Consider the following 41,216-nt stretch of genomic DNA (forward strand, 5'->3'; position numbering starts at 1 on the left):
CGCTGGAGGGTGACACCAGCGACATCGGCGAGCCGTCCATCCTGAAGCTGATGGAGGCGGTGGACAGCTACATCCCCACCCCGGTGCGCGCCACCGACAAGCCCTTCCTGATGCCGGTGGAAGACGTCTTCTCCATCGCCGGCCGTGGTACGGTGGCGACGGGTCGCGTCGAGCGCGGCATCGTCAAGGTGGGCGAGGAAGTCGAAATCGTCGGCCTGCGCCCCACGCAGAAGACCGTCGTGACGGGCGTGGAGATGTTCCGCAAGCTGCTGGACCAGGGCATGGCGGGCGACAACATCGGCGCGCTGGTGCGTGGCCTGAAGCGTGAGGACCTGGAGCGCGGCCAGGTGCTGGCCAAGCCGGGCAGCATCACCCCGCACACCAAGTTCAAGGCGCAGATCTACGTGCTGTCGAAGGAGGAGGGTGGCCGTCACACCCCGTTCTTCAAGGGTTACCGTCCCCAGTTCTACTTCCGCACCACGGACGTGACGGGCACGGTGAAGCTGCCGGACAACGTGGAAATGGTGATGCCGGGCGACAACATCGCCATCGAGGTGGAGCTCATCACCCCGGTGGCCATGGAGAAGGAGCTGCGCTTCGCTGTTCGCGAGGGCGGCCGCACCGTGGGTGCAGGCGTCGTGGCGGAAATCATCGAGTAGTAGGTCCCTTCCGGCTCCCTGGGAACCCCATTCCGGGGCGATTTCAGGGAGCCGGAGGAAATCCAGTTGCATACCCCCGGGGCGGGATGGTAATCACCGCGCCCCTTCGTTCCGAAGAAACGGCTCTGTGAAATCCAGGGGACGTAAGTCGTAACGCCGCCCGAGGCACAGGCAGGGCTCGTTCTAAGAGGTTCTTGCGAATGGCGACACAGAAGATCCGCATCCGGTTGAAGGCGTACGACTCGAAGCTCCTGGATCAGAGTGCCGGGGAGATCGTCGAGACTGCCAAGCGCACGGGCGCGAAGGTGGCCGGCCCGATTCCCCTGCCGACGCGCATCAACAAGTTCACGGTGCTGCGGTCCCCGCACGTGGACAAGAAGAGCCGCGAGCAGTTCGAGATCCGCACGCACAAGCGCCTGCTCGACATCCTCGAGCCCACGCAGCAGACGCTGGATGCGCTCATGAAGCTGGATCTGTCGGCTGGTGTTGACGTCGAGATCAAGTCCTAGGAAGCGGGTGGGCGTCCGAGTGGTTTCACTCCGACCCCCGCGAGGAAAGTGCCATGGCGAAGTTTGACGTTGTCGACCTGGATTTGAAGAAGGTGTCGGAGATCGAGCTCTCCGACGACGTGTTCGGCGCGGAGCCGAACACCCACCTCTTTTACGAGGTGGCGAAGATGCAGCAGATCAACCGGCGTCGCGGCACGGTCGGGGTGAAGAACACCTCGCTGGTCAGCGGCGGCGGCAAGAAGCCCTGGAAGCAGAAGGGCACCGGTCGCGCCCGCCAGGGCTCCATCCGCGCTTCCCACTGGGTGGGCGGCGGCAAGGCGATGGCTCCCAAGTCGCGCGACTACTTCTACCGCCCGCCCCGCAAGGTGCGCCGCGGCGCCCTGAAGTCCGCGCTGTCCCTCCGGGCCCGCGAGAAGACCCTCATCATCCTGAGCGGCTTCTCCCTGGACGCGCCGAAGAGCAAGCAGGCCTTCGAGGTCCTCACCAAGCGCCTGAAGCTGAAGAACGCGCTGGTGATTGACGACAAGGGCAACACCAACCTGCACCGCAGCGTGCGCAACCTGGCGAAGTTCGACGTGCTGCCTCCCGAGGGGCTCAACCTCGAGGCCGTCCTGCGGCACTCGCACATCGTCCTCACCTCCGCGGCCGCGAAGACCCTCGAGGGGGCGCTGTCATGAATCTCACCGACGTCATCAAGGGCCCGCTCATCACCGAGAAGCTGGACAAGGCCCGCGAGAAGTTCCGCCAGTACTCGTTCATCGTCGACCGCAAGGCCACCAAGCACGACGTGGCCCGCGCGGTGGAGACGCTCTTCAAGGTCACCGTCGAGGGCGTTCGTACGAACGTCGTCCGCGGCAAGATCAAGCGGGTTGGCAAGAGCATCGGCAAGCGGCCCAACTTCAAGAAGGCCGTCGTCACCCTGAAGCAGGGCGATTCGATTGAGCTCTTCGAGGGAGGGGCGGCCTGACGCTACGGCGTCGAGCCTGCCTGCGAGGAAAACACCATGGGCATCAAGAAGTACAAGCCGACTAGCGCCGCCCGCCGTCACATGACGGTGTCCGACTTCGCGGACATCACCAAGGACTCGCCCGAGAAGGCCCTCACCGAGCCTCTCAAGCGGTCCGGTGGCCGCAACGTCCACGGGCACATCACCCGGCGTCACCAGGGTGGCGGTCACAAGCGCCGCTACCGCGTCATCGACTTCAAGCGTCGCGACAAGGACGGCGTGCCGGCCAGGGTCGCCGCGGTGGAGTACGACCCGAACCGCACCGCCAACATCGCGCTGCTGCACTACGCCGACGGCGAGAAGCGCTACATCCTCGCTCCCGTGGGCCTGAGCGTGGGTGACACCCTGTTCGCCGGCGAGACGGCGGACATCCGTCCGGGCAACAGCCTGCCGCTGCAGAACATCCCGGTGGGTACCGTCATCCACAACGTGGAGCTGAAGCCGGGCCGTGGCGCCCAGGTCATCCGCTCCGCCGGAACCTCGGGGCAGCTGATGGCGAAGGAGGGCCGCTACGCGCAGGTGCGTATGCCTTCCGGCACCGTCCGCATGGTCCTCATCGAGTGCCGCGCCACCGTTGGCCAGGTGGGCAACATCGAGCACGAGATCATCCGCATCGGCAAGGCGGGTAAGAGCCGCTGGCTGGGCATTCGTCCCACCGTCCGTGGTCTGGCGATGAACCCGGTCGACCACCCGCACGGCGGTGGCGAAGGCAAGTCCGGTCAGGGTAATCCGCATCCGGTGTCGCCGTGGGGCAAGAAGACCAAGGGCCTCACCACGCGCACCAACAAGCGCACTGACAAGTTCATCGTGAGCGGCCGCCGCCAGGGCGCGCGCAGCCAGTAAGAGGATCGCAAGTCATGGCTCGTTCGATCAAGAAGGGTCCGTTCGTCGATGATTTCCTCGTGAAGAAGATCGAGGACATGATCAAGACGAACAAGAAGACGGTCGTGAAGACGTGGTCGCGGCGCTCCACCATTCTTCCGGAGTTCGTCGGTCACACCTTCGCGGTGCACAACGGGAAGAAGTTCATCCCGGTGTTCGTCACGGAGAACATGGTGGGCCACAAGCTCGGCGAGTTCGCCCCGACGCGTACGTTCGGCGGTCACTCGGCGGAGAAGAAGGTCGCCAAGGCCCCGGGCAAGTAGCCTGGTGCATTGCCTGAGAGCCTGAGGAGAAGACCATGGAGTCGACTGCACATCTGCGTTTCCTGCGCATGAGCCCCCGCAAGATTTCCACCGTTGCGGCGCTCATCCGGGGCAAGCCTGTCGAGGCGGCCCTCAACATCCTGAAGTTCACCAAGCGCGCCGCGGCCAAGCCGGTGGAGACGCTCATCAAGAGCGCCGTGGCCAACGCGACGGACAAGTCCAAGGGGCAGGTCGACGTGGATACCCTCTACGTCAAGACCATCTCCGTGGATCAGGGTCCCACCCAGCGCCGCTTCATGCCGCGCGCCATGGGCCGGGCGACCCCCATCAAGAAGAAGACCGCCCATATCCATCTGGTGCTGGCCGAGGCCAAGAAGAAGTAGGACCCGTCGGGCCCCGCCCGGAACGTTCAAGGAGATTCACGTTGGGACAGAAAGTTCATCCGATCGGGTTCCGGCTTGGCGTCATCAAGACCTGGGACTCCAAGTGGTTCGAGCACAAGAACTACGCGCAGTGGCTCCATGAGGACATCCGCATCCGCGAGTTCGTGAAGAAGTCGCTGAACCACGCGGGCGTGTCCAAGGTGGAGATCGAGCGCGCGGCGAACAAGGTGAAGGTCAACGTCCACACCGCGCGGCCGGGCATCGTCATCGGCAAGCGTGGCGCGGGCATCGAGACGGTGAAGAAGGACCTGCAGCAGTTCACCAAGAACGAGGTCTTCCTCAACATCGTCGAGGTCCGCAAGGCCGAGACTGACGCCCAGCTCGTGGCGGAGAACATCGCCACGCAGCTCGAGCGCCGCATCGCCTTCCGCCGCGCCATGAAGAAGGCCCTGCAGACGGCGATGAAGTTCGGCGCCAAGGGCATTCGCGTGGCCTGCTCGGGCCGTCTCGGTGGCGCGGAGATGGCGCGCTACGAGTGGTACCGCGAGGGTCGCGTGCCCCTGCACACCCTGCGTGCGGACATCGACTACGGCTTCGCCGAGGCCAAGACGACCTACGGCAAGATTGGTTGCAAGGTCTGGGTCTGCAAGGGCGAGGTCCTCCCGGGCAAGGGCGGCCAGGCCCCGATGCCCTCCAACCGGTAATCTTCCCACCCGCGCCGGACGTGCCCGTGAGGGTCGTCCGGGGCAGGGCGGCCAAGGACAGCGACGATGCTTCAGCCTGCTCGTACCAAGTACCGCAAGATGCACAAGGGCCGCACCCCGGGCGCCGCTCACCGTGGCAGCGACATGACGTACGGTGAGTACGGCCTGGTCAGCCTCCAGCCGGGGTGGATCACCTCCCGGCAGATCGAGGCGGCTCGTATCGCGATGACGCGCCACGTGAAGCGTGGCGGCAAGATCTGGATTCGTATCTTCCCGGACAAGCCCATCACCAAGAAGCCCGCCGAGACTCGAATGGGTACCGGTAAGGGCGGCGTGGAGTACTACGTCGCGGTGGTGAAGCCCGGCCGTATCCTCTACGAGATGGAGGGTATGACGCGCGAAGTGGCCACCGGGGCGCTGAAGCTGGCGCAGGCGAAGCTGCCCGTGCTCACGAAGATCGTGACGCGCGCGGACCTGAGCCTCTAGGCATACAGCGGCGGGGGTCGGCCTCTGGTCGGCTCCCGCGCGCATGTGGAGACTGCAATGGCGACTGCGAAGGAACTGAAGGAACTGTCCGCGGAGGACCTGCAGCGGCGCGCGACTGAGCTGCGCGACACGCTGTTCCAGGACCAGCTGAAGCGGCGTACGGGCTCGCTGGACAGCCCGGCCGAGCGCACCCAGCACCGCCGCGACCTGGCTCGCGTGCTGACCGTCATGACCCAGAAGGTCAAGGCGGCCAAGCAGGGCTGAGAAGTCAAACCTCCAAGCGCGCTCGTGTGGTAGTGAGCGCGCGCGGCCATCCGGGGCCAACCCCCGGGTGCATGAGAGACAGTGAGACCGAAGATGGCTGAAGCGACCGAGACGCCCACTCCCGAGACCTCCACCCGCGGCCGTCCCAAGACGCGCGTGGGGATTGTCACCTCCAACAAGATGCAGAAGACGGTCGTGGTCACCGTCCAGCGCCGTGCTCCCCACCCGAAGTACGGGAAGATCATGAGCCTGCGCGAGAAGTACAAGGCGCACGTCGAGGACCACGACTATCCGAAGAAGATCACCATCAACGAGGGTGATCGGGTCCGGATCGCCGAGACCAAGCCCGCCTCGAAGGACAAGCGGTGGCGGGTGGTCGAGGTGCTGGAGAAGAGCAAGAACGTCTAGCACGCACGCCTCTCCGCGCGGCCGTGAGGCGGCGCGGGGCGGTCCCCGGCGACAGGAGATTCCCAGATGATTCAGATGACGAGCGTGCTCGACGTTGCCGACAACTCGGGCGCGAAGAAGGTGTTCTGCATCAAGGTGCTCGGCGGTTCGAAGCGCAAGTACGCGTCCATCGGCGACGTCATCGTCGTGTCGATTCGCGAGGCGCTGCCCAACTCGAAGGTGAAGAAGGGTGACGTGGCCAAGGCCGTCATCGTCCGCACCAAGCGCGAGGTGGGTCGTCCCGACGGCAGCTACATCAAGTTCGACGGCAACTCCGCGGTCCTCATCAACAAGGACATGGAGCCCATTGGTACGCGCATCTTCGGGCCGGTGGCCCGTGAGCTCCGCGCCCGCAAGTTCATGAAGATCATCTCGCTGGCGCCCGAAGTCCTCTAGAGGACCGCAGGCCGGACGGCGAGCAGCCAGGGAGAGGTAGCCATGCAGAAGCTGAAGGTAGGAGACACGGTCCAGGTCATGGCCGGGGCCGAGGCCTCCGAGAAGAACCCGGCGACCAAGCGCGGCAAGATCCTGAAGATCGATCGCGAGGCAGAACGCGTGACGGTCGAAGGACTGCGCCTGGTGAAGCGGCACATGAAGAAGACGCCGCAGAGCCCGGAAGGTGGCATTGTCGAGAAGCCCGGCACCATCGCCCTGGCCAATGTCCAGGTGGTGTGCGCCAAGTGCGACAAGCCGACGCGAGTCGGCTTCCGTACCGAGGGTGAGGAAGGGAAGAAGAAGCGGTTCTGCAAGAACTGCGACGCCCTCATTGACTAGGTGACCGCCTTGGTGCATGTATGCGCGCCCTTCGCCCTCCCGGGTGGGAGGGAAGGTGGGCGTGCAGGCATGGAGGGCCCGTGGAGCATTCGGGGCCCTCGCGGTGTTTCCAGGTTCCATACGAAGGACTGATCGGGCGCGCTGGGTCCACGACGGCGCTCCGAAGCAGAGGACAGGACGATGGCTGACGAGAAGAAGCCCGAGCAGAAGGAAAAGAAGGTCAAGCGGGGCAAGAAGGAAGAGGCCAAGAAGGTTGGCTTCGCGGCGAACATCGAGGAAGGCCTCGAGTCCAAGCCGGCCCGCATGAAGGTCCGCTTCTTCAAGGAGGGCGTGCCCGCTCTCATGAAGGAGCTGAACCTGAAGAACCCGATGCAGGTGCCCCGGCTGGAGAAGATCGTCGTCAACATGGGTCTGGGCGAGGCGCTCGCCAACAACAAGATCCTGGAGTCGGCGGTGGACCAGCTCGCGGCGATCACCGGCCAGAAGCCGATCGTCACGCGCGCCCGCAAGTCCATCGCGAACTTCAAGCTGCGCCAGGGCCAGGCCATCGGCACCGCCGTCACCCTGCGTGGCGCGCGCATGTACGAGTTCATGGACCGCCTCATCACCGTGGCGCTCCCGCGCGTGCGTGACTTCAAGGGCGTGTCCCCCAAGGCTTTCGACGGGAAGGGCAACTACACGCTCGGTGTCCGCGAGCAGATCATCTTCCCTGAGATCAACTACGACCAGATCGAGAAGGTGAAGGGGCTCAACATCAGCTTCGTCACCACGGCCAAGAACGATGAGCAGGGGCTGGCGCTGATGCGTCACTTCGGCATGCCGTTCCGCCAGTAGCCAAGGACACCCAGAAACATGGCCAAGCTCTCCAAGATTGCCCAGGCAAAGCGCAAGCCGAAGTTCGCCGTGCGCCAGTACAACCGCTGCCCGCTCTGCGGCCGGCCCCGTGCGTTCCTGCGCAAGTTCAAGATGTGCCGTATCTGCCTCCGCAACCGCGCCCTGCGCGGTGAGATTACCGGCGTCACCAAGTCGTCCTGGTAGTCGGAAGGGCAGGGCGCCTGGTAGGCCCGAAAGGGCAGGCAGGCGCCCAGGGCGCGCTCCTCACCGAGCGTGTCCAGGAAGTTCCGCTGTACGGAAGTGGCAGTCGCCGCGAACCCCCGGGATGGGCCCGGCAGGCGTGGCGGTTGCGAACGCGGCTCCCTGACGGGCGCCGCCTCGGAAGGTATCTTCATGCCGGTCAATGATCCCGTCGGCGACATGCTGACCCGCCTGCGCAACGCTTCGCGTGCGCGGCACGACAAGGTTGTCATCCCCCACTCGAAGCTCAAGCTTGAGGTCATCAAGGTCCTCAAGGACGAGGGCTACATCGGGGAGTTCACCGTCCACGAGCTCGCGCCGCAGAACGAGATCACCGTGCAGCTGAAGTACGGTCCGGACCGTGCGCCGGCCATCACCGGCATCCGCCGCGTGTCGAAGCCGGGTCTGCGCCGCTACGTGGCGGTTCGCGAGATTCCCCAGGTGCTGGGTGGTCTGGGCGTCTGCATTCTCTCCACCTCGCGCGGCATCATGGTGGACTCCGAGGCTCGCAAGCAGAAGGTCGGCGGCGAGCTGCTCTGCACCGTCTACTAGCCAGCCGCCCCGGAGTGGCGCCCCGCGAGGGAGCGCCCCCAGGGCAGACAGGACCGAGGCAACCATGAGTCGGATTGGAAAACTGGCAATCAAGCTCGGCGACAAGACGAAGGCCAACGTCGCCGGCCAGCAGGTGAACTTCGAGGGCCCCAAGGGCAAGCTGTCGGTGAAGCTGCCCGCCCGGGTCAAGGTGGAGATCAAGGACGGTCAGGTGACGGTCGCGCGTGAGGATGACTCGCGCGAGGCCCGCAGCCTGCACGGCCTGACGCGCACCATCCTCGCCAACGCCGCCAAGGGCGTGTCCACGGGCTTCGAGAAGAAGCTGGACATCCGCGGCGTCGGTTTCCGCGCCGAGGTGAAGGGCAAGGCCATCCACTTCTCCCTGGGCTACTCGCACCCGGTGGTGTTCAACCTGCCCGAGGGCGTGACGGCCGAGGTCGACAAGGCTTCCCGCACCGAGGACAGCCTGCCCACCGTGGGCCTGACGCTGCGCTCTGCGGACAAGGAAGTGCTGGGTGCCACGGCGGTGAACATCCGCTCGCTGCGCCCGCCCGAGCCCTATAAGGGCAAGGGCATCAAGTACTCCGAGGAGCGCATCCGTCGCAAGGAGGGCAAGACCGGAACGACCTAGTCGTCCCGTCTGTCCTGAGTGTTCCATACCCCGCCGGGCCGAAGAGGCCTGGCGGCATCATCCGGTGGCGGAAGGCCGCATCGCCGCCGGACGGACAAGGAAGCAGCCATGGCAAGCAAGATCGAGCAGCGCCTCAAGAGGAAGACCCGCATCCGCAAGAAGCTGTCGGGCACGACAGAGCGGCCGCGGCTTACCGTCTACAAGAGCCTCAAGCACATCTACGCCCAGGTGGTGGACGACACCACGGGACGCACCCTCGCGTACGCTTCGTCGCTGTCCAAGGACCTGAAGGGTCAGGACGAGGGCGACAAGAAGGCGGACGCGAAGCGCGTGGGCGCCCTGATTGCGCAGAAGTGCAAGGCTGCCAACGTCGAGGCGGTGGTGTTCGACCGCAACGGCTTCCCCTATCACGGGCGCATCGCCGCCGTGGCCGACGCCGCGCGCGAGGCCGGTCTGAAGTTCTAAGACTTCGAAAGGAATCCCCCAAGTGGCAACTCCGATCAATCCGAACGATCTGGACCTCACCGACCGCGTGGTGAACATCAACCGCGTGGCCAAGGTCGTGAAGGGCGGCCGTCGTTTCTCGTTCGCCGCCCTGGTGGTGGTGGGGGACGGCGCCGGACACGTAGGCGTCGGCCTGGGCAAGGCCAACGAGGTCCCCGAGGCCATCCGCAAGGGTGGCGAGAACGCGAAGAAGAACCTGTTCCGGGTTCCGCTGATGGGTCACACCATCCCGCACGAGGTGCTCGGGCACTTCGGCGCCGGCTGGGTGCTCCTGAAGCCGGCCAGCCAGGGTACGGGCGTCATCGCCGGCGGCGCGGTTCGCGCGGTGCTGGAGGCGGCGGGCATCCGCAACATCCTGACCAAGAGCCAGGGCTCGCGGAATCCCCACAACGTGCTGAAGGCCACGGTGGCGGGCCTGAAGATGCTGCGCAGCGCGGAGCAGGTGTCGCGGCTGCGTGGCAAGGACGTCGAGGCGACGAAGCTCGCCGGCGAGCAGAGGACCTAACCATGGCGCTCAAGGTCAAGCTGGTGAAGAGCTTTTCGGGGTCGTCCGGCGAGATGCTGGACACCATCCGTGGGCTGGGCCTGAAGAAGTTTGGCGAGGAGCGGCTCCTGAAGGACACCCCGTCCGTTCGCGGCATGGTGTTCAAGGTGAAGCACCTGGTGAGCCTGGAGACGGTTGCCGATGAGGCGCCGGCCCCCAAGCGTCGCAAGCCGCGCAAGGTCGCTCTGAAGGAGCGGACCCGCGCGTACCAGGCCAAGCAGGGCAAGGCCTGAGAGGATTGAGACGATGAGCACTCTGCACGATCTGAAGCGTCCGTCGCGCTCGTGGCACCGCAAGAAGCGCGTGGGCCGCGGCCAGGGTAGCGGCCTTGGCAAGACGGCCGGCCGCGGTGGCAAGGGCCAGAAGGCCCGCAGCGGCAACATGCGGTTTGAAGGCTTCGAGGGTGGCCAGAGCCCCCTGCAGCGCCGTCTGCCGAAGTTCGGCTTCAACTCGCCCAACCGCACCGTGTACGCGGTGGTGAACCTGGCGGACGTCGAGGCGCACTTCGACGCTGGCGCCACGGTGGACGAGGCCTCGCTGAAGCAGGTGGGCCTGGTCAAGGGCCGCTATGACGGCGTGAAGCTGCTGGCCCAGGGCGGGCTGACCAAGAAGGTCACCGTTCGCGTCCACAAGGCCTCCGAGGCGGCGAAGTCCGCCGTCCAGCAGGCGGGCGGCGCCGTCGAGGAGCTGCCGCTGATGGCCCACAAGCCGGAAGCGGCCGCCAAGGCGCACTCTGGTAAGGGCGTCAAGGCGCCCCGGCAGCCCAAGGCCTAGCGTGTCGGGCGCGCATCACTTGTCGGTGGTGCGCGCCTTTTCGCTTGTGTAGGCTTCTGCGCCCCTTTCCCGTCCGTGGAACAGGGGCGTTTTGTCGTCCTGGCAGAACCCTCACGAAGAGGATGGCTACCCCGTGGCTCTGAACGCCTTCGCCAACGTCTTCCGTATCGCGGAGCTGCGCAGTCGTCTTGCGTACACGCTCCTGCTGCTGGGCGTCTATCGCCTCGGCATCTTCATCAACACGCCGGGCGTGGACCGCGCGGCGATGAACGCGTTCATGGACGCCCAGAAGCAATCGGGCGGTCTCGTGTCGCTGTTCAATCTCTTTTCCGGCGGCGCGCTGGAGCAGATGTCCATCTTCGGTCTGGGCATCATGCCGTACGTCAGCGCCTCCATCATCATGCAGCTGCTGGCGGTGGTGGTGCCCAGTCTTGAGCGACTGCAGAAGGAGGGCGCCGGCGGGCGGCAGAAGATCAACCAGTATACCCGCTACTTCACCATCGTCCTGTCCGTCGTCCAGGGCATCGGCATCTCCCGGTGGCTGGCGTCGCTCGGCCGCTCCGATGGCGGGCAGAGCGGGTTTACCCAGGTGGTCGTTCCCAACGACAGCGTCTGGTTCACCTTCATGACGGTCATCAGCCTGACGGCCGGCACCGCCTTCATCATGTGGCTGGGTGAGCGCATCACCGAGCGCGGCATCGGCAACGGCATCTCGCTCATCATCTTCGCGGGCATCGTCGCCGGCTTGCTCCCGGGCGCCAAGACGCTGCTGGACCTGACGCGCCAGGAGGTCATCGCCGTCGCCGAGGTGCTGGCGCTGGTGGCCTTCATGCTGCTCATCGTCGGCGCGGTGGTCTACGTCGAGCGGGGCATGAGGCGCATCCCCATCCAGTACGCCAAGCGGATGGCGGGGCGGCGGATGTTCGCGGGGCAGGCCACGTACTTCCCGATGAAGGTGAACACCTCGGGCGTGATTCCGCCCATCTTCGCCGGCGCGGTGCTGTCCTTCCCGGCCACGCTGGGTACCTGGTTCCCGTTCCTCCAGGACTTCCAGCGCGCCATCGAAGGCAACCTGTGGATCTACAACGGGCTGTTCGTCCTCATGGTCATCTTCTTCGCGTACTTCTACACGGCGCTGACGTTCCGGCCGGATGACGTGGCGGACAACATCAAGAAGCAGGGCGGCTACATCCCCGGCATCCGTCCGGGCCGCCAGACCGCGGAGTTCATCGAGCGGACGCTCAACCGGCTCACGTTCGGTGGGGCCATCTACCTGGCCGTCATCTGCGTGATTCCTTCCGTCATCAGCGGCCTGCTGGGGGTGCAGTTCACCTTCGGCGGCACGGCGCTGCTGATTGTCGTGGGTGTGGCGCTGGACACGGTGCAGCAGATTGAAGGCCACCTCATCAGCCGCAACTACGAGGGCTTCGCGGGTCCGCGCGGTCCGCGCATCCGCGGCCGGGTGCGCGTGGCGGCCTGAGTCACAAGGCTTGCGTTCCGGGCGCCTCTCCCCGTCGCGGGGAGGGGCGCCTCGTCGTTCCAGGGCAATGTCGTTCAAGGGTATTCGGTGGTGCACACGGGGGGCGCTCGGAGGTTTGTGGCCGATGACTTCCGTGCCTTCCTTCGGAGCTGAGAGGAGCACATGAACCTGATCCTGTTGGGGCCGCCGAACGCGGGGAAGGGTACCCAGTCGAAGAAGCTGTACGGGGACTTCCACATCCCGCAGATCTCCACCGGTGACATCCTCCGCAAGGCAGTGGCGGACGGGACGGAGCTGGGGAAGGTCGCGGGCCCGCTGATGGCCGCGGGCCAGTACGTGCCGGATGACGTCGTCATCGGCATTGTCGAGGAGCGCCTGAAGCAGCCGGACGTGGCCAAGGGCTTCGTGCTGGACGGCTTCCCGCGCACTCCCGGCCAGGCGGAGGCGCTGGACAAGATGCTGGCGCGGCTGGGCAAGAAGCTCGACGCCGTCATCTCGCTGGAGGTGCCGCACGCCAAGCTGGTGGAGCGCGGCTCGGGGCGGCGGGTATGCCCCGTCGATGGCAGCGTCTACCACGTCTACCAGAGCCCCCCGAAGCGGGCGGGTTACTGCGACAAGTGCAACACGGGGCTCGTCCAGCGGCCGGACGACATGCCGGACGTCATCGAGAAGCGCCTGCAGAAGTACGACGCCGAGACGGCGCCGCTGAAGGCCTTCTACGAGAAGAAGGGCGTGCTCAAGAGCGTGGACGGTGTGGGCTCGCCAGAGGGCATCTACGAGGAGATCAAGGCCGCCGCGGGGAAGGGCTGAGCGGAGGCCGGGCGGGCGGGGAGGGCGCGCTTGCGGCGCCTGGCCCCGCTGGCCACCCGTTCCCTGGAGGCCCGGGTGGCCCCGGGACGCGTGAATGAGCGAGCCAGGCATCAAGAGCCGGGACGAGATTGCCCTGATGCGGCAGGCGGGGCGCATCGTCTGCGAGGTCCTGGACGCGCTCGAGCAGGCCGTGGCGCCTGGAATCACGACCTGGGAGCTCGACGCCCTGGCGGCGAAGCTGACCGCCGAGAAGGGAGCCAGGCCGGCGTTCAAGGGGTACCTTGGCTTCCCGTGTGTGCTGTGTGCCTCCGTCAACGAGGAGGTGGTCCATGGCATCCCCAGCAAGCGGCGGAAGCTGGCCGAGGGTGACCTGATGAAGCTCGACTTCGGTGTGGTGTACCGGGGCTTCTTCGGGGACTCGGCGCGGACGGTGCTGGTGGGGAAGGTGAGTCCGGAGGCCCGGGCGCTGGTGGAGACCACCCGGGAGTCGCTGAACAAGGCCATTCAAGCCATGCGGCCGGGCAACCACCTGGGGGACATCGGTCATGCGGTGCAGCGCCACGTGGAGGCACGGGGGTTCTCGGTGGCCCGGGGCTTCACGGGGCACGGGATTGGTCGCAAGCTCCACGAGCACCCCCAGGTGCCCAACCACGGCCAGGCGGGCTCGGGGATGAAGCTCCGCCCGGGCATGGTCCTGGCGGTCGAGCCCATGGTCAACCAGGGGACCGACGAAGTGGAGATCCTGGAAGACGAGTGGACAGCGGTGACGGCGGACGGGAAGCTGTCCGCCCACTTCGAGCACACCATCCTCATCACGGATCGTGGCCCCGAGGTCCTGACGCGCAGGTCCTGAGGCGTCCGTGACTGCGGGTGAAATAGCTTGATGTTATGGGGGGTTGGTAGGAATCCGAGTTTTAGCTGCGCGCGGCGCTTGCCACTTGCGGACCAAAGTGCTATCCCGCCGCGCTTCCAAGAGGTTCGTGGTCCGGGAAGAGAGTCTGACGCTTGCCGAAGGATGATTCCATCGAAGTCGAGGGGACGGTGATGGAGCCCCTCCCCAACGCGATGTTCCGCGTGGTGCTGGACAATGGCCACAAGGTGCTCGCGCACATTTCGGGCAAGATGAGGATGCACTTCATCCGCATCCTTCCCGGTGACAAGGTGAAGGTCGAGCTGTCTCCGTACGACCTGACGCGCGGTCGGATCACGTACCGGGCGAAGTAGAAGGGCCGGACCCGTCGGGAATGGCGGGTGGCCCGCTGTGCTTTTCTTTTGCTGAGGAAGGAAGTTCGCTCCAATGAAGGTACGGGCGTCCGTCAAGAAGATCTGCGACAAGTGCAAGGTTGTTCGTCGCAAGGGTATCGTGCGCGTCATCTGCGCCTCCAACCCGCGTCACAAGCAGCGCCAGGGCTAACGGCCAAGCGGCCGTTGGCTTCAGACCAACTCCACCCACGAAGGAATACCGAAGATGGCTCGTATCGCCGGCATCGATCTGCCGCCCAACAAGCGTGCAGTGATCTCGCTCCAGTACATCTACGGGATCGGCAACAAGTCCGCGCAAGACATCATCGAGGCGGCGGGCATCGATCCCACCACCCGGACCAAGGACCTCACCGAGGAGCAGGCCCGTAAGATCCGCGAGATCATCGAGGCCAGCTACAAGGTGGAGGGTGACCTGCGTCGCGAGGTCACCATGAACATCAAGCGTCTGATGGACCTGGGCTGCTACCGGGGTCTCCGTCACCGCAAGGGCCTGCCCGTTCGTGGCCAGCGCACCCATACCAACGCGCGTACCCGCAAGGGTCCGAAGCGCGGCATCGTCCGGGCCAAGCCGGCCGCTCCGGCTCGCTAAACCCTCCAGCGTGGGTCCCCTCGAGGGGCCCGCGTCGATCACCTTTCAGGAGCAGCAACGCACATGGCTGACGAGACCAATACTTCGGCTGCGGCGCCCGCGGGCGCCGAGGGTGCCGAAGCCCCTGCCGCGAAGAAGGCCAAGCGCAAGGGCAAGAAGAGCATCCTCAATGGCGTGGTCCACATCCAGTCCACGTTCAACAACACCATCATCACGATCACGGACATCTCCGGGAACGTGATCTCCTGGTCCTCGGCCGGGGCGCGTGGCTTCAAGGGAAGCCGCAAGTCCACCCCGTTCGCCGCCCAGGTGGCCGCCGGCGATGCCGCGGCGAAGGCGATGGAGCACGGCCTGAAGAACGTGTCCGTGTTCGTGAAGGGCCCTGGCGCGGGCCGCGAGTCCGCGCTGCGCGCGCTGGCTGCCGCTGGCCTGAAGATCAACCTCATCCGCGACGTGACGCCCATCCCGCACAACGGGTGCCGTCAGCCCAAGCGCCGCCGCGTCTAACCCCTTCGTCCGGGCCGCCCCCGCGCCTCGCGGTGTGAGGGCGGCTCCAGATCACCTCTAAGGACCGCTCAATGGCTCGTTACACCGCCAGCGCCTGCCGCATCTGCCGGCGCGAAAACCTCAAGATGTACCTCAAGGGCGACCGTTGCTACACGGACAAGTGCGCTATCGAGCGCCGCCCCTATCCCCCGGGTCAGCATGGCCAGGGCCGCGTGAAGTTCTCCGGCTACGGCGTGCAGCTGCGCGAGAAGCAGAAGGTCAAGCGCATGTACGGCCTGCTGGAGAACCAGTTCCGCGGCTACTACCACCGCGCGTCCGCCGCCAAGGGCAAGACGGGTGAGAACCTGCTCCAGCAGCTGGAGCTCCGTCTGGACAACGTGGTGTTCCGCATGGGCTTCGCGGACACCCGCGCCGAGGCGCGCCAGCTGGTGCGTCACGGCCACTTCCAGGTGAATGGCCGCAAGGTCAACATCCCGTCCTTCTCGGTCAAGCCGGGCAGCGCGGTGGAAGTGGTGGAGAAGAGCCGCAAGGTGCTCCGCATCTCCGAGGCGCTGGAGACGGTGGACCGTCGTGGCGTTCCGCAGTGGATCTCCCTGGACAAGAAGGCGTTCAAGGGCACCGTGTCGTCCGCGCCGAACCGCGAGGACCTGACCATGCCCATCCAGGAGCAGCTGATCGTCGAGCTCTACTCGAAGTAAGCCGCTCCGGACGTTGCAGTGAGGACGCCCTGGCCGATACATGAGGCCGGGGCGTCGTGCTTTATCGCAGGTGCTTCACCGCAGTCCCCGCGTGCCCATCCTCCCGCCAGCCTGGTGGGTAAGTCGGTGGTGGCGCACGACAACAGGAGCCGTACACCATGGCAGATACGTTCGTTGCGAAGAACTGGCGTGACCTCATCAAGCCGCGCCGCATGGAGGTGGATCAGGACAGCCTGACTCCCACCTACGCGAAGTTCGTCGCCGAGCCGCTGGAGCGCGGCTTTGGTACGACGCTGGGCAACTCGCTGCGGCGGGTGCTCCTGTCGTCCCTCCAGGGCGCGGCCATCACCGCGGTGAAGATCGAGGGCGTGGACCACGAGTTCACCACCATCCCCGAGGTGTCCGAGGACGTCACGGACGTCGTGCTGAACCTGAAGGAAGTCCTCCTTCGGATGCACACGAACGAGACGAAGACGCTCCGCATCGAGGCGGAGGGCCCCAAGGAGGTCAAGGCCGGTGACATCATCACCGACCCGGACACGGAGATCCTCAACCCGGGCCACCACATCTGCACCATCTCCGAGGGCGGCAAGCTGCGCCTGGAGCTGACGTGCCGCCGCGGCCGTGGCTACACGCCGGCCAACTCCAACAAGGTGGCGGGTGCGCCCATCGGCACCATCCCCATCGACTCGCTGTTCTCGCCCATCCGCAAGGTGAACTACCAGGTCACCAACGCGCGCGTCGGGCAGGTCACCGACTTCGACAAGCTGTCGCTCGAGGTCTGGACGGACGGCTCCGTGTCCCCCCAGGACGCGGTGGCGTACGCGGCGAAGATCATGAAGGAGCAGCTCACCGTCTTCGTGAACTTCGACGAGACGGAGGAGCCCGTCGTCGCCGAGGCGCCGAAGGAGGAGGCCAAGCTCAACGAGAACCTCTTCCGCTCGGTGGACGAGCTGGAGCTGTCGGTTCGCTCGGCCAACTGCCTGCAGCAGGCGAACATCAAGACCATCGGCGATCTGGTGCAGCGCACCGAGGCGGAGATGCTCAAGACGAAGAACTTCGGCCGCAAGTCCTTGAAGGAGATCAAGGAGATCCTCGCGGAGATGGGCCTGTCGCTGGGCATGAAGCTGGAGAACTGGCCGCCGAAGCAGGCGCCGGCGCCCGCGCAGCCGAAGGCGTAGAGTCTTTCGCGGTTCCTCCCCGCGCGCCGCGGGCACGGCAGTCAGCGGCGTGAGGGGAGGGGGCCTGGGACGTCGTTCCAGACCCGAACAGCAGTGGCGGGCCCCGTGCCGGGTCCGCCCTTCCCACCCGGTACCTTGTACGGCCGGAGTGGTTGGGCCCCCGGGCCTGGAGCAGGACGATGCGCCACAAGGTCGGACAAAGGAAGCTGCACCGCACCACGAGCCACCGGCTCGCGATGCTCAACAACATGGTCACCTCGCTCCTCGAGCACCAGGCGATCCGCACCACGGTCCCCAAGGCGAAGGAAGCCCGGAAGATCGCGGAGCGCATCATCACGCTCGGCAAGAAGGGTGGCCTGTCGAACGTGCGTCTCGCGGCCCGTACGGTGAAGAACCGCGACGTGCTGCAGAAGGTCTTCAGCGAGTACAAGGACCGGTACGCCACGCGTCCCGGTGGCTACACCCGCCTCATCCGGCTCGGCTTCCGCCGCGGTGACGCCGCGGAGATGGCCCTGCTGGAGCTGGTGGACCGGCCCGCGACGAAGGCCGCACCCGTCGACACCGAGGGTGGCGAGGCTGCCGCCGACGAGGCGAAGGCCGAGTAGCCGTTCCGCTTCCCGCGCCCTTCCGTGAGGAGGGGCCGGGGGCAACACGAGGGCGCTCCTCCCAACCGGGAAGGGCGCCCTTCGTGTTTCAGCGCTTGGGCCCCAGGAGCTGCCGCCACTGCTCGCGGAGGTCCTCGGTGAGGTCCGCGCTGTCATCGCGGGTGCGCATCTGCAGCGTGTTGAAGCGCAGATCCGCGGGCGCGGCGCCCTTCATGCCCTGGAGCTGCTTGGGCGTAATCGTCATGGACTGCCCCGGCGGGACGATGGGCACCGCGGACTGGTACTCGCCGTTGACGGTGACGACGACCTCTTCCCAGGCCGCGTCGCTCTCGTTGTGGATGGTGAGCGAGGGCCGGTCCAGCTTGTCGCTGAGCACCAGGCGCGCGTCCATGTCACCCGTCTGCACGGTGCTGCCAGGGCAGGCGATGGCGAAGCTCGCGGCCGTCATCACCAGCCAGCCGGCGACGATGGAGGCCTTGTACTTGAAGAACCTGTCCCGCTGCCGGAAGTCCGCCGTCAGCTCCTTCAGGACGGAGACGGCGTTGAGGAGGTGGTTGGAGGCCTCGCCCGCGAGGCGCTTGCCCAGGGGGCCGTCCACCTTCTCCTTCTGGAGGGGCGCCGAGCGCGCCGCCGTCATGACACGCATGCCGGGACTTGTCGGGGTGCGCGGCATGCCCGGCGTCGACGGAGCCCGGGGCATGCCCGGGTTGGTGGGCGTCCGCGGTGGCGGCGTACCGGGCTGCTGGGACGCTGTCTTCGGAGGCTTGGGCGCGTCGCTCATCGGACACCGAGTGTAGAGGGCCGGGCCCGCTGGTGGCTACTGCGCCTTGAGCTGCTGAAGCGCGCGGGAGGCCACTGCGTTCTCCGGCTGCGTCTCCAGCACCTTGCTCAGCCAGCGCTCGGCTTCCCCGGCCGCCGTCTTCCGCGTGTCCGGGCGCGAGGACTTCAGCGCCTGCTCGGTGAAGAGCAGCCCCAGCCGCAGGCTGAACTCCACGTTCTCCGGGTCCTTTTCGACCACGTGTCGCAGCTCCCGCTCGGCGGCCGGGTAGTCACCGTCGAGCTGGTACACGAGCGCCAGCTTGCCTCGCGGCGGCACGGCGTCCGGCTGCAGCGACACGGCGACGGTGAAGGCGTCGCGGGCGGCGGGCAGATCTCGCCGCTCCAGGTGCAGGTCGCCCAGGTGGAACCAGGCCGCGTCGAGCAGCGGGTGCAGGGCCACGGCCTTCTCGAAGGCGGCGCGGGCCGCGTCCGGGCGCTGGCGGGAGAGGTAGAGCTCGCCCAGGTAGAGCTGGTTCTTTCCGTCCCGGGGGGCGCGCTCGATGGCCTGCTTGAACTCGTCCACCGCGCGCCCGGCGTCGTCCAGGCGCTGGTAGGCCAGCCCCAGCAGCGCGTGCACCACGGCCAGGTCCGGGTAGTCCTGGAGGATTTCCTCGAAGGAGAGGATGGCGTGCTGGGGTGCGTCCAAATCCTTCAGGTAGCGCAGGCCCTCCTCCAGCTTCGCCTCGGCCGTCTTGGGGAAGCCGCCGAAGGGGTCGGAGATCTGCTCCATCAACGCCCGGGCCGTGGCCACCTCGGCGGGCGAGGGCCGGTTGCGCACCACCGCGCCCAGGGCCTCCACCGCGCCGCTGGCGTCGCCCGTGCGGTGCAGCGCCTTGGCCAGCGGCAGACGCCACCCCGCGCGCTCCGGGGCCAGCGCGGTGGCGCGGCGCAGGGGCTCCACCGCGGCGGTGTACTGCTCGGACTCCAGCCGCGCGAGGCCGAGGCGGTAGTGGTACTCGGCCGTGTCCGGCGCCAGGGCGATGGCGCGCTCGAAGGCGGCCACCGCCGGGGCTCCGGCGTCGCGGGCCCGCGAGAAGAGGGCGAGGCCCAGCATGTACTGGTCCACCGCGCGCTCCCCCGCGGCGAGGCGCGCCTGCAGTTCGGCGACCCACGCGTCCGTGCGGCCCGCCTTCACGTGGGCCTCCGTGAGCGAGCGGGCCACGTCCAGGTCCTCCGGCGCCTGGAGGTGCAGCTCCCGAAGCAGCTCGAGGGCCTTCTCCGGCTGGTTTTCCTCCAGGTACGCGCGGGCCCGGGAGCGTGAGTCCTGGGCGCGGGTGCCAGGGGTGGAGGCCGCGGTGTGGGCGTGCGTGCAGCCGGTGGCCACGCCCAGACAGAGCACGGCGGCGCGCAGCCAGGGGCGGGAGCGGAGGGGGCGGGTTGTCTTCACGGTCAGGACGTCTCAGGTAGAGGAGGAGGCGCGGGCGCGCGCGGTGCTGCGGCCCTCGATGCCCGCGGCGGCGACGGCGTCGTCCACGTCGCCGCCCAGGCCACCGAGCGACAGGCTGTCCTCGATGACCACCGCGCGCACCGCGCGGGCGAGCCCCTCGCGGTCATTCTCGGCGAAGCCGGTGGTGTCGATGGGCTTGCCAATCTTCACGCGGATGGGGCCGGGGGTGATGTTCCAGGTGGACTTGGGCATCAGCTTCCCGGAGCCCTCGATGGTGACGGGGCAGATGGGGACGCGAGCCTTCAGGGCCAGGGCGAAGGGGCCCTTCTTGAAGGGGAGGATGCGGCCGTCCGGAGAGCGGGTGCCCTCCGGGTAGAGGAAGATGCTCTTCCCGCTGCGAATCTTCTCCGCGGCCGCGTCCAGCGAGGCGATGGCCTTGGAGCGGTTGTCGCGGTTGACGAAGATGTGGCCGGCGAGCGCCAGGTACCAGCCGATGAACGGCACCCACCGGAGCTGGCTCTTTGCCACATAGCGGAAGGGAATCGGCACGGCCATGAAGTGCGCCGGGATGTCGATGGCGGACTGGTGGTTGGCCACGTAGATGGTGGGCCGCCTCGCGTCTACATTCTCTCCGCCGAGGACCTCCAGCTTCGCCCCGCCGGCCCACAGCAGCACCGGCGACCAGATTTTGCGGGCCACCCAGACCGAGTTCGCGGGGTTGACCGTCACCACCATGGCGAGAATGGCGAGGACGAAGCTGACCAGCGACCACACCACGGCCACCAAAATGCAAAAGAGCTTGCGCATCCCTCAGCCCCCCTCCTCGGGGCCGATGAGCCGGGCCTTTGGGTCTCCGGCCACATGAGCACGCCCCGCCCGCGCCTCTTCCCCGGCGGCCAGGCGGGCAGGCACACCCCTGGGGGTGGCGGCACCGGGCGCGCGGTGGGCAGGACGCGGAAGGGACATGCACTTCTTCTACCACGTCCTACCTACACGTTGTTTCTGGTGCGCGCAGCCTGGCGGGGTTACAAGCAAGGGTTGGCGTGGCCAGGAAAAAGTTCATCGCCATCGCGGGCAATATCGGCGCCGGGAAGACGGAGCTGACGTCCTTCCTCTGTCGGAAGTACGGGCTCACTCCGTCCTTCGAGCCCAACGACCAGAACCCGTATCTGGCCGACTTCTACAAGGACATGAAGACGTGGGCGTTCCGCTCGCAGCTCTTCTTCCTGACGCACAAGTTCCGCCTGCACCGGGAGCTCGAGCGCACGCCCGGTACCGTCCTCCAGGACCGGACGCTCTACGAGGACGCGGAGATCTTCGCCAAGAACCTCTACCGGCAGCGGCTCATCGACAAGCGCGACTGGAAGACGTACTGCGAGCTCTACGAGACCCTCTCCGAGTCGCTGCGGCCCCCGGACCTCATGATCTACCTCCGCTGCCCCGTGCAGACGCTGCGCGAGCGCATCCGCCTGCGTGGGCGCACCATGGAGAAGGACATCCCCACCCGTTACCTTCAGCGCCTGAATGCCCTGTACGAGGAGTGGTTCGAGGGTTACCAGTTGTCTCCGGTGCTCGTACTGGCCACGGACAAGCTCGACTACCTGACCAACCTGGTGGACCGCGTGGACCTCTTCCGACAGATTGAGAAGCACCTGTGATGGAGGTCTACCTCCTGGCCATCGAGCAGGATGGCCCGGCTCCGCTTGACGCGCTGCGTGCGTCCTTTGCCACGGACGACGTGGAGTTCACCCCGGACGAGGACGGCCAGGGCTTCACCCTGAAGGCGGACAGCTCCGAGGTGCTGGTGCGGCTGACGGTGGGGGCGGAGCACCTGCCGCGCTTCAGCAAGGAGGTCTTCAGCGGCAGCCCGGAGGCCTTCGAGCGCCTGGGGCGCTCCAAGGCGTTCTACCGGCTGTCCGTGGAGCCGGGCGGCTCCCAGCCCACGCTGCCGGTGTTCGAGGCGCTGTGGGCCGTGCGCACCCTGCTGGAGCACGTGCAGGGCGTGCTGGTGGACGTCACCGCCTTCAAGCTGCACGAGCCCGACGACGTGGTCGAAATCACCGAGCTGGACTTCGACATCCGGGACCATGTCCACCTCCACGCGGTGGAGGCGACGGAGGGCGACACGCCCCTGTGGGTCCACTCCCATGGGATGGAGAAGTTCGGGGCGCGCGATCTGGAGATCTTCCACCTGGCGGAGACCGACCTGCTGGCCGCGGAGAGCTTCCTCCACGAGCTGTGCACGGACCTGGCCTTCGGGCAGGGGCCGGCGCTGCGCTCGCAGGTGGGCACCAGCGAGGGGCAGACCTTCATGCTGGTGCCCTCCGAAGAGGCCCGCACCAACCTGCTGGGCGTGCCGCTGGACACCTTCGAGGGCCACGAGGGCCTCTTCCTCTCCGTGGTGTCTCCGGGGGGGCGGCACAACACGTCGCAGTTGCTGGCGCCGTACCGCGAGCGCTTCGAGAAGGAGCCCGAGGAGCAGACCCAGGCCATGCGCCGCGAGGCCCAGGCACTGCTGCCGTCGTTCCTCGCCCGCTTCCAGCGCAAGGGGCTGATGGAGCCGCTCACCTTCCTGGTGCGCGCCCCCTTCGACACCCACCCGGACGGTGGCACCGTGGTGGAGAACCTCTGGCTGGAGGTCATGGCCCGGGACGAGGGCAGCGTGGTGGGGAAGCTCATCGATGGTGCGGTGCACACCACGGAGTGGCGCAAGGGCGCACACGTGGAGGTAGATGAGACCCAGGTGAACGCGCTGGCCATCACCCGCGAGGGCCGTACGCTGGACGAGCGGGAGATCCGTGCGCTCCTGAACGCCGAACGGCCCATGTAGTGGAGCCAGGGAGCGCTTGCCCGCCGGTGGCGGAACGCTACGCTCCGCGCCCCATGCCCGCACTCCTGCTGCTCACCGGTCCTTCCGCGGGGCGCCGCTACGAGGTGCTCACGGAAGCGACGATCGGCCGCAGCCCGTCGTGTGAAATTCCCCTGGAGGATGACCAGGTCTCGCGCCGGCACGCGCTGATCACCCTGCACGAGGGCCAGGCACGGATCCGCGACTTGCGCTCCCGCAATGGGACGCTGGTCAACGGGGAGCTCCTCTCCGGCGAGGTGGTGCTGCAGCCCGGCGACCGCGTCCGCGTGGGAGCGACGACGGCCCTCTTCGATCCTCCGGCGGTGATGCTGGTGGAGGGCGGGCCCACGCTGGCCGGCCATGTCCCCATCGAAGAGGTGCTGCCGTACGTGGGCACGGCGGCGGCGATGTACTCGGCGGGTACCGCGCTGCTGGGCGCCACCAGCGAGGCCATGGTGCTGCGGCGGCTGGCGGACGAGGTGGCCCACGCGCTCAACGCGGACCGGGCGGCGGCGCTGCTGGGCGGCACCGGCGGACTCACCACCGCCTCGGTGGTGGGCGCGGAGGCGCTCACCGTGCCGCGCGCGATGGCCCAGGCGGCCCTGGAGCGCAAGGAGCTGAGCCAGTCCGACACCGCGCTGTGCGCGCCGCTGGTGGCCTCGGGAGGACTGCCCTTCGGCGTGCTGTACGTGACTCGCGCCGAGCCCGCCTTCACCGAGGGAGAGGGCCAATTGCTGGCGGCGCTGGGACGGCTGGGGGGCGAGGCGTACACGTCCATGCGCTCGCGCGTGGAGGCGGAGGCTCCGACGCTGGCGCTGGCGGGCACGTCGCGGCCGCTGCGGGCGCTGCTGGACGCGGTGAAGCGGGCCGCGGCGAGCGCCGCACCCGTGGTCGTCCACGGTGAGCCGGGGACGGGGAAGACGCTGCTGGCGCGGCTGCTCCACGCGCGCTCGCCCCGGGCGCTGGGGCCGGTGGTGGTGGTGGACTGCCGCCTGCCTCCCGAGGCCGTGGACGAGGCGCTCTTCGGCCGCGCCCGCGCGCCCGGACAGCCGCCGGTGACGTCCGCGCTGCTGCGCGCGGATGGGGGCTCGTTGCTGCTCCAGCACGTGGACGCCTTGCCGCGTCCCTCGGCGGAGCGGCTGGCGCGGTTCCTGGCGCGGCGGGCCGCTCCGGCGCGGCAGGGCGGCGAGGAGCCGGTGGACGTGCGGGTGCTGGCCACCGCGCCGGCGCCGCTGCCGCTGCTGGCCACCCGGGGCGAGGTGGAGCCTTCGCTCGCCCGGGGCCTCGCCGGCTTCGAGCTGGAGGTGCCGCCGCTGCGTGAGCGTCGCGCGGACGTGCTCGTGCTGCTGGAGGGCTTCACCACGCGCGCGGCGCGGCGCTCGCGCAAGGAGCCTCCGACGCTGGGGCCGGAGGCGCGGCGCCTGCTGGTGGACTACGCGTGGCCGCAGAACGTGCGCGAGCTGGAGCTGGTGGGCGAGCGGCTGGGGCTGCTGTACGCCGGGAGCCGGGTGGGCGCGCTGCACCTGCCTCCCGAAATCCAGGAGGGCGGTGCCGACACCGGCCCCCAGACGCTGCAGGCCCGCGTGGCCCGGCTGGAGCGTGACGCCATCGCCGAGGCCCTGCGTGAGGCGGGCGGCAAGAAGGTGCGCGCCGCGGCATCGCTCGGCATCAGCCGGCCCACGCTGGACAAGAAGATTGAGGAGTACGGCCTCGCCGTCGAGCGCGGCCGGCGCGGGTGAGGAAGCCTGCTCCTCACCGTCGAGCGCGGCCCACGGAGCTGATGGACGGGCCTACTTCCTCCGGCTGAGCAGCACGCCCGCCAGGATGAGGCCCGCGCCGACGATTTGCAGGACGGTGGGCTGCTCGCCGCGAACGGCCCATGCGGTGAGGGCGGCCACCACGGGGATGCCGGTGTTGTAGAGCGCGGCGCGGCTGCTGCCCACCCGCTGCACGGTGCGGCCCCAGATGAAGTACGAGAGCACCAGCGGCACCAGCGCCGAGTACACCACGCTCGCCCACGCACCGAAGTCGACGCGCGCGGTCTCCATTTCGAGCACCGCCGGCACTCCGGCGAGCACCACGACGGGTGCGCCCGTCAGCATGGTGATGGCGGTGATGCGCAGCGCGGAGATCTCCGTGCCCACGGAGCGGATGCCCACGGTGTAGACGGCCCAGCACAGGCCGCTGGCGAGGATGAGCCCATCGCCCAGCCACGTCGCCGCGCCCAGCTCGGGGCCCCTCGCGCCCACCACCAGCAGCATGCCCACCACGGCCAGAGACAGGCCCGTCACCAGCGGGCGCGTCAGCCGCTCCACGCCCAGCAGCGCGCCCAGCGCCGCCACCAGCACGGGCGTCCCCGCCGTGAGCAACCCGCTGTTCGCGGCAGTGGTGTGCGACAGGCCGAGGACGAAGCACAGCTGGTACACGGTGTTGCCCACCAGCCCGAGCGCGGTGAGCTTGAGGAACACCTTCATCGGCAGCGGCTTCCAGCCCTCCACCACCCACAGCAGCGCGCCCATGGCCACCGCGGCGATGGCGAAGCGCAGCGACATGAAGGCCAGGGGCGGAATGGTGCCCAGCGCCTCCTTCACCACCGTGTAGTTGGTGCCCCAGATGATGACCACGCCGATGATGGCCAGGTCGGACGCTGAGAACGCGCGGGCGGGGGCAGGACTGGCGACGGTGGTGGTGGCGGAGGAGGTTGACACGGCGGCCGACGCAATAGGGCGCGGCGCTCCCGCGTGCAAGCCGACGTTTCCCCACGGCACCGCTTGTCCGCATGCCCGCCCGGGATTAAACGCGCGACCATGGAACTGCGCTTTTCGGACGAGGTGCGCCGCGCTCGCGACGCCGGGCAACCCATCGTGGCCCTGGAGACGAGCGTCGTCGCCCAGGGGCTGCCGTACCCGGACAATCTCGCCGCGGCCCGAGCCTGCGAGGAGGCCATCCGCCGCGTCGGCGCCGTCCCCGCCGCCATCGCCGTGGTGGATGGAGAGGTGTGCATCGGCCTGGAGGAGCCGGCCATGCGCCGGCTCGCCGAGGGCAAGGAGCGCCTGCTCAAGCTGGGCTCGAGAGACCTCGCCATCGCCGTGGCCACCCGCGCCTCCGGTGGCACCACCGTGAGCGCCACCTGCGAGCTGGCCGCCGCGGCCGGCATCCACGTCTTCGCCACCGGCGGCATCGGCGGAGTCCACCGCGGTGCCGCCGAGCACTGGGACATCTCCCAGGACATCGCCGCGCTCGCCCGCTACCCCGTCGCCGTGGTGTGCGCGGGCGCCAAGTCCGTGCTGGACCTGCCCAAGACGATGGAGCTGCTGGAGACGGCCGGGGTGCCCGTCATCGGAGTGGGCACCGACGAGCTGCCGTCCTTCTACAGCCGTGGCTCCGGAATCAAGCTGGAGCACCGCGTGGACGACGTGGACACGGCCGCGCGCATCGCCCGCGCCCGCTTCGAGGCGCTCGGGCAGGGCGGGGTGCTCTACACCGTGCCCCCGCCCGAGGAGACGTCGCTGCCGCGCAACGAGGTGGAGCTGCACATCGCCTCCACGCTCGCGGACGCGGAGCGGCAGGGCGTGCGTGGCAAGGCCGTGACGCCGTTCCTCCTGTCGGAGATGGCGAAGCGCACCGGTGGCAAGACGCTCAAGGCCAACCTGGCGCTGCTCATCAACAACGCCCGCTTCGCCGGGCAGCTGGCCGTGGCCTACGCCCGGGGCGCCTGAAGACGGTACGACGGGGCGGAGCCGATGCGCTCCGCCCCGGGCACGACGCTACTTCTGGAACCAGCGCATCAGGTCTTCCAGCTCGCGACGGTCCACGTCGTCGAAGGTGCCCTTGTGCTCGGAGTCGATGTCGAGCACGGCGATGAGCTCGCGCTTCCGGTTGAACACCGGGACGACGATTTCCGACGCCGAGCGCCCGTCGCAGGTGATGTGGCCAGGAAAGGCGTGCACGTCGGCCACCACCTGCGTCTCGCCGGTGGCGGCGGCCACGCCGCAGACACCCTTGCCGAAGTGGATCTCCAGGCACCCGAGCGTGCCCTGGTAGGGCCCCACGCGCAGCAGCTTGCCCGGCGTCACCACCCGGTAGAAGCCCGTCCACAGGTGCCCGAAGGCGTGGTGCAGCAGGCAGCTCATGGACGCCATGCCCGCGATGTCGTCGTCGATGCCCTCGAGCACCGCGAGCACATGCTGCTTCAACTCAGCGTAGGCCTCCGCTTTCGGCTGGCCGCGCAGATCCAGGGTGACTTCCGCCATGATGTGGACCTCGGACAGGGAACCTTCGTCGGAGCGTCAGGCCCCGGCGATGTCGTCGTCCCTCAATATCCCGAATCATTCTCCATCACACGGGAGGCGTCATGGAACACCTCATCCTGGACTCGAATACCTGGCTGCTCGTCCTCACCGGAGCGGGCGTCTCTGCTGAGAGTGGAGTCCCCACCTTTCGCGGAATGGACGGACTCTGGGAGAACCATCCCATTGAGGATGTGGCCTCGCCGCAGGGCTTCGTGAAGGACCCCACGCTGGTGTGGCGCTTCTACTCGCAGCGCCGGGCGGGGGCCGCCGCCGTGCACCCCAACCCGGGCCATGACGCGCTCGTGGCGTGGGAGCGCCACCTCGGCGACCGCTTCCTCCTGGCCACCCAGAACGTGGACGGCCTGCACCGCCGGGCGGGCAGCCAGCGCGTGGTGGAGATGCACGGCAACCTCTTCAAGACGCGATGCAGCAAGTGCAAGCGTCCCCCGTTCGACGACACCACCGTGTACCCGAATGGCACCGTGCCCACGTGTGATGCGTGTGGGGGGCGGCTGCGGCCCCACATCGTCTGGTTCGGCGAGTACCTGGACCCGGATGACATGTCGCGCATCGAGGACTTCGCGCTGCGCGGCTCCACGTCTGGCGGACGGTTCGTCTTCCTCGCCGCGGGCACCTCCGGCGTCGTGTACCCGGCCGCCGGCATCGTGGACCGTGTCCGCGAGGCCGGCGGGGAGACGTGGCTCGTCAACCTGGATCCGGCGGAGAACTCCACCCGCTTCGAGTACAGCGTCACCGGCAAGAGTGGCGAGGTGCTCCCGAAGCTGGCGAAGCTGGCGTGAGGCGGGCTACTGCGCCTCGCCCAGCAGGAAGCTGAAGTCGGCGGACGAGCCTCCGTCCGCCGTCGTCGCGAACTTGTGGCAGCCGAGGCAGCTCGCCGTCGGCTGGATGAAGGTCTCCATCGTCACGTTGGCCAGGGGCGTGGGCGTGCCCTGGGGCGCGCCGCCCGTGGCCCACTGGGTGCTGATGAGCTGGTAGTTCGCCCAGACGGAGCCCTTGAGCAGTCCGCGGTAGTAGTCATTGAGGCCGGGGGACAGCTCGTCCGCCTGGATGGGCGTGGTGCGGACCACCTGCACGGGCGCGTTGAGCGGGCCGCCATCCGGCGCCAGCTCCGTGTACGGCTTCTGCGCCGTCTGCGTGTTGTCCTGGCAGTTGGGGCAGTGCGGGTTGAAGAAGGACGACGTGGTGTTGTCCACGTGCTCGAAGGTGGACCAGAACCAGGTCGTCTGCGTCTCCGTCTTGTGGATGATGTGCAGGCCCACCAGGCCCACGGTGACGGGGTTGGCGCCGGGGCTCGAGTCACCCGCCTCATCGTTGAAGACCCACGCCTTGCGCATGTAGAAGCGCTTGCCGGAGACCTCCGACGGGCTCAGCACCTTCCACGACGCCTTGATTTCCATGGCGCCCACCGGGCCGCAGGGCTTGCCGTTACAGGGGCCGGGATTCTGGTTGGGCCCCGTCGGGAAGCTGACCGTCACGCCGTTCTGCCCGGCCGCGTTCCACAGGTTGTTGGCGATGAGGTAGTTGTACTCGTCCAGGTTGACGCGCTTCTCGTAGCGGACGAAGCGCCCGTTCTGGTCCGTCAGCGGGCCGCCCACGGCCTGGCCGATGCCTCCGAATCGCTCCGCGACGAGGTCCGACGCCTTGGAGTCGCTCACCAGCACCTTGTCCACGCGGCCCGCTGCCACCTGGAGGCGCTCGGCGGGCGTCGCCGCCCTCAGCCGCAGCAATTGCTTCTCGACGGCGGCCGGCGTGGCGAAGGTGCACCACTTGCCGGGAGCCCCCGCGTCCGGCGCCACGAAGATGTCCGAATCCTGGGGGTACGTCTCCCAGACCACCGGGCCCTGGCCGCTCAGGATGCTGTTCTGCGTGTCCGGCAGGCATGAGCTCGTGTCCGCCGGCCAGTTCATCGCGATGAAGGTGTTCCAGGAGTAGACGTCCACGTCGCTCTGGAACTCTCCGTGGCGCGAGCACGCATCCACGGGAGGACTGGAGAGCGCGGCGGTGATGGACGTGGCGCACGTGGAGCCCGGGCACGTCGGGTCCGGGTCGCACGCGGGGGGGAGTGCCTGCGCTCCCACCTGCGTCCCTCCAGGTGGCTTCGGGCCGGTGGAGGACGCGGTGGTACAGGCGACGACGGCGGCACTGGCCAGCGCGCAGGCCAGCAGCAGGCGGCGCACGAGGGGCGGAAGGACGTTCATCGGGAGACCTCGGGAGCAGGGGGACGCATGACGACGGCCCATACTCCCAGTGCAAGGCCCGGGCCTCCTTCTCCGAAGGGCCGGCTACCCCTGCGCCCGCAGCGCACGCGCGAGCCCCATGAGGGACGCCGGGGCCGCACGCGTCGCGACGGGACGCGGCCGCGTCGGCCCGTGACGCGGCGGTGGGCCCTCGCTGGCGACGGAGGCGCTACTCGAAGACGGAGATGTCCTGCCCGCCGCCCTGCTTCGGGGGCTTCGTCGTCGCGCGAGGCGGAGGCGCGGCGCGCACCGGCTCCAGCGTCACGTCGACGGCCTGGCTGTCTCCGGCGATGCGGCGGAAGTTGAGCGTCCGCTCCTCGCTCTTGTGTCCGGATAGCCGGAAGCTGAGCGCGTACACCTTGTCGCGGGGCAGCTCGAGCTTGATGGGCGTGGTGCCCAGCATCTCCTCGCCCTCGTAGATGGAGGCGCCGGACGGCGTCGAGCTGAACGACACGAGGATGTTCTGCGACGCCGTGCTCGGCTGGCTCCCGGAGTTGTCAGCGGCCACCGGCGTGGGCTTGGGGGTGGGGGCCTCGCGTGGAAGCTCCGTTCCCGGCTGCGTCCCGCCACCCTGCGTCCCCAGCACCACCGCGGCACCGATGCCGAGCAGCAGCAGCGGCACCGCCACCAGCGCCGCCTTCTTGCCGGTGGACATGCCTTCCGGCGCGGGAGGCGGGGGCGGAGGCGCCGGGGCGGGGCGGGGTGCGGCCGGACGCGCGCGGCTCGGGGACGAGCCACTGCCCGGCATCCCCTTGCTCTTCTCGACGACGACGTTGGACGGCGTGGAGCCCCGGCCCATGGCGGGAGCCCCCCCCACGCGGGACGAGCGCACGCCGCTGCCGCTCCCACCGGGACGGCCGGCGCGGCTTCCGGAGCCCGCCCTGCTGCCACTGCCGCGCTCGGGGTGGCTCGAGCTGACGCCGCCGCTGGGCATCGCGTCGAGCTCCTCGGGCGACAGGTCCGCGACGGTGTCCAGCATCGCGTCGATGAACTCCTGCGCGTTCTGGTAGCGGTCCTCCTTCTCCGGAGAGAGCGCCTTCTTGAAGAACGCATCCAGCGCGGCCGGCACCGGCGCGCCCTGGCGCTTGCTGTTCACCGCCGGCACCGGCTGCGTCAGGGACGCGGTGAGCGCCTTGCGCACGGTGTTGGCGCCGTACGGCGAGCTGCCCGTGAGGCAGAAGTAGAGGACGCCCGCCATGGAGTACAGGTCCGAGCGCTGGTCCACGGCCTCGCCGCCGGCCTGCTCGGGCGGCATGTACTGCGGCGTGCCCAGCACCTGCCCGGTGGAGGTGAGCTGCTCCTCCTCCTCGGCCTCCATCGCCTTCACCAGGCCGAAGTCCAGCACCTTGACGAAGTCCCGGCCGCTGAGCTGCTGCACCATGATGTTGTGCGGCTTGAGGTCCCGGTGCACGCAGCCCTCGGCGTGCGCGTGCGCGAGCCCCTGGCAGGCCTGCTCGATGAGGCTCACCGCGCGGCGCAGGGACATGGGGCCCTCACGCTTGACCATCTCCTTGAGGCTCTCGCCCTGCAGGAGCTCCATCACGAAGTAGCAGGTGCCGTCCTGCGCGCGGCCGAAGTCGAAGATGGTGATGACGTTGGGGTGGCGCAGCCGGCTGGCAATCTCGGCCTCGCGGCGGAAGCGCTCGAAGAACTGGGGCGCCGCGGCCAGCGACGGGTTCAGCGTCTTCACCGCCACCGCGCGCTGCACGGACGTCTGCGTGGCGCGGAACACCATGCCCATGCCGCCCTGGCCCAGCACGCTCTCAATCTTGTAGCGACCGTCGAGCACCTGGCCGAGGAGCTGGAGGCTCTGGCCTGAGCAGAGGTGGTCGACGCCGTCGGTGCTTCCGCAATGGGGGCAGGGGGCAGCCATGTGGGCCGGAGTATAGGCAGGCCCTGGCCGGGCGCGGAACGGGGCTGGAAGGCCCCGGAGCGGGCGGGCAGGCATATCTGACGTTCCCGAGGCGCCCCAGGGCTGTTACATCCCCGCCCGCCATGAGCCTCGTCATCGCCCAGGACCTCTGCCTCTCCTATGGAAAGAAGGTCCTCTTCGACAACGACAACTTCACTCTCGGACCCAGGGACCGTGTAGGTCTGGTGGGCGCCAATGGGACGGGCAAGAGCTCGTTGATGAAGATCCTGGCCGGGGTGAGTCAGCCCGACTCCGGGACGGTGCAGTACGCCCGGAAGGCCCGGGCGGGCTACCTGCCCCAGGAAATCGCCGGCTTGCCCGAGGGGACGGTGGTGGAGGCGGTGCTGAGCACCGTGCCCGGCCGCGACACCATGGAGGCCCGGCTGCGGGAGACCGAGGCGGCGCTTGCCGAGGCCACCGACGAGGACGACCAGCTGGAGCTGTCCCAGTCCCTGGCGGACCTGCACGCGGAGCTGGACGACTTCGAGAACCGCTACGGCAAGCACCACGCCGAGCGCATCCTCAAGGGCCTGGGCTTCCGGGACGCGGACCTGCTCAAGCCCACCTCGGCGCTGTCCGGCGGCTGGCGCATGCGCGCGGCGCTGGCCGGGCTGCTCCTCCAGGACCCGGACCTGCTCCTGCTGGACGAGCCCACCAACCACCTGGACGTGCCCACGCTCACGTGGTTCGACGACTTCATGCGCCGCTCCAACAAGGCGCTGGTCCTCATCTCCCACGACAAGGACTTCCTCAACCGGCAGATCAACCGGGTGGTGTCCCTGGAGCTGGAGGGCGTGCGCGAGTACGCCGGCAACTACGACGACTACAAGCGCCTGCGCGCGGAGGAGAAGGAGCTGCTCAGGGCCCGCGCTGAGAAGGTCGAGGCCCGCCGCGCGGAGCTGCAGGGCTTCATCGACCGGTTCGGCGCCAAGGCCACCAAGGCGCGGCAGGCGCAGAGCCGCGCGAAGATGCTGGAGAAGATGGAGAAGGTGCAGGTCCTCGAGGAGCGGACCACCATGCACTTCCGCTTCCCGGAGGTGGAGCGGAGCGGGCGTGACGTGGTGACGCTGGAGGACATCACCAAGCGGTACGGCGCGCAGACGGTGTACGACGGCCTCTCCGCGCGACTGGAGCGCGGGCAGCGCATCGCCGTGGTGGGCGCCAACGGCGCGGGCAAGACGACGCTGCTGAAGATGGTCGCGGGCGAGCTGGTGCCGGACACGGGCAAGGTGACGCTCGGGCACAACGTGGTGGTGGGCTATTACGCGCAGCACCACGCGGACAAGCTGGACCGGCAGAACACCATCATCGAAGAGGTGCGGCCGCTCGCGGCGGACAAGCCGGAGAGCTACGTGCGCGGCGTGCTGGGCGCCTTCCTCTTCAGCGGCGACGACGTGACGAAGCCCATCGGCGTGCTCAGCGGCGGTGAGCGCGCGCGCGTGGCGCTGGCCAAGCTGCTGCTGGTGCCCTCCAACTTCCTGTTGATGGACGAGCCCACCAACCACCTGGACCTGGACTCGTCCGAGATGCTGATTGAGGCGCTGAAGAGCTACACGGGCACGCTGCTCTTCGTCAGCCACAACCGCAGCTTCATCAACAACCTGTGCACGCACGTGTGGGAAGTGGCGGGCGGGAAGCTGACGCCGCACCCGGGCAACCTGGACGACTACCTGTACCACCAGCAGCAGCTCCGTCAGGCGGCGGATGCCGCGGCGGCAGCGGCGGGCCTGGCCCGGGGCGACAAGCCGTCCTCGGGGCCGGTGACGGAGAAGGACCGCAAGCGGATGGAGGCCGAGGCGCGCCAGCGCCGCAGCGTGGTGGAAGGCCCCCTCAAGAAGGAGATCGCGAAGCTGGAGGAGCGCATCGCCGCGATTGAAGCCGAGCAGAAGGCGCGTGAGGCGCAGCTCGCGGACCCCGCCCTCTACAACGACTTCGCGCGCGCCAAGCCGCTGATGGACACGCACCGCGCCGGCAAGGAGGAGCTGGAGAGCCTCTATTCCCGGTGGGAAGCGGCGCAGGAGAAGCTGGCGGAGGCGTCCGCGTCGCTCGGCTGACGGAGGCCAGATGGGGGTGTGGTATCTTTTCCACGCCGGTGAACTGGTTATCCCGCCCGTCCCCCTGAACGACTCCCGGCACTTCGCGCCATGTCACAGCCTGTCCTGTCGCCGCCGCGCTCCCCTCCCTGTCCGAATCGGCTCTCGTTGCTCTGGGCGTTTCTCGCCGAGAAGGGGAACAGGGAACGGTTCGCCTGGCGTGTCGCCCAGCAGTATGGGGACATCGTCTGGCTGAATCTTCCGAAGGAGAGCCTGTACCTCGTCAGCAACCCCGCCTACATCAAGCACTTCCTCGTCGCTCAGGGGGAGGACAACTATCACAAGCAGGGCTTCAGGCCCGGCATCGTGGCGGGCGAGGCCCTGTCGTCGACGAGCAACGGCGCCTTCTGGAAACGGCACCGCCGGATGGTCCAACCGGCCTTCCAGCGGGCCCGGCTGCTCTCCAGCGTGCCCCTCATCGCGGACGCGGTGCGGCGGGTGCTGGACCGCCACTGGGAGCCCCTCCTGCGCAGCGGCGAGCCCATTCTCATGCTGCGGGAGATGTCGCGGCTCGTCCTCTCGGTCATGTCGCAGCTCATCTGCTCCGAGGACCCGAGCGACGAGGTCTCCGAGCTGGTGTGGCGCTACCTCGTGCCCGCCATCTACCCGCGCCCGCCGCATCGCCTGCTGATGAAGCGGAAGTATCCCGACCTGCTGGCGACGGCCCACAAGCTGGACGCCTTCGCCTGGAAGACGGTCCGTGAGCGGATGGCGCAGCCGGAGCAGCCGGACGACATGCTCGGCCTGCTCATCAACGCGCGCGACGAGAAGGACGAGCGGATGACGGAGCGGGAGGTGCGTGACGAGTTCATGGACCTCTTCTACGGCGGGCACGTCTCCACGGGGCTGGCCCTCTGCTGGATGTGGTACCGCCTGGACGCCCATCCCGAGGTGTTCACGCGCATGGCGGAGTCGGTCGAGCAGGCCCTGGGCGGGCGTGCTCCCACGGCAGCGGACGTGCCGTCCCTCGAATACGTGAATCAGGTCTTCAACGAGACCCTGCGGCACCATCCGCCCGCGCCCGGCGTGAGCCGGCTCGCCGTCAAGGCCGACACGATTGGCGACTTCGCTGTCCCGGAAGGGACGCTCGTCTGCATGAGCAACTACGTCATGCACCACAAGCCGGAGTTCTGGCGGAACCCGGAGGCCTTCGACCCCGAGCACTTCTCCGCGGAGCAGGTGCAGGCACGGCCCCGGTTCGTCTTCATGCCCTTTGGCGGCGGGCAGCGCGTGTGCATCGGGGCCATGCTCGCCTCGCTCATCGCCCAGGTCTCCACGGCGTTGATGCTCCAGCGCTACCGGCTGGAGCTCGTCCCGGGGACGAAGGTCGTTCCCAAGACGGGCGGCGCGCACTTCCCGCACAACCTGTGGATGAAGGTGCTGCCGGCGAAGCAGCCGGCGCTGCCCGAAGCCAGGGTGGCCTGAGCTCGGCGCACCCCGGTCGTGTTGCCGCCCCCGCCTACGCCGCGGGGGCCTCGTCATCCTCCTCGTCCTGGCGGGCCTTCGCGAGCAGCATCGCCAGCTGCTCCGCCAGCACCTGGACGTGGGGCGCGCGCAGCACGCTGTAGTGGTTGCCGGGCACCTCGCACAGCACCAGCCCTTCGCTGCTCAGGGCTCCCCAGCCGCGGTCGGGTGTCTCCGCCGGAGCCTCGCTGGCGCGCAGCATGGCGATGCGGCCGGCGAGCGGCGCGGGTGCGTAGTGCTTCATCGCGCGCAGGTTGCTGGCGAAGACGTCGAACAGGTTGCGCACCTGGGGCAGCCCCACCTCCGGGACGAGCAGGCCCGCCTGGCGGCCTTCTTCCAGCAGGTTTGCGAGCACCGCGTCGGGGCCCTGCTCCAGCACCGCCGCATCCGGCCGCCACGCCTCGCGCGCGGCGAGCTGGCCCTGGTCCCTGGCGAACTGCGCCACCACCTGACGCGGGTCGTCCACGTCGAGGCTCACCCGGTCCGCGGTGGCGGGGCTGGGGTCGATGAGTGCCAGCAGCTCCACGGCCTCGCCGCGGGCCTGGAGCTGGCGAGCCATCTCGAAGGCCACCAGCGCGCCCATGGACCAGCCGCCGAGCAGGTAGGGCCCGTGGGGTTGGACGGTGCGGAGGGCCTCGAGGTAGAGCGCCGCCATCTCCTCCACGGCGCCCAGCGGCGGCTGCTGCCCGGCCAGGCCCTGGGACTGGAGCCCGTAGAAGGGCTGGTCCGGTCCGAGCTGCCGCGCGAGCTCCGCGTAGCCCAGCACGTTGCCACCCACGGGGTGGACGCAGAAGAAGGGCCGGCGGGTGCCGCCACGCTGGATGGGGACCAGCGGCGAGGAGGGCGCCGGCACCTGCCGCCGCAGCAGCGTCGCGAGCTGCTCCACGGTGGGCGCCTGGAACAGTGCGGCCAGGGGAAGTTCGCGGCCGGTGCGCTCGCGGATGCGGGCCATGAGCTGCACGGCGAGCAGCGAGTGGCCACCCAGCTCGAAGAAGCTGCTCCTCACGCCGATGGGACGGATGCGCAGCAGCTCCTCCCAGAGGCCGGCCAGCTCCAGCTCGAGCGGGTCTCTCGGCGCCACGAAGCCTTCCGTGGACGCCAGCCCTCCTGCCTCCGGCGCGGGAAGCGCCTTGCGGTCGACCTTGCCGTTGGAAGTCAGGGGGAGGGTGTCGAGCGGCACGAGGACGCCGGGCACCATGTACTCGGGGAGGTGCTCCTTGAGGAAGGCGCGTAGCGCGGAGGCGTCAGCCGGGGCGGAAGAGGTAACGTAGGCCACGAGGCGCTGGTCGCCGGGCGAGTCCTCACGCACGAGGACGGCGGCCTCGCGCACGTCGGGGTGGCGAGCGAGGGTGGCTTCGATTTCGCCCAGCTCGATGCGGAAGCCGCGCAGCTTCACCTGGAAGTCGATGCGGCCGAGGTACTCCAGCGTGCCGTCCTCGAGCCACCGCACCTTGTCGCCGGTGCGGTACATGCGCGCGCCGGGGGCGGTGCTGAAGGGGTTCGCCAGGAACTTCTCGGCGGTGAGGTCGGGGCGCGCGAGGTAGCCGCGGGCGAGGCCTGCGCCAGAGAGGAACAGCTCACCGGGCACGCCCACGGGGACGGGCCGCAGGTGCGAGTCGAGCACGTAGGCCCGCACGTTGAGCAGGGGCCCGCCAATGGTGGGCCGGGAGGCGGGCGCCAGGGGGAAGGTGGTGGCGTCGACGGTGGCCTCGGTGGGGCCGTAGACGTTGAAGGTGCGGGTGCGCTCGGAGGCGGCGAGCACCTTCCAGGTGGCTTCGTCGAGCGCCTCACCGCCGGGCACCAGCAGCTCCGGCGCGTGGGCGCCGTCCAGCAGGCCTTCCTGCAACAGCAGGCGCAGCAGCGAAGGCGTGCAGTCCAGCGCCTGGAGGCGGTGGCGGGCCACCCAGCCGACAAGGGCCCGCGGGTCCTGGCGCAGGGCGTCCGGGACGATGAAGAGGCAGTGGCCGTCGAGGAGCTGGACGAGCTGCTGGACGGACGCGTCGAAGGCCAGGGGCGCGTTGAGGCTGACGCGGGCGCCGGCAGCCAGGCCCGCGTAGACGCTGGCGCGCAGCGCGCGGTGCAGGTTGAGCACCGAGCGGTGCTCAATCATCACGCCCTTGGGCAGACCGGTGGAGCCGGAGGTGTAGATGACGTAGGCGAGGGCCTCGGGGGAGGTGGCCAGCGCGGGGTTGTGTGAGGGCAGCGAGGCCAGCAGCGGGGCCTGCGAGTCCAGGCACAGCAGGAGGGTGTCGTCAGGGCGCCAGGAGGCGTCGAGGTGCTGCTGGGAGAGCAGCACGGGCGAAGCGCAGTCCTTCATGGCGAAGGCGCGGCGAGCGGCGGGCCAGGAGGGGTCCAGGGGGACGTAGGCGCCGCCGGCCTTCATGACGCCGAGCAGGGCCACCAGCATGTCGACGGAGCGCTCGAAGCAGAGGGCGACCCGGACATTGGGGCCCACGCCGAGCGAGCGCAGGTGGTGCGCGAGCTGGTTGGCGCGGGCGTTGAGCTGGGCGAAGGAGAGGACGGTGTCCTCGAAGCGCACGGAGGGCGCGTCGGGGGTGAGGGCGGCCTGCTGCTCGAAGGCGTGGTGGAAGCTGGACTCGACAGGCGCTTCGGACGCCGTGTCGTTCCAGGCGTGCAGCACCTGCTGACGCTCGGCGGAGGAGAGCAGCGACAGCTCGGCCAGAGGCGAGTCCGGGCGGGCGGCCACGGCCTCCAGCAGCTCACCCAGGTGGCGCACCATGCGGGAGGCGGTGGCGTGGGTGAAGAGGTCGGTGCTGAACTGGAGGCTGCCGCCGAAGCCTTCCGGCGACTCAGCCAGGTTGAGGGTTAGCTCGAACTTGGCCGCGGCGGTGTCCTCGGTCTCCAGCGGGCGCAGCGACAGGCCGGGCAGGGCGATGCTCTGCACGGGGGTGTTCTGGAGCGAGAAGAGCGCCTGGAACAGAGGTGAGCGACTCATGTCGCGCACCGGCTGCAGCTCCTCGACGAGCTTCTCGAACGGCACATCCTGGTGCTCGTAGGCACCCAGGGTGGTCTGCCGCACCTGCGCGAGGAGCTGGAGGAAGGAGGCGTGCGGGCGGATGCGAGCGCGCAGAACGAGCGTATTGACGAAGAAGCCGATGAGGCTCTCCAGCTCGGAGAAGCGGCGACCCGCGATGGGGGTGCCGACGACGACGTCGTCCTGGCCGGAGTAGCGCGACAGCAGCAATTGGAAGGAGGTCAGCAGCAGCATGAAGGGCGTGGCGCCTTCGCGCTGGGCCAGGGCCTTGAGGGACTCGCTCAGCTCGCGCGACAGGCGCACGGGCACCGAAGCGCCGCGAGGCGACAGGACGGGCGGACGCGGGAAGTCGGTGGGCAGCTCCAGGTGCGCGGGCGCGCCAGACAGGTGCTGCTTCCACCAGCCCACTTCCCGGGCGAGTCCTTCGCCTCGCAGCCAGGAGCGCTGCCAGAGGGCGTAGTCGGCGTACTGCACGGGCAACTCGGGCAGCGGTGAAGACCGGTCGGCGAGGAAGGCCTCGTAGAGCGCGGCCAGCTCGCGCACCAGCACGCCCATGGACCAGCCGTCGGAGACGACGTGGTGCATGTTGAGCAGCAGCGCGTGCCGAGCTTCAGCCAGGCGGAGGAGTGAAGCGCGCAGCAGCGGGCCGGTGGACAGGTTGAAGGGGCTCAGCGCGTCCGCCTCTGCCAGGCGACGTGCCTCGGCCTCGCGGTCCTCGCGCGAGGACAGGTCCACCACGGCCAGGCGGAAGGCCGCGGGCGGGGCGATGAGCTGGATGGGCGTGCCGTCCACTTCGCCGAATGTGGTGCGCAGGACCTCGTGGCGGCGCACCAGCTCGGTGAAGGCGCGCTCCAGGGCGGCCACGTCCAGCACGCCGTCCAGCCGCAGGGCGGTGGGCATGTTGTACTGGACGCCGCCGGGCTGGAGCTGGTCCAGGAACCACAGGCGTTGCTGCGCGAAGGACAGCGGCGGGGACGCATCCCTCCTCGACGCGGGCACCAGGGGAGGCAGTGAGGAGCCCGGGGCGGCGTGCTCGATGCGCGCGGCGAGCCCTTCCAGGGTGGAGGCCTCGAAGAGGGCGCGCAGGGGCAGCTCGACGTTGAACGCCGAGCGGATGCGGGCGACGAGCTGGGTGGCGAGCAGGGAGTGGCCGCCCAGCTCGAAGAAGTGGTCGTTGAGGCCCACGCGCTCGACGCGGAGCACCTCGGCCCAGAGCGCGGCCAGTTGCTCTTCGGTGGGCGTCCGTGGCGCCACGTAGGCGCGGGCCAGCAGCGACGCGTCCGGCACGGGCAGCGCCTTCCGGTCCACCTTGCCGTTGGGCGTCAGGGGGAAGGTCTCCATCGCCATGAAGGCCGACGGCACCATGAACTCGGGCAGCCGCTCCTTGAGGAAGGCGCGCAGCGTGGCGACTTCGGGCGGCTGGGCTTGGGACGTGAACCAGGCCACGAGGCGCTTGTCCCCGGGCGAGTCCTCGCGCACCAGCACCAGCGCCTGCTGCACCGCGGGGTGCTGGGTCAGCGCTGCCTCGATTTCGCCCAGCTCGATGCGGAAGCCGCGCAGCTTCACCTGGAAGTCGGTGCGGCCCAGGAACTCCAGCGTGCCGTCGGCGCGCCAGCGCACCAGGTCGCCGGTGCGGTACAGGCGGTCACCTGGGGTGGCGGAGAAGGGATTGGGGACGAAGCGCTCCGCCGTCAGCTCCGGACGGCCCAGGTAGCCGCGGGCCAGGCCCGCGCCGCCGATGAACAGCTCGCCGGGCACGCCCACGGGGACGGGCTGCCCCGCTGCATCCATCACGTAGAGCGTGGTGCCCGACAGGGCGCGGCCGATGGGCGGCCGCTGTCCATCCGGCGCGCACTCCTGGAGGGTGGCGACGACGGTGGCCTCGGTGGGGCCGTACGCGTTGAAGAAGCGGCGACCCGGGGACCAGCGCGCGACGACCTCGGCCGAGCAGGCCTCGCCGCCGGTGAGGACGGTGCGCAGGGCCTCCAGCCCCTCGGTGGGAAGCTGCGCCAGCACGGAGGGCGGCAGCAGCGCCGAGTCGATGGCGTGGCGTTGGAGCAGGCCCACCAGGGAGGGGCCGGGCAGCAGCTCCTCGCGCGGGGCGAGGCACAAGGTCGCTCCCGACAGCAGGGTGGTGGCCACCTCGTACACGGCGGCATCGAAGCTGAAGGAGGCGAACTGCAACATGCGCTGGCCGGGCTGGAGGCCGGTGGCCGACGCCATGTGCCGCACGAGCGCGGGCACTCCGCGGTGGGCGACCATGACGCCCTTGGGCGTGCCGGTGGAGCCGGAGGTGTAGATGACGTACGCGAGGTTGTCGGGTGACGTCAGCGAGGCCGGAGCCGTGGTGGGCCACCGTGCGAGGCCGGTGCTCTCCGAGTCGAGCGCGAGCACGCGCCCGTCGTACGCGGGCAGCTCCGCGCGCACGTGGTCCTGCGTGAGCAGCACCGGAGCGCCGCAGTCCTGGAGCATGAAGGCCAGGCGCTGGAGCGGGTAGGCAGGATCCAGCGGGACGTAGGCGCCGCCGGCCTTGAGCACGCCGAGCTGGCCCACGATGAGGTCGAAGGAGCGCTCCATGCACAGGGCGACGGGCACATCCGGACCCACTCCCAGGTCGCGCAGGGCGTGGGCGAGCTGGTTGGAGCGCTCGTCGAGCTCACGGTAGGTGAGCTGCTCGCGACCGAGGATGAGCGCCGGGGCGTCGGGGGGCCGCCGCGCCTGGGCGGTGAACAGCTCGTGAATGCACGCCGTCTCGGTGACGGCGGCGGCCGGGTCGTTCCACTCGACGAGGAGGGTGTGACGCTCGCTCGGGGTGAGGAGGGGAAGCTCGGCGAGGCGGGTGTCGGGTGAGGCAACGACGGCCTCGAGCAGCGCCTGGAGGTGCGTGGCGAGGCGCTGGACGGTCTCCTCGCGGAACAGGTCGGCGGCGTAGTTGATGGAGCCGAGCAGGCCGTCGGGCGAGGAGGAGAAGGAGAAGGTGAGGTCGAACTTGGCGGTGTGTCCGTCCACCTCGACGGGGTGGATGGAGAGAGCGCTCTGGGAAGCCGACGAGGAGTCCGTCGGCGCGGGAGCGTTCTGGAGGATGAGCATCGCCTGGAAGAGAGGCGAGCGGCTCAAGTCACGCTGGACGTGGAGTTGCTCGACGAGCTTCTCGAAGGGGACGTCCTGGTGAGCGTAGGCGCCCAGAGTCGACTCACGAGCGCGAGTGAGCAGCTGGCGGAAGGAGGGCGAGTCGTCGAGGCGAGCGCGAAGTGCGAGGGTGTTGACGAAGAAGCCGATGAGGCCTTCGAGCTCGGAGAAGCGGCGGCCAGCGATGGGAGAGCCGACGACGACGTCGTCCTGGCCGGAGTAGCGGGAGAGCAGGGCCTGGGTGGAGGCGAGCAGGGCCATGAAGAGGGTGGCGCCCTCTTTCTGGCTGAGAGCTTCCAGTGCGCGGCCGAGCTGGGGCGAGAGGCGGAAGCTGACCAGACCGCCACGGAAGGACTGGACGGGCGGGCGGGGGAAGTCGGTGGGCAGCTCCAGCGCATGAGGCGCGCCGGAGAGCTGCTGCTTCCACCAG

Annotated in this window: 46 protein-coding genes; 38 read left to right on the plus strand and 8 right to left on the minus strand. The window is 68.9% G+C overall.

The genetic code is table 11. The features are described from left to right. The 31 genes from G4D85_RS47745 to rplQ all read left to right on the plus strand — a co-directional run. A partial coding sequence (locus G4D85_RS47745; RefSeq protein ID WP_240359504.1) for an EF-Tu C-terminal domain-related protein occupies positions 1-659 on the plus strand: 659 nt, incomplete at its 5' end. A 200-nt stretch (positions 660-859) separates the two neighbouring features. Continuing rightward, a complete protein-coding gene (gene rpsJ / locus G4D85_RS47750) occupies positions 860-1,168 on the plus strand; it encodes a 30S ribosomal protein S10 (protein ID WP_002633608.1) in 309 nt (102 codons plus the stop codon). Positions 1,169-1,221: 53 nt separating this feature from the next. Further along, positions 1,222-1,845 carry a 50S ribosomal protein L4 gene (rplD, locus tag G4D85_RS47755; protein ID WP_164021696.1) on the plus strand — a complete coding sequence of 208 codons (624 nt, stop codon included), beginning with the start codon at positions 1,222-1,224 and terminating at the stop codon, positions 1,843-1,845. Next, positions 1,842-2,135 (plus strand): 50S ribosomal protein L23, encoded by a 294-nt coding sequence (locus G4D85_RS47760; RefSeq protein ID WP_164021698.1) that lies wholly within the window; start codon positions 1,842-1,844, stop codon positions 2,133-2,135. The genes rplD and G4D85_RS47760 overlap by 4 nt, the downstream gene beginning before the upstream one ends. A 36-nt stretch (positions 2,136-2,171) precedes the next feature. Next, positions 2,172-3,017, plus strand: a complete 846-nt coding sequence (rplB, locus tag G4D85_RS47765) for a 50S ribosomal protein L2 (RefSeq protein ID WP_164021700.1) — start codon at positions 2,172-2,174, stop codon at positions 3,015-3,017. 14 nt (positions 3,018-3,031) lie between these two features. After that, the gene (gene rpsS, locus G4D85_RS47770; RefSeq protein WP_046714300.1) at positions 3,032-3,319 is read left to right on the plus strand and encodes a 30S ribosomal protein S19; all 288 of its coding nucleotides are present in this window, start codon (positions 3,032-3,034) and stop codon (positions 3,317-3,319) included. A 35-nt stretch (positions 3,320-3,354) separates the two neighbouring features. Next, complete coding sequence (rplV, locus tag G4D85_RS47775) at positions 3,355-3,702, plus strand: 50S ribosomal protein L22 (protein ID WP_164021702.1); 348 nt, start codon at positions 3,355-3,357, stop codon at positions 3,700-3,702. Positions 3,703-3,743: 41 nt separating this feature from the next. Continuing rightward, complete coding sequence (gene rpsC, locus G4D85_RS47780; RefSeq protein WP_002633602.1) at positions 3,744-4,406, plus strand: 30S ribosomal protein S3; 663 nt, start codon at positions 3,744-3,746, stop codon at positions 4,404-4,406. Positions 4,407-4,472: 66 nt separating this feature from the next. After that, positions 4,473-4,892, plus strand: coding sequence for a 50S ribosomal protein L16 (gene rplP, locus G4D85_RS47785; RefSeq protein WP_163989320.1), 420 nt, complete (start codon positions 4,473-4,475; stop codon positions 4,890-4,892). A gap of 45 nt (positions 4,893-4,937) precedes the next feature. Then, entirely contained in the window at positions 4,938-5,156 is a 219-nt protein-coding gene (rpmC, locus tag G4D85_RS47790) for a 50S ribosomal protein L29 (protein ID WP_205519442.1), read from the plus strand. 81 nt (positions 5,157-5,237) lie between these two features. Continuing rightward, positions 5,238-5,564: a 30S ribosomal protein S17 gene (gene rpsQ / locus G4D85_RS47795; RefSeq protein WP_171818071.1), complete on the plus strand. Its 327-nt coding sequence runs from the start codon at positions 5,238-5,240 to the stop codon at positions 5,562-5,564. Between the two features lie 66 nt (positions 5,565-5,630). Next, positions 5,631-5,999, plus strand: coding sequence for a 50S ribosomal protein L14 (rplN, locus tag G4D85_RS47800; RefSeq protein WP_164021706.1), 369 nt, complete (start codon positions 5,631-5,633; stop codon positions 5,997-5,999). Positions 6,000-6,041: 42 nt separating this feature from the next. Next, entirely contained in the window at positions 6,042-6,377 is a 336-nt protein-coding gene (rplX, locus tag G4D85_RS47805; protein ID WP_164021708.1) for a 50S ribosomal protein L24, read from the plus strand. 180 nt (positions 6,378-6,557) lie between these two features. After that, entirely contained in the window at positions 6,558-7,211 is a 654-nt protein-coding gene (rplE, locus tag G4D85_RS47810) for a 50S ribosomal protein L5 (RefSeq protein ID WP_164021709.1), read from the plus strand. An 18-nt stretch (positions 7,212-7,229) separates the two neighbouring features. After that, complete coding sequence (locus G4D85_RS47815; protein WP_015350175.1) at positions 7,230-7,415, plus strand: type Z 30S ribosomal protein S14; 186 nt, start codon at positions 7,230-7,232, stop codon at positions 7,413-7,415. A gap of 189 nt (positions 7,416-7,604) precedes the next feature. Beyond that, a complete protein-coding gene (gene rpsH, locus G4D85_RS47820) occupies positions 7,605-8,003 on the plus strand; it encodes a 30S ribosomal protein S8 (protein ID WP_164021711.1) in 399 nt (132 codons plus the stop codon). A gap of 64 nt (positions 8,004-8,067) precedes the next feature. Further along, positions 8,068-8,634 (plus strand): 50S ribosomal protein L6, encoded by a 567-nt coding sequence (gene rplF / locus G4D85_RS47825; RefSeq protein WP_164021713.1) that lies wholly within the window; start codon positions 8,068-8,070, stop codon positions 8,632-8,634. A gap of 108 nt (positions 8,635-8,742) precedes the next feature. Then, positions 8,743-9,099 carry a 50S ribosomal protein L18 gene (gene rplR, locus G4D85_RS47830; protein WP_164021715.1) on the plus strand — a complete coding sequence of 119 codons (357 nt, stop codon included), beginning with the start codon at positions 8,743-8,745 and terminating at the stop codon, positions 9,097-9,099. A gap of 22 nt (positions 9,100-9,121) precedes the next feature. Continuing rightward, positions 9,122-9,643, plus strand: a complete 522-nt coding sequence (rpsE, locus tag G4D85_RS47835; protein ID WP_163989304.1) for a 30S ribosomal protein S5 — start codon at positions 9,122-9,124, stop codon at positions 9,641-9,643. Between the two features lie 2 nt (positions 9,644-9,645). Further along, positions 9,646-9,915 carry a 50S ribosomal protein L30 gene (gene rpmD, locus G4D85_RS47840; RefSeq protein ID WP_164021717.1) on the plus strand — a complete coding sequence of 90 codons (270 nt, stop codon included), beginning with the start codon at positions 9,646-9,648 and terminating at the stop codon, positions 9,913-9,915. Between the two features lie 13 nt (positions 9,916-9,928). Then, entirely contained in the window at positions 9,929-10,456 is a 528-nt protein-coding gene (rplO, locus tag G4D85_RS47845) for a 50S ribosomal protein L15 (RefSeq protein ID WP_164021719.1), read from the plus strand. A 133-nt stretch (positions 10,457-10,589) separates the two neighbouring features. Beyond that, entirely contained in the window at positions 10,590-11,936 is a 1,347-nt protein-coding gene (gene secY, locus G4D85_RS47850) for a preprotein translocase subunit SecY (protein ID WP_164021722.1), read from the plus strand. A 162-nt stretch (positions 11,937-12,098) separates the two neighbouring features. Further along, a complete protein-coding gene (locus G4D85_RS47855; RefSeq protein ID WP_164021723.1) occupies positions 12,099-12,746 on the plus strand; it encodes an adenylate kinase in 648 nt (215 codons plus the stop codon). Positions 12,747-12,840: 94 nt separating this feature from the next. Next, a complete protein-coding gene (gene map / locus G4D85_RS47860) occupies positions 12,841-13,599 on the plus strand; it encodes a type I methionyl aminopeptidase (RefSeq protein ID WP_164021726.1) in 759 nt (252 codons plus the stop codon). 152 nt (positions 13,600-13,751) lie between these two features. Then, on the plus strand, positions 13,752-13,970 hold the full coding sequence (gene infA / locus G4D85_RS47865; RefSeq protein WP_002614803.1) for a translation initiation factor IF-1: 219 nt from the start codon (positions 13,752-13,754) through the stop codon (positions 13,968-13,970). Positions 13,971-14,043: 73 nt separating this feature from the next. Next, positions 14,044-14,160 carry a 50S ribosomal protein L36 gene (rpmJ, locus tag G4D85_RS47870; protein WP_002633586.1) on the plus strand — a complete coding sequence of 39 codons (117 nt, stop codon included), beginning with the start codon at positions 14,044-14,046 and terminating at the stop codon, positions 14,158-14,160. A gap of 54 nt (positions 14,161-14,214) precedes the next feature. Further along, entirely contained in the window at positions 14,215-14,598 is a 384-nt protein-coding gene (gene rpsM / locus G4D85_RS47875; RefSeq protein ID WP_163989292.1) for a 30S ribosomal protein S13, read from the plus strand. Between the two features lie 63 nt (positions 14,599-14,661). Then, positions 14,662-15,105 carry a 30S ribosomal protein S11 gene (rpsK, locus tag G4D85_RS47880; protein ID WP_164021728.1) on the plus strand — a complete coding sequence of 148 codons (444 nt, stop codon included), beginning with the start codon at positions 14,662-14,664 and terminating at the stop codon, positions 15,103-15,105. A gap of 71 nt (positions 15,106-15,176) precedes the next feature. Further along, a complete protein-coding gene (gene rpsD, locus G4D85_RS47885) occupies positions 15,177-15,803 on the plus strand; it encodes a 30S ribosomal protein S4 (RefSeq protein ID WP_164021730.1) in 627 nt (208 codons plus the stop codon). A gap of 158 nt (positions 15,804-15,961) precedes the next feature. Further along, positions 15,962-16,984, plus strand: a complete 1,023-nt coding sequence (locus tag G4D85_RS47890) for a DNA-directed RNA polymerase subunit alpha (protein ID WP_164021732.1) — start codon at positions 15,962-15,964, stop codon at positions 16,982-16,984. Between the two features lie 179 nt (positions 16,985-17,163). Next, positions 17,164-17,589: a 50S ribosomal protein L17 gene (gene rplQ, locus G4D85_RS47895; protein ID WP_164021734.1), complete on the plus strand. Its 426-nt coding sequence runs from the start codon at positions 17,164-17,166 to the stop codon at positions 17,587-17,589. Between the two features lie 88 nt (positions 17,590-17,677). Here the strand turns inward: rplQ and G4D85_RS47900 are convergent, their stop codons facing one another. The 3 genes from G4D85_RS47900 to G4D85_RS47910 all read right to left on the minus strand — a co-directional run bounded on the left by G4D85_RS47900 (position 17,678) and on the right by G4D85_RS47910 (position 20,602). Beyond that, a complete protein-coding gene (locus G4D85_RS47900; RefSeq protein WP_240359943.1) occupies positions 17,678-18,235 on the minus strand; it encodes a hypothetical protein in 558 nt (185 codons plus the stop codon). Positions 18,236-18,406: 171 nt separating this feature from the next. Beyond that, positions 18,407-19,795: a tetratricopeptide repeat protein gene (locus tag G4D85_RS47905; RefSeq protein ID WP_164021739.1), complete on the minus strand. Its 1,389-nt coding sequence runs from the start codon at positions 19,793-19,795 to the stop codon at positions 18,407-18,409. Positions 19,796-19,807: 12 nt separating this feature from the next. Then, positions 19,808-20,602, minus strand: a complete 795-nt coding sequence (locus tag G4D85_RS47910) for a lysophospholipid acyltransferase family protein (protein WP_164021741.1) — start codon at positions 20,600-20,602, stop codon at positions 19,808-19,810. 236 nt (positions 20,603-20,838) lie between these two features. Between G4D85_RS47910 and G4D85_RS47915 the strand changes: the two genes are divergently transcribed. The 3 genes from G4D85_RS47915 to G4D85_RS47925 are packed head-to-tail and all read left to right on the plus strand — an operon-like array spanning position 20,839 to position 24,382. Continuing rightward, positions 20,839-21,453: a deoxynucleoside kinase gene (locus G4D85_RS47915; protein ID WP_164021743.1), complete on the plus strand. Its 615-nt coding sequence runs from the start codon at positions 20,839-20,841 to the stop codon at positions 21,451-21,453. Beyond that, on the plus strand, positions 21,453-22,625 hold the full coding sequence (locus tag G4D85_RS47920; protein WP_164021745.1) for a DUF2314 domain-containing protein: 1,173 nt from the start codon (positions 21,453-21,455) through the stop codon (positions 22,623-22,625). The genes G4D85_RS47915 and G4D85_RS47920 overlap by 1 nt, the downstream gene beginning before the upstream one ends. Before the next feature lie 53 nt (positions 22,626-22,678). Then, entirely contained in the window at positions 22,679-24,382 is a 1,704-nt protein-coding gene (locus G4D85_RS47925) for a sigma-54-dependent Fis family transcriptional regulator (protein WP_164021747.1), read from the plus strand. A gap of 51 nt (positions 24,383-24,433) precedes the next feature. Here the strand turns inward: G4D85_RS47925 and G4D85_RS47930 are convergent, their stop codons facing one another. Beyond that, positions 24,434-25,351, minus strand: a complete 918-nt coding sequence (locus G4D85_RS47930; protein WP_240359944.1) for a DMT family transporter — start codon at positions 25,349-25,351, stop codon at positions 24,434-24,436. A gap of 99 nt (positions 25,352-25,450) precedes the next feature. Here G4D85_RS47930 and G4D85_RS47935 point away from each other — a divergent pair, with 99 nt between their 5' ends. Beyond that, positions 25,451-26,362, plus strand: a complete 912-nt coding sequence (locus tag G4D85_RS47935) for a pseudouridine-5'-phosphate glycosidase (protein WP_164021749.1) — start codon at positions 25,451-25,453, stop codon at positions 26,360-26,362. A gap of 48 nt (positions 26,363-26,410) precedes the next feature. On the opposite strand, the gene G4D85_RS47940 is transcribed toward G4D85_RS47935, so the two are convergent. Beyond that, positions 26,411-26,896, minus strand: coding sequence for a GAF domain-containing protein (locus tag G4D85_RS47940; RefSeq protein ID WP_164021751.1), 486 nt, complete (start codon positions 26,894-26,896; stop codon positions 26,411-26,413). 101 nt (positions 26,897-26,997) lie between these two features. On the opposite strand from G4D85_RS47940, the gene G4D85_RS47945 reads away from it, so the two are divergent. Further along, positions 26,998-27,735 (plus strand): NAD-dependent deacylase, encoded by a 738-nt coding sequence (locus G4D85_RS47945; RefSeq protein ID WP_164021752.1) that lies wholly within the window; start codon positions 26,998-27,000, stop codon positions 27,733-27,735. A gap of 6 nt (positions 27,736-27,741) precedes the next feature. Here the strand turns inward: G4D85_RS47945 and G4D85_RS47950 are convergent, their stop codons facing one another. Both G4D85_RS47950 and G4D85_RS47955 read right to left on the minus strand, forming a co-directional pair. After that, positions 27,742-29,154 carry a hypothetical protein gene (locus tag G4D85_RS47950; RefSeq protein WP_164021755.1) on the minus strand — a complete coding sequence of 471 codons (1,413 nt, stop codon included), beginning with the start codon at positions 29,152-29,154 and terminating at the stop codon, positions 27,742-27,744. Between the two features lie 208 nt (positions 29,155-29,362). Next, positions 29,363-31,066 (minus strand): serine/threonine protein kinase, encoded by a 1,704-nt coding sequence (locus G4D85_RS47955; protein WP_164021757.1) that lies wholly within the window; start codon positions 31,064-31,066, stop codon positions 29,363-29,365. Positions 31,067-31,188: 122 nt separating this feature from the next. On the opposite strand from G4D85_RS47955, the gene G4D85_RS47960 reads away from it, so the two are divergent. Further along, positions 31,189-33,159 carry an ABC-F family ATP-binding cassette domain-containing protein gene (locus tag G4D85_RS47960; protein WP_164021759.1) on the plus strand — a complete coding sequence of 657 codons (1,971 nt, stop codon included), beginning with the start codon at positions 31,189-31,191 and terminating at the stop codon, positions 33,157-33,159. A gap of 90 nt (positions 33,160-33,249) precedes the next feature. Next, positions 33,250-34,623, plus strand: a complete 1,374-nt coding sequence (locus G4D85_RS47965; RefSeq protein ID WP_275900423.1) for a cytochrome P450 — start codon at positions 33,250-33,252, stop codon at positions 34,621-34,623. Positions 34,624-34,657: 34 nt separating this feature from the next. Here the strand turns inward: G4D85_RS47965 and G4D85_RS47970 are convergent. After that, on the minus strand, positions 34,658-41,216 hold a 6,559-nt coding region (locus G4D85_RS47970), incomplete at its 5' end, for a non-ribosomal peptide synthetase (RefSeq protein ID WP_164021762.1).

This window comes from Pyxidicoccus trucidator (assembly GCF_010894435.1).
GTDB classification, from domain to species: Bacteria; Myxococcota; Myxococcia; order Myxococcales; family Myxococcaceae; genus Myxococcus; species Myxococcus trucidator.

Coding starts and splice junctions, on each gene's coding strand:
- rpsJ (WP_002633608.1), top strand. CDS start 860: ATGGCGACACAGAAGATCCGCATCCGGTTGAAGGCGTACGACTCGAAG.
- rplD (WP_164021696.1), top strand. CDS start 1,222: ATGGCGAAGTTTGACGTTGTCGACCTGGATTTGAAGAAGGTGTCGGAG.
- G4D85_RS47760 (WP_164021698.1), top strand. CDS start 1,842: ATGAATCTCACCGACGTCATCAAGGGCCCGCTCATCACCGAGAAGCTG.
- rplB (WP_164021700.1), top strand. CDS start 2,172: ATGGGCATCAAGAAGTACAAGCCGACTAGCGCCGCCCGCCGTCACATG.
- rpsS (WP_046714300.1), top strand. CDS start 3,032: ATGGCTCGTTCGATCAAGAAGGGTCCGTTCGTCGATGATTTCCTCGTG.
- rplV (WP_164021702.1), top strand. CDS start 3,355: ATGGAGTCGACTGCACATCTGCGTTTCCTGCGCATGAGCCCCCGCAAG.
- rplP (WP_163989320.1), top strand. CDS start 4,473: ATGCTTCAGCCTGCTCGTACCAAGTACCGCAAGATGCACAAGGGCCGC.
- rplN (WP_164021706.1), top strand. CDS start 5,631: ATGATTCAGATGACGAGCGTGCTCGACGTTGCCGACAACTCGGGCGCG.
- rplX (WP_164021708.1), top strand. CDS start 6,042: ATGCAGAAGCTGAAGGTAGGAGACACGGTCCAGGTCATGGCCGGGGCC.
- rplE (WP_164021709.1), top strand. CDS start 6,558: ATGGCTGACGAGAAGAAGCCCGAGCAGAAGGAAAAGAAGGTCAAGCGG.
- G4D85_RS47815 (WP_015350175.1), top strand. CDS start 7,230: ATGGCCAAGCTCTCCAAGATTGCCCAGGCAAAGCGCAAGCCGAAGTTC.
- rpsH (WP_164021711.1), top strand. CDS start 7,605: ATGCCGGTCAATGATCCCGTCGGCGACATGCTGACCCGCCTGCGCAAC.
- rplF (WP_164021713.1), top strand. CDS start 8,068: ATGAGTCGGATTGGAAAACTGGCAATCAAGCTCGGCGACAAGACGAAG.
- rplR (WP_164021715.1), top strand. CDS start 8,743: ATGGCAAGCAAGATCGAGCAGCGCCTCAAGAGGAAGACCCGCATCCGC.
- rpmD (WP_164021717.1), top strand. CDS start 9,646: ATGGCGCTCAAGGTCAAGCTGGTGAAGAGCTTTTCGGGGTCGTCCGGC.
- rplO (WP_164021719.1), top strand. CDS start 9,929: ATGAGCACTCTGCACGATCTGAAGCGTCCGTCGCGCTCGTGGCACCGC.
- G4D85_RS47855 (WP_164021723.1), top strand. CDS start 12,099: ATGAACCTGATCCTGTTGGGGCCGCCGAACGCGGGGAAGGGTACCCAG.
- map (WP_164021726.1), top strand. CDS start 12,841: ATGAGCGAGCCAGGCATCAAGAGCCGGGACGAGATTGCCCTGATGCGG.
- rpmJ (WP_002633586.1), top strand. CDS start 14,044: ATGAAGGTACGGGCGTCCGTCAAGAAGATCTGCGACAAGTGCAAGGTT.
- rpsM (WP_163989292.1), top strand. CDS start 14,215: ATGGCTCGTATCGCCGGCATCGATCTGCCGCCCAACAAGCGTGCAGTG.
- rpsK (WP_164021728.1), top strand. CDS start 14,662: ATGGCTGACGAGACCAATACTTCGGCTGCGGCGCCCGCGGGCGCCGAG.
- rpsD (WP_164021730.1), top strand. CDS start 15,177: ATGGCTCGTTACACCGCCAGCGCCTGCCGCATCTGCCGGCGCGAAAAC.
- G4D85_RS47890 (WP_164021732.1), top strand. CDS start 15,962: ATGGCAGATACGTTCGTTGCGAAGAACTGGCGTGACCTCATCAAGCCG.
- rplQ (WP_164021734.1), top strand. CDS start 17,164: ATGCGCCACAAGGTCGGACAAAGGAAGCTGCACCGCACCACGAGCCAC.
- G4D85_RS47900 (WP_240359943.1), bottom strand. CDS start 18,235: ATGCGTGTCATGACGGCGGCGCGCTCGGCGCCCCTCCAGAAGGAGAAG.
- G4D85_RS47910 (WP_164021741.1), bottom strand. CDS start 20,602: ATGCGCAAGCTCTTTTGCATTTTGGTGGCCGTGGTGTGGTCGCTGGTC.
- G4D85_RS47920 (WP_164021745.1), top strand. CDS start 21,453: ATGGAGGTCTACCTCCTGGCCATCGAGCAGGATGGCCCGGCTCCGCTT.
- G4D85_RS47925 (WP_164021747.1), top strand. CDS start 22,679: ATGCCCGCACTCCTGCTGCTCACCGGTCCTTCCGCGGGGCGCCGCTAC.
- G4D85_RS47935 (WP_164021749.1), top strand. CDS start 25,451: ATGGAACTGCGCTTTTCGGACGAGGTGCGCCGCGCTCGCGACGCCGGG.
- G4D85_RS47940 (WP_164021751.1), bottom strand. CDS start 26,896: ATGGCGGAAGTCACCCTGGATCTGCGCGGCCAGCCGAAAGCGGAGGCC.
- G4D85_RS47945 (WP_164021752.1), top strand. CDS start 26,998: ATGGAACACCTCATCCTGGACTCGAATACCTGGCTGCTCGTCCTCACC.
- G4D85_RS47950 (WP_164021755.1), bottom strand. CDS start 29,154: ATGAACGTCCTTCCGCCCCTCGTGCGCCGCCTGCTGCTGGCCTGCGCG.
- G4D85_RS47955 (WP_164021757.1), bottom strand. CDS start 31,066: ATGGCTGCCCCCTGCCCCCATTGCGGAAGCACCGACGGCGTCGACCAC.
- G4D85_RS47960 (WP_164021759.1), top strand. CDS start 31,189: ATGAGCCTCGTCATCGCCCAGGACCTCTGCCTCTCCTATGGAAAGAAG.
- G4D85_RS47965 (WP_275900423.1), top strand. CDS start 33,250: ATGTCACAGCCTGTCCTGTCGCCGCCGCGCTCCCCTCCCTGTCCGAAT.